A 56,795-nucleotide genomic window follows, 5' to 3' on the forward strand; every position below is an offset into this window, starting at 1 on the left:
ATCACTTCCGGCGAACCCCTTTTCGAGAACACCTTATTTCCTCGCCGCCACCTTAGACCGGCGGCCGGTTTTTCTTTCTCTTCCCCGACCCCCGAAAAACCGCCGCGGAGAGATTTTCGGCACAGGAAAGCAGGCGGTGGTTTCCGCACCGCAGTTCCAGGACAGCACGGTAAAAAGGTAAGGCTTTCCTCACTCGAATGACGGGGCGGAGAATACGGGACGCTGGTCGAATTGCGCCCTGCCCGGCGGGCCGCGGCCACCGGTGCGGCGCCGCGCCCCGCCGCAGACCGGCTCTCACCGGTCGCCCGTTGCCCCCTCAGCGGCCTCCCCTGGGACGCTCGGCTGCGGGACCGCGGCGATGAGCGCGGCTAGGCCGTCCGCGTCCAGCAGGTCTTCGGGATAGACCGTCACATTGGCGCGGACGTAGTGGAACGCGGCGCGCACCCGCTCCAGCGGTATGTCCGCGATCCGCGCCCAGGCCACCCGGTAGGCCGCCAACTGCACGGCCGCCGCACGGCGTTCCCGCTCCGTGGCGGGCAGCCGCCCGGTCTTCCAGTCCACTACCTCGTAGACGTCGTCTTCAGGGTCGTGGAAGACCGCGTCCATCCGGCCCCGCACCAACCGGTCGCCGATGATGGTCTCGAAGGGGACCTCCACTTCCAGCGGCACCCGGTCCGCCCACACGCTCTGTTCAAACTGGCGCTGGAGTTCGTCCAGGTCAGCGTCGCCCGTTGCGGTCTCGTCCGCAGCCCCGGGAAGCTCGTGCGGGTCGATCAGCGTCTCCTGGCCGAAACGCCGCTCCAACCAGGTGTGGAAAGCGGTTCCTCGGCGGGCGTGCGGGGCGGGCGGGCGCGGCAGCGGGCGGCGGATCTGCTGGGCGAGCGCGGCCGGATCGCGGGCCAGCGACACTAGCGCGGAGACCGTCAGGTGGTCGGGGAGTTCCACCTCGATAACGCGGGGGGCGCCTTCCTCCTGGTCGCGGTGGCGCAACAGGAGCTCCACGTCCCGCGCCCAGTCGCGGATCCTGCGGTTCGCTGCGGGCCGCAGGAGAGCGCGGTTCATCAGGGCGAGCTCCCGCTCCCACTCCCCGTTCCGGTACCGGGCGACCAAGGCGGCGGCACGCTCGGCAGCGTCGCGGCGCTCGTCGGTCTGGGGCGGCCACACCACGGAGTTGTCCGCCACCAACTGCGGGTTGGGCTCCCCCTCGTCGGGCGGATCAGTCCACAGCGCGACCTGTCCCACGCCCGTCTCGCACACTTCGCGGATCTCTTCGAGGAACTCTGACGGTCCGCGGCTCCGCTGGGTCTCCTGCCCCCACCAGTGCCCGGTGCACACCAAGGAGAACGCGGCCCGGGTCACCGCAACGTAGGCGAGCCGCCGCTGCTCCATCAGTTCCCGGGCGCGTTCTGCCGCGGTGAACTGCTTGATCTCCTGAACCGTCACGTCGGCCAGTTCGGGCAGGCTGTCCCGGTCCCCGCGCAACGCGAACGGCAGGCTCGCCGCCTTGCCGGTCCAGCCCTTCACGGTCTTCGGAACCCCGGGGAACTGGCCGCGGCTCAGCCCGGGGATGACCACCATGGGCCACTGCAGGCCTTTCGCGGCGTGCACCGTCATGAGCTTGACCGTGTTGCTGGACCCGACGCGCTCCCCCGGTTCCAAGCCGTGTTCGGTGTCCTCCGCAGAGGTGAGGTAGGCGAGGAACGCGCTCAGCGTGGGCGTATCGGTGGAACCGCTGAACCGCACCGCGGCGTCCACGAACGCGTCCAGGTCGGCCCGGGCCGCACTCTGGTCGCGGCCCGGCCGCGCCCCCACCTCGATGTCCAGCCCCAGCACCCGCTCCACTTCCATGATCAGGTCGGGCAGCGGCTGGCTGATGCGGGTGCGCAGCGTGCGGAGCTCTTCGGAGAGAGCCTGCAACCGCTGGTACCCCGTCGCGGAGTAGCGTTCCGGCGGGCCGAGATCGTCGAGGGCGTCAAGGAGACTGCCGGCCTCCGCTGTCAGGTCGAGCACGGTCTGCCGCAGCGGGTCCTCCTCGTCCACGCGGGCTTCCGCGGCCTCCCCGCGCAGGTCCCGGCGGGCTTCCTCGGCGAGTTCTTTAGCGCGCTGGTTGAGTGCGACCAGGTCGCGCGGGCCCAGCCGCCAGCGCGGCCCGGTGAGGATCCGGGCGAGCTCGTTCGCGGCGGTGGGGTCGTGGAGCACCCGCAGCGTAGCGACGATGTCCCGGACTTCCGGCACTTCGATCAGCCCGCCCAGTCCGACGACTTCGACGGGGATGCCGCGTTCTTCTAGGGCGCGCCGGATCACGGGGAACTGGGCGCGTTTCCGGCACAGGACGGCGATGTCCCCGTAGCTGAGCGGCCCCCGATGCTCCTGTTCCGGCCAGGGCAGGCCGTCGGGCGCCGTGTGGTGTTCCGCGGATTCGCGCAGCGCCCGGTCGATCTGCTCGGCGATCCACTCCGCTTCCTCGGTTTCGGTGCGCAGCAGGGCGCACGTCACCCGGCCGCGCCCGGCCCGGGCAGGCCCCGGGTAGAGCACAGGCACATCCCGGGCTGCGGCACGCAAAGGCTCCGCGATACGTTTCGCGACCTCCAGGATGCGTTCGCCGTTGCGGAAGCTGGTGGACAGCTGGCGGACGGGCGCCGGCCGGTCCGGCTTCTCCGGAAAGTCGACGGGGAAACGCGACAGGTTGCCGGCGCTGGCGCCCCGCCACCCGTAGATGGACTGGCAGGGGTCGCCGACCGCGGTGACCGGGTGGCCGTTGCCGAACAGGGACTGCAGCAGCACCAGTTGGGCGTGGCTGGTGTCCTGGTATTCGTCGAGCAGGACCACGGCGTAGCGTTCGCGTTCGATCCGGCCCACCTCGGGGTGGCGTTGCGCGATACGCGCGGCCAGCGCGACCTGGTCGCTGTAGTCCATCACTTCGCGTTCCGCTTTGAGCTGGGCGAACTGCTCCAGCAGCGGCAGGAGCTGCTCGCGGTGGCGTTGGACAGCCAGCAGGTCGCGCACCAGGGCAGGGGTTTTCTTCAACTGGGCGGCGCGTTCGCGGAGCCAGTCCCCGTAGGCGCGTACGTCGTCGGGGGTGCACAGGTGCTCGGCGAGTTCCTGGGCGAGGGCGAGGACGTCATGCACCACGGTGGCGGGAGCAGAGGTGACCGCGTCCATCGGCCCGTCATAGGTGCTGACCACCCGGTGGACGAACTGCCAGGCGATCGCCGGGGTGATGATGCGGGTCGTCGGTTCGATCGCTTCCCGCAGCGCGTGGTCGCCGACCAGGCGGGTCGCATACGCGTTGTAGGTCGCAACGGTGGGCTCCCCGTCGAGGACGTCGTCGGGGACGACGCCCGCGCCCCGCAGTTGATCGAGCCGTTTCCGCACGCGTTCCGCGAGCTCGGCAGCGGCTTTCCGGGTGAAGGTGAGGCCGAGGACCTGTTCGGGGCGTACGTGGCCGTTGGCGACCAGCCACACCACCCGGGCAGCCATCGTCTCGCTCTTCCCGGAACCGGCCCCGGCGACGACGAGGCCGGGGCGTAAGGGTGCGGCGATGACCGCTGCCTGCTCAGGAGTGGGTTCAGGCAGTCCGAGCAGGCGCGCGAGCTGTGCGGGTCCGTAGACGTCTGTCATGGCGTCCTGTCTGTGGGATGCGGCTAGACCCCAGGCATTGTCGCAGACCCGGCTGGGCCGCGGAGTGCCGTCGACCGCGGGCCCAGGTCGCTTCCCTCATCCCCGCAGCACAGGTCAGACGTGGTCGCCTTCGCTCTGCACTGGGCAGCTTGCCCGGACTGAACAGTGCCGGCACGACGGCGTGGCTTTCGCGCGGAACCGGGCCCCCGCCATGCCCGCGGCCACCTTCTGCACCAGCCGCTGCGGCCATTCAGGGTCCGCGTCGTCGGCGAGGGCCGGCTGGGTCTGCTCTTTCGCGGTTTTCCGGTCGCCGATCTGCAGCAGTGCTGCGCCGCCCGGCTCGACCAGGCCGTAGTGTTCGAACGCCGCCATCAGCAGCGCCAACTGGTAGACGCCGAGCTGGGGGTGGCGGCTGATCTCCCGGTCCGGTACCGCGGTCCCGGTCTTGATGTCGACGATGACACCGCGTCCTTCCGCGTCGCGTTCCAGCCGGTCCACTTGGCCGGAGATTTCGATGTTGCCGACTTCGACCCGGAACTTTTTCTCGGTGGCGACGAGTTCCCGCGGGTTCTCCTTCTGCCAGTCCAGGAACCGCTGCAGCATCTCCTCGGCGCGCTCCCGCTGTTTTTCGGCGTACCACGGGCCGCCGAAGTCAAGGTCGGACCAGATCTGGTCCATGCGCCGCAGGAGTTCCGGAAGGTCCGGGTTCTCCGCGGCGATGCGGGCCAGCGCGTGGACGATGCTGCCGATCCCGGACGCGGCCCGGCGTTTTTCCGCCCCCGCGGCGGTCTCCAGCAGCCAGCGCAGTTCACAGGTGGTGAACTTCTCCACTTGGGAAGGGGAGATACGGATCTGCTCCCCTTCGAGGACGAGGGGTGAGCTGTCGGAGAGTTCGGTGAGGGCGTACCACTCCGCGGGGTCGGCGCCGCGCACTCCCGCATCGGCGAGGCGGGCCAGGTGGGCGGCTGCGGCGCGGCGCACCGGTTCGTCGGTGTGCGGGTCGAGGAGCGTGGCGCGCAGGTCGGCGACCAGGGCGGGCAGCGACAGCCAGCGGTATCCGGTGGCCAGGCGTTCCGGTTCGCCGAGGCCGAGTTCGGTGAGGAACCGGGAAGGCCGTTCTTCGACGTCCTCCCCGCCGACCGCGGTCACCACGAGTTCCCGCCGGGCCCGGGTGAGCGCGACGTAGAACAGCCGCCGTTCTTCGTCGAGCTGCTTGGACACCACGGCGGCCGGGGAAGTCTCCGCAAAACCGCCCACCGTGTCGAGAAGCTGTTCCACGCTGAGCAGGGAACCGCGCAGCCGCAGGTCCGGCCAGGTGCCTTCTTGGACGCCGGCAACCACGACCAGATCCCACTCCAGTCCTTTGGAGCGGTGGGCGGTGAGAATCCGCACCGTCTCTCCTTGGGGGGCCTGTTCGGCGAGCGTGTCCCCGGGGATCTCCTGGGCTTCCAGGTCTTCCAGGAAGCCTTCCGGGGAACCCGGCGGCAGCCGGTCGCAGTAGCGGGCGGCCCGCTCGAAAAGCGCCATCACCGAGTCCAGTTCCCGGTCTGCGGCCGCACCGTGGCGGCCGCCCGCTTGGCTGGCGCGCAGCAGGGTGTCGGCGCGCCCGGAGTGGTGCCACATCCGCCACAGCACTTCTTCTGCGTTGGCGCCTTCGGCGATGCTGTCGCGGACCAGGCGCAGCAGGGTGGCGATCCGCTCCGCAGGGGCCCGCACCTCCGGGTCGACCATCACCAGGTCGCGGGGGTCGTGGAGGATCTCAGCGAGCAGGGCCGCGGCGGGGCGGCGGCCGCCGGCGTCCAGTTCCAGTTGTCGCAAGGCGCGCCCGAGCCGCCGCAGTCCGAGCGCGTCGGCTTCTCCGAACGCGCTCGTCAACAGGTTGTGGGCGGCTTCCTCGTCCAACCGCTCCGGGTGGAGTGCGCAGCGGAGGAGCAGCAGCATGGACCGCACAAGGGGTTCGGACGCCAGCGGCAGATCGTCGCCGTCGACGGTCACGGGGACGTCGGCGGCGATGAGTGCGCGGCGCAGTACGGGGACGTGTCGGGTCACGGAGCGGACAAGGACTGCCATGCGCGACCAGGGCACTCCGTCGATGAGGTGGGCGCGGCGCAGCAGGTCCGCGATGGCAGCGGCTTCGTGGACCGGGCTTTCCGCGAGGAGCACTCGGGCCCGTCCCGGGGGTGTCCCTTCGGCGGGCACGAGGTTGCGGTGCGCGTTGACCCCTTCGCCGCCGGGCCCGGGGACGGCGGGCAGCCGCTGGGCGAGGGCCCGGGAGACCCGCAGCAGTTCCGCGCCGCTGCGGCGGCAGGTGTGCAGCGCCACCACGGGCGCGGGGTCTCCTGTGGGGGTGCGGAACCGGTCGGGGAAGTTGAGGATGTTGCGGACTTCAGCTCCCCGGAAACCGTAGATGGACTGGTCGGGGTCGCCGACCACGACCAGGTCGCGGCCGTCTCCGGCCAGGGCGTGAAGCAGTTCCTCCTGGGCGGGGTCGGTGTCCTGGTATTCGTCGACGAACACGACTTTGCGGGCGGCACGCTCCCGCGCCTGGATGTCCGGGTCGTTGAGCAGGTTGGCGGCGACCCGCACGAGTTCCGCGTAGTTGAAGGTGGGCACGGGGGCGATGTCGAAGCGGCCGGTGTAGCGTTCCAGGAATCCCCCGGCGGCCACCCAGTCTTCTCGCCCGTGGCGGCGGCCGAGCTCCCGGACGTCGTCGGCGTGGAGTCCGCGTTCTTGCACCCGCATGAGGAAGTCGCGGAGCTCCTCGGCGAAGCCGCGGGTGTGCAGCATGGGGCGGAGCTGTTCGGGCCACTCGGGGGCGCCGTCAGCGAGTTCGCCTTTGAGGAGTTCCCGCACTTCCATCAGCTGCTCCGGGCCGGACAGGAGGCGGGGCGCGTGGTCGCCGACCCGCTGGAATTCGCGGCGGATCAGCGCGTAGGCGTAGCTGTGGAAGGTGAGGGCGAGCGGTTCGCGGACGGTGCGCCGCAGCCGGGCGGTGATGCGTTCCCGGAGTTCTTGGGCCGCTTTGCGGCTGAAGGTGAGGACGAGCACGTGCGCGGGGTCCACGCCCCGGTTCTCGACCCGGTCGACGATCGCTTCGACGATCGTCGTGGTCTTCCCGGTTCCTGGACCGGCGAGCACGAGCAGCGGGCCGCCTTCGTGGTCGACGACCCGGCGCTGGTCGTCGTCGAGCTCGGGTGCGGGCGCACGGTGCCGGATGCGGCGTACAAGACGGTACGGGGGGTTGTCCACTCGATCTAGTTCAGCAGACTTTGATCTCTTCCGGGGAGGCGCAGGCCGCTTCGTTGGCCTTCATCTCATCCGCTGTCCGGGTTTTCTGTGGGATCCCGCACTTTTCGGACCACGGGTGGCCACTGCGGGTCGGGCCCTGTGTCCTCGTTCACTGGGTGCTGCGGCGGTGTCTCTGCGGCAGGGCCGGAAAGCCGGCGGCCGCGGTCCGGCTGCAGCGCGCAGTATGCGGGGCACGGCACAGGCCAGGCACAGGAAACCGTCCGCGCTGCCCACCGAGGACAGCGCCCTGCGGGGTCGGCTGGGCACTGCTGGCAGGCAGACTCGGCGGGGGACGGGCGCCATCGTCCATGGCTGCGCGGTGGTCGTCGCCCGCCGCGGCGGGCTCGGCAGTCGGCTGCTGCCGCGCCCATCAGGCACCGCCCCGGGTTTGGGCCCACGTCCCTGGGCGCCGCGCTATGGGTCGACCTGCTCGGCCGCGTGCTTCCCGTCCCAGCGGGCCTGAGCCATGTCCACCCGGGCGACGCCGCGCCGCAGCGGAGTCCCCTCGGCCGCGTAGTGGGCGAGAGCGGCCACCTCGTGTCCTTTGGGCGGCGATCCGTCGGCACGCACCACCCGCCACCAGGGGACCGCCCCGCCCCAGGTCGCCAGGACCGATCCGACCTGGCGGGGTCCGCCCTCGCCGAGGTATTCGGCCACATCCCCGTAGGACATGACCTTCCCCGGCGGAATGGACTCCACTACGTGGAGGACACGTTCGACGTAGTCGTCCGGAAGCGGCATGCCCGCCACTCTAACCGCGGCAGGCCAGGTGCACCCCCGGTACGGTCCGGCTCAGGTGAGGGCGCGCATCGTCGGCGAACGCGTCGCCGACCCCGAAGGGCCGCGCGGCTCCTGGGTGCCGTGGCTCCGCCAACTGCGCACCAGTCCCACCGCTCCGGTCACCGCGATGACCACGCCCGCAACCCACGCGGTCCACGCCGCAGCAAGGTTTCCCGTGAAGCCGAACAGCCACGGGGTGAGGACCAGCAGCACCCCGATGCCGATGAGGACCGCTTCACTGGAGAGCATGCCCGGCCGGGTGAGGGACAGGACCGCGGTGAGCACGGTGGCCAAGCCGAGGAGGAACAGGACGACCATGCCCAAACCAAACAGGCCGTGCCAGACCCAGCTGAGCCCCACCACGATCCCTGCTGCCAGCGCCACCCAGTTGTCCCACTGTCCGCCCATCACACACCTCCGGTCGCGCTTCCGCTGTGGAACACCGCTACCCGAGGCGGCGCGGAACTCACGTTCCCGACGCAAATGCGCGGGGCCGCCGCGGTGTGCGGCGGCCCCGCAGGACGCCCAGGTCAGTACTTGGGGAGACTCGGATCGACTGTTTCGATCCAGGAGAGGATTCCGCCGCCCACGTGCACGGCGTCGGAGAAGCCTGCCTTCTTGACCGCGGCCAGCGCCTCGGCGGACCGTCCGCCGGACTTGCAGTGCAGGATGATCTGCTTGTCCTGCGGCAGTTTGGCGAACGCCTCGCCGGTCAGGAACTCTCCCTTGGGGATGAGGACCGCGCCGGGGATGTTGACGATCTCGTACTCGTTCTTCTCCCGGACGTCGACGAGGAAGAAGTCCTCGCCCCGGTCCATCTTCTCCTTGAGCTCCTTGGCGGTGATCGTGGATCCCCGGGCGGCCTCCTGGGCCTCTTCCGGGATCGTGCCGCAGAACGCCTCGTAGTCGATCAGCTCGGTGATCGGCTCGGCGTTCGGGTCCTTGCGGATCTTGACGGTCCGCCAGGTCATCTCCAGGGCGTCGTAGATCAGCAGCCGGCCGACGAGGGGGTCGCCGATGCCGGTGATCAGCTTGATCGCCTCGTTGGCCATGACCGAGCCGATCGTGGCGCACAGGACGCCCAGGACACCGCCTTCCGCGCAGGAGGGGACCATACCGGGCGGCGGCGGTTCCGGGTACAGGTCGCGGTAGTTGGGCCCGTACTCGTTCCAGAACACGCTGACCTGGCCGTCGAACCGGAAGATCGACCCCCACACGTACGGCTTGTTCAGCAGGACGGCGGCGTCGTTGACCAGGTAGCGGGTGGCGAAGTTGTCCGTCCCGTCCAGGATCAGGTCGTAGTCCGCGAAGATCTCCAGCGCGTTGCTGGAGTCCAGGCGCTCCTTGTGCAGGACGACCTTGACGAACGGGTTGATCTCTTCGATCGTCTCCCGGGCGGATTCGGCCTTGGGCTTGCCGATGTCACTCTGGCCGTGGATCACCTGGCGCTGCAGGTTGGACTCGTCCACGACGTCGAAGTCGATGATGCCCAGGGTTCCCACACCGGCGGCGGCCAGATACATCAGCGTGGGAGAGCCGAGCCCGCCCGCCCCCACGACCAGGACTTTAGCGTTCTTCAGACGCTTCTGACCGTCCATGCCGACGTCGGGGATGATCAGATGGCGCGAGTACCGTTGTACCTCGTCGATAGTGAGCTCGTCGGCTGGTTCGACCAGCGGCGGAAGCGACACAGCAGCTCCTCAAACAATCGGTAACGCAGCGTAGACACAGCAAGCGCGGATCTTGACTGCCTTTACACGCCGCGGGCTTGCTCATTATCCCAACCCACGGAGTAGGGTTTATCATTCCCCGGCAGGGATACGGGAACGGAAGCGATATCCGCCCTACCGTTTTTTCGCAGGTCAGTACTGATCTTGTGGACTCCGCCACGCCCACGAGGCAGCGAGGCCATGCGGCGGAGAACGGCGCCACCGACTGGAGGTCCCATGGCACCTGAACCGAAGCGCCCGCACGTCGCACCGGACGATGACGACCACCCCCTCGAAGCCCCTGAGGCGGATGTCGCTGACCAGCGCATCTCCGACGACGAGGAAGAGACGCCCCTGGAGCTCGAACTGGACCGCGGCTGGGAGGTCCCGGAGGCCGACGCGGTGGAGCAGGCCCTGGAGGTCCCGGAGGACGAGGACGACTACCGGTGACTGAGGGCCGGTTGTCCGCGATGACGTGCGCGGATCATCTGCGTCCCCTTACGGACGAGTAAGATAGCTCGGTACGCACTTCGGTCGCAGCAGGCTCGGAGCGGGGAGCCTGCCGGAGCGGCCGATCAAGAACGCGGCCTCCGGCGCCGCGAAGGTTCGGGGAGTGTGGCTGTGACGGCTCCTTCAGAAGCCCAACCACGGGGGACCAGGCTCCCTCGGATAGCCCGACGGCGGCAGTTGCTCGCCGCGGCTCAGCAGGTCTTCGTGGAACGGGGATACCACGCAGCGGCGATGGATGAGATCGCCGAACGCGCCGGGGTCTCCAAACCCGTGCTGTACCAGCATTTCCCCGGAAAGCTGGAGCTCTACCTGGCTCTGCTGGAACAGCACTCTGAGGCACTGGTGGAAAAGCAGCGGGCTGCGCTGCAATCCACCGACGACAACTGGCAGCGCGTGGTCGCGAGCTTCAAAGCGTATTTCGACTTCGTGTCCGGGGAAGGCGGAGCGTTCCGCCTCGTCTTCGAATCCGACCTCCGCAACCTCCCGGCAGTGCGGGAAATCACAGAACAGACCACGCTCCGCTGCGCGGAACTCATCGGCGAAGTGATCCGGCAGGACACGAGCGTTTCCGACGAAGAGGCGCACCTGCTCAGCATCGGCCTGGTCGGCATGGCGGAGACCAGCGCCCGCTACTGGCTGAGCCGGGGCACGATCCCCAAGGATGCTGCCGAGCAGCTCATCGCCCGCCTCGCTTGGCGTGGGATCAGCGGCTGGGATCTCACGCGCCACTAGCCCTCTACTTCTCCTCTCCTCCCCTACCCCGATGGTTGGCTCCCTCCTTCTTGGGTAGTCGCGCTGGGCGGAGGCATTCTCCGAGTTCAGTCGGGGTCTTTCGGCACGCCGACGCGACCCCGGCATCCCCTCAGGGGAGGAGACGAGATGTTCACACCACTGGCCGTCACTGATATCGGACAGGGCATCGGCAGTGTCTGGGGATCCCTGGTGGCTTTCATCCCCCGGCTCGCTGTCTTCCTCGTTGTCCTGATCCTGGGCTGGCTTCTTGCCAAACTCATCGGCCGCCTGGTCGCCAAAGCACTGGCCAAAGTCGGCTTGGACCGGGCACTGGAACGCGGCGGGCTGGGAAGCTACTTCCAGCGCAGCCGGTTCAACGCGAGCGATATCGCGGGGAAGTTCGTCTACTACGCGGGGGTGCTGATCGTCCTTCAGCTCGCGTTCAGCGTATTCGGCCCCAACAACCCGATCACCCAGATGCTCAACAGCGTGGTGGCGTGGCTGCCGCACCTCGCCGTGGCGTTGATCATCGTCGTGGTGGCGGCGCTGATCGCCCGGGCCGTGCGCGAGCTGGCTTCGGAAGCGCTCGGCGGGCTGAGCTACGGCAAGGTGCTGGCCAATACGGCAGGGGTTTTCATCGTCGGCCTCGGTATTATCGCCGCCCTCAACCAGATCGGGGTGGCTGCCGCGGTGACCTTGCCGATCCTCATCGCTGTGCTGGCTGCGGTGGCGGGCATTCTCATCGTCGGTGTCGGCGGCGGTCTGATCCGCCCGATGCAGCAGCGGTGGGAGGGTTGGCTGGACCGGGCCGAGTCTGAGACGAAAAACTTCCGCGCCCAAGGGGCAGGTGACCGTGGCCCGGCCACGGCGGGTTCCCGCTCCACGGAGACAGTGGCCCCGCCGCGGCAGGAGTCTGCTCCGGGAGAGCCGCTTGCCTCGTCCGGGGAGCGTCGACGCCGTCACCGACGCCCCTGAGCACCTGAATCCCTAGCCTCGCCCGCAGTCGTGGTCCGTGGGCGAGGCACACGCCTGTCGGCGTGCGGCTGTCTGCGCTGCGCTGGGCGAGCGGCCCATCAGAGCAGGTCGCTTTCGGCGAGCTCTTCGCGGGCCAGCCGGTCGATCCGCCGGAAGAAGAGGACGACCCCGCCGAACAGCAGCAGGAAGCACAGCCAGAAGACCGGGCTCGCCGGTCCCGTGAGAACCATGATCACCAGTGTGACTGCTGCTTGCAGGCCGTAGATGGAGAAGTCGACTCGATCCCGGTGAATCAGGACTCCGATCGGTGGACGCGCTGCTCCGTGCCGACCGCTCCCCATTGACTGTCCTTTCTCGCGGCGCGTTGGCCGCCGCTTCGTCGTTGTCGAGCCGGGCATCCCAGCACGTAATGGTGGAGCCCATCGTCCTGTTCGCGCCGCTTGCCCCATTCCCGCGCGGGAGGGGTACGCGGCCGCGTAGCCCAGGGCTTAGCGTACGCCCGCCGCGCAGGGCTTTGTGCCCGGTTTGCGGATCCTCGCAGTGAACTTCCCCGCACGGGACGCAACGTCCAGGACAATTCGTGACATCGGATCCTCGGCGTAGCCCGCGTCCCGGTGCCGTGCCCGGTGCACCGCCCTCAGCGGCAGGCCGGGTCCGCGGCCCGCCGTGCCGGACGCGTCGTCAGCCTGCCAGCCCCATCGCCTGGAGCCGCGCGTTGTGGGACTCGGTCAACCGCGCAAAGATGCGGCTGACCGCGGCCAGGTCGCCGTTCCGCTCCTCGCTGCTGTCCCCTTTCGCCAGTAGTTCCGCGAGTTGCGGCCGGTCGAGCGCCACCCGCTGGGCTTGGCTGAGCGCCTCCCCGACCAGGCGGCGCGCCCACAGCGCGAGTCGGCCCGCCAGCGTGGGCTCCTCGGCAACCGCCTGCTTGACCTTGGCGGCAATGAACTCGGCCCGCCCCTCCTCGGAGAGGACGTCGACCACCAGTTCCCGGATCTCCGGGTCGGTCACTTCGGCGACCTGCCGGTAGAAATCGGCCGCGATCCCGTCCCCCACATACGCCTTGACCAGGCTTTCCAGCCAGGTTTGCGGGGTGGTGTGGGCATGCCAGGCGTCCAGGGGGGCAATGAACGGCTGCATCGCCTCCTCGGGATCCACTCCCAGTTCGACGAGCTTGCGCCGCAGGACCTGGTGGTGGGCCTGCTCGGTGGCCGCGAACGCCGCCAGTTCGGCTTTGTCCGTCAACGTGGGGGCGAGTTCAGCGTCGGAAGCCAACCGGAAGAACGACACCAGCTCGGCGTAGGCCAGCAGTCCCAGCAGGTCGATGACTCCGCGGTCAACAGGAGTGGTCACCCGGCTGGGGTCGGGAGCGACTGCGGAACTCATGCCTTCCAGCCTATCGCCCCAGCACCGGTGTCCCTCCCGTCACGGGACGGCTCGGGACTATTCACGATTCTTTCCGTGTTTTCTCACAAGTGAACAAGGCAGGAAAGCCATGCCCTATCCAGCGTGGATGACGCGGGATAGACTCGTAACCGTGATCGGATCCCACCGGTCACACATCCAATGCCCCGTCGCGGCCGGTCGCGTCGCCCCGCTACGGAGGCCCCGTCATGAGACCACTGGCCTGTCCGGCAGCGGCACCGCGTCCCAAGACGAGTCACGGACTCGCGGTAGGAGACAGGCCGCAGCCTCCTACGGCCGCGACCGCTCCCGCCCGCTGTGGCCTCCGCGATCCGCGAGTATCCACCAACGGAGGCCCTGGGACCGCTACCTGTCACGACCGACGTCCTCGTCTCGGCGTACCGGGGCGCCGCGCGAGCTCCTCGCTTTGCTGAGCCGCGCCGGTCCCGCAGCCGGGCTCGTCCGACCCGCCGCGTACGCGGCCCGCCTAGATGGAGGCATCGACCCTGACCACTATCAGAAGTACGCACAGTTCAGATCAGACCACTTTTCGCGATCTCGGCGTCATCGACGACATCGCCGACGCCTTGGAAGCCGAGGGCATCGTCGCCCCCTTCCCCATCCAGTCCATGGCCCTGCCCTTGGCACTGACCGGCGCCGACATCATCGGACAGGCGCGCACCGGAACCGGTAAGACGTTCGCTTTCGGGCTCCCGCTGCTTCAGCGGGTCCACACACAGCCCGGATCAGCCAAGCGCCCCCGCGCGCTCGTGGTGGTGCCGACCCGGGAACTCGCGATCCAGGTGGCCGCGGACCTGGCCACGGCAAGCAAACGCATCGACGTGCGGATCGCCACCGTGTACGGGGGACGCGCCTACGAGCCGCAGATCTCTGCCCTGCGCAAGGGTGTCGACATCGTCGTGGGCACCCCGGGGCGCCTCCTGGACTTGGTGAAGCAGCGCCACCTGATCCTGTCCGAGGTGACCGCGCTCGTCCTGGACGAAGCCGACAAGATGCTCGACCTCGGCTTCCTGCCCGACATTGAACGGATCCTCGCGAAAACCCCTGACCAGCGGCAGACCATGCTGTTCTCGGCGACAATGCCGAGCGAAATCGTGGCGCTGTCCCGCAAATACCTGCGCCGCCCCACCCACATCCGCGCTGAAGACGATCCCCTCGACACCGGTTCCGGCCAGGTCACCCAGCATGTCTTCCGCACCCATCCGCTGGACAAGCTGGAAATGCTGGCCCGCCTGCTCCAGGCGCGCAACCGGGGCCTGACCATGGTGTTCTGCCAGACCAAACGGGAATGCCACCACGTCTCCACGGAGCTGTGCCGCCGCGGGTTCGCTGCCGCAGCCGTCCACGGCGACCTGGGGCAAGGCCAGCGGGAGCGGGCGCTGCGCGCGTTCCGCAACGGCAAAGTCGACGTGCTGGTTGCCACCGACGTGGCCGCCCGGGGCATCGACGTGGACGACGTGACGCACGTGGTCAACTACGAGTGCCCCGACGACGAGAAGACCTACACGCACCGCATCGGCCGGACCGGCCGGGCGGGACGGTCCGGGACCGCTGTCACGTTCATCGACTGGCAGGAACTCCTGCGGTGGAAGCTGATCAACCGGGCGTTGGGGCTGCCTTTCGCTGACCCGCCGGAGACCTACTCCACGTCGCCGCACTTCTTCGACGCTCTCGACATTCCGCGGGACGCCAAGGGAGTGCTCGCCAAGGAGGAGCAGGACCGGGCCGGTCTGGCAGCGGAAGAAGTAGAGGACATCGGGGAGACCGGGCGGGCCTCCCGCACCAAGGACCGGGAGCGTTCGCGGCAGCGCCGGTCCCGGCCCCGGAAACGCACCCGGCGTGGCGTCCCCACGACCCGCTCAGCTGCGGAGCCCACCGGTGAGACCGCAGCGAAAAGCGACGCGGACTCGTCTGCCCGCACCCGTCGGCGCACACGCCGCCGCAGTCGCCGGAACGCCGGGACGAACAGCGACCGCGCCTAACCCCGCGGAGCCCAGGGCCTGCTACGCAACGGCCCGCCCGGTGCCGTGCCGGTTTCCGCGCCCGCACCGCGGTCCTCTAGGGTGAGCGCTCGTGAGCACTCCTCGGATCCTGACCCTTCCTCCCGGTGCCCACCGCACCACCATCCCCACCCCGTCCGGTCCGATCGCGGCCCTCGCCGCCGGCCCGGTCGGCGGGGCCCCTGACCGGCACACCGCAGTGCTGGTGCCCGGGTTCACCGGAAGCAAAGAAGACTTCATTGCGCTGCTGGGACCGCTGGCCCAGGCGGGGCGCCGAGTGTATGCGATCGACCTGCCGGGCCAGTACCAGTCTCCCGGCAGCGACACGCTGGACGCCTACTCGTGTGCGGCGCTGGGCCGGGCGGTTGCCGAGGTCATCGCCGCCCTCGAGCAGGGGCCGGTCCACCTGCTGGGGCACTCGTTCGGCGGACTGGTCACCCGGGAGACCGTGCTCTCCACAGCGGTCCCGCTGCTCTCCCACGCGTTGCTGGGGTCCGGCCCGTCCGGGGTCGAAGGGTCGCGCCGGGAGGACGCCCTGCGGCTGATCGCCGCGCTCGGCCCCTCCCCCACCCGGGAGATCGTTCACCGGATCTGGTGGGAGCACTTGGAAGACCAGTACCGGGCCAGCGGGCTGCCCGAGGAGATCCACGTCTTCATGCGGGAGCGGATGCTGGCCAACCATCCCCTGGGCCTGCTCCGCATGGCGCAGGAGGTGACTTCCGCCCCGGACCGCACCGCGGAACTGGCCGCGGCCGGGCTGCCCACTCTGGTGCTCTACGGGGAGGACGACGACGCCTGGTCCCCGGCGACCCAGTCCGCGATGGCTGCCGTCCTGAACGCCCGGTGCGTGGTGATCCCCGGGGCCGCCCACTCGCCTAACGTGGAAGCCCCCGAAGCCACCGCTGCCGCCCTCACCGCCTTCTGGGACCAGGCAGAGTCCCGTTGACGCGGCCACCGTGGCACCGGCAGGGCTGTGCCGCTGAGTGCCGACACCACGGTGGCCGGGCCGTCACTCCCCGAGCACCCAGGAGTCGAAGTTCTTGGACTCCTCGGCGATGGTGGTCTCCTCGCCCGTGGACGGCAGGACCCGGGTCTCCTCCGGGAGCGCCAGCAGGACCTCGCCGACCGAGGCGAGCTGGGACGTGTAGTCCATGTAGCCGTCGCCGACCGTGCCGAGTTTTCCGGCGAGCAGCGTGTCGCCGCTGCACACCGCCTTGATGTGAGGGAAGTAGTAGGACAGCGAGCCGGGAGCGGTGCCGGGAGTGGGCAGGATCTCCACTTCCACATCGCCGATGGTCAGCTTGCCGCCGCCCTCCGCCTCGATCTCGGGGCTGTGCTCGACACCGTGGACTTTGCGCCAGCGGCGCAGCTCCTTGGGGTGCAGGGCGATCGGCGCTTCGTCCCTCTCGGCGACTTCCACCGCGCCAGCGATGTGCGGCCGGTAGCCGTTGGTGCAGGCAACCAGGTAGATCTCGCGGTCGCCGACTTTTTCGAGGATGGCTTTGGCGTCCTCCCCCGGGTTGACGACGACGACACCGTCCTCGTCGATCTGGACGATCCAGGTGTTGGTGACGACCTCGTACTCTTCGCCGTCGACCTCGAGGGTTCCTGCCATTTCGACCCGCTCGATGGACAGGTCGCTGCTGTCGGAGCTGCCGTCCCCGGCCTCGGACGCCTTCTCCGCACCGTCGGACGCATCCGCACTGCTGCCCGTGTCGGCCTGCGCGGATTCCTCGTCGGAGCTGGCGTCCGCAGCCTCCTCCGCGTCTTCGACGGTGGTCACGGCGGCGTCCGCCTCGGCCTCACTCTTCTTCTTGGCCTTCCGTTTCCAGAACACGTGCCGCCCCTTCGGTTTGCTTACGACTGATCACTGGTGCGGGCCTATTGTTACGGCCGGAGGTCACTGATCGGTATTCGACGAGGCCACACCAGGACTCTGCGTGGGCGCCCCGCCTCGTTGTGGCCCGTATCCAACCAGTTCACAGCCAGTATCGACCGGAATGGTTAAAAGTACTCAAGAGTCGGTGCGGCAGGATCAGCCCACGTACGGCTCGGCCCCGCTTGCCTGGGCGGCAAGCGCAGCGTAGGCGTCGGGCTCTGTCGTGCAGCAGCCCAGACGGCGTCCGGTCAGCTCACCGTGGTCGTCGCTGGACCCGGTAACGACCAGGCCGAGCTCTTCGGCCCGGCGCCGCCAGGAGGCGCGCTCTTCGTCGTCGTGCGACGGGTGGTCGGCTTCGATCCCGTTGAGCCCCGCCTCGGCCATGCGTTCCACCAGGTCGTCGGGGACGGCGTGCGTCAACGCGCCTTCGCTGCGGGCCGGGTGAGCCAGCACGCACACGCCGCCGGCAGCACGGATCAGTCGGACAGCCCGCACCGGGTCCAGCGCATACCGGGTCACGTGGGCGGGTTTGCCGGAGCCGATCCACCGGTCGAACGCGTCCTGCACGTCCTCGGCGGCACCGGCTTCGACGAGGGCTTGGGCGACGTGCGGACGGCCGACCACGTTGCGGCCGTCCTCTTCCCCGGCGAGGGCGCGGACACGTTCCCAGGTGACCGGCACCCCGTGGGCTTGCAGCCGCTCCACCATGGTCTTGGCGCGGATGACGCGGTCGTCGCGGATGCGCTGCAGTTCCGCGGTGAGTTCGGGGTGGTCCGGGTCGAAGAGGTAGCCCAGCAGGTGCACGCTGGACCCCTGGTAGGCGCAGGACAGTTCGATGCCGGGAACCAGGGTGAGCCCGCGGGGGAGGTGTTGGGCGGCCTCCAGGATTCCCGCCGTGGTGTCGTGGTCGGTGAGGGCCAGCACGTCGAGCCCGGCCGCGGCCGCGTGGGCGACGACCTCGGCGGGAGTGTCGGTGCCGTCAGAAACAGAGCTGTGGGAGTGCAGATCGATGCGCATCGCCCCGATCATAGGTCAGCGCGGGGAACCTCACCCGGCGGGTTTCAGCGACTCGGTGAGGAACGGGGAGGGCGCACCGAACGGGAGTGTGGGGAAGGGGCCGACATCGCGGGCGTCGCGCAAGTCGTGGATGGCGTCGATTTCGCACATGAGCACCCCGCTGTCGGCGGGGCTGAAGATGAACCACAGCCACTGGGCCATCGCCTCGCCGACGTAGATGGCGCGCTCCGGTCCCCCGTCAAGGGACCACAGGGCGATTTCGTGTCCGTCGTTGCGGACTTTGGCTGCGGGCGGGTTCCGGTCGAAGCTGTTTCCTGGATCGGGGCCGTCGAGGCGCGCGATGCGGGCGGCGAGCCCGATGCCGGGTTCTTCGGAGACGATCACCAGTTCCCCGAGCCCGCCTAGCGGGGCGGGGCCGGACAGGGCGACCGCTGCAGCGAGCGTCCCCGTGCGTTCTTCGCCGACGTCGGCGAACCCGGTGATCACCCAGTTGTCTGGCAGCGGCCACGGCAGCCAGACCGGCACCTTCGCTTCGTCGAGTACGACTTCCAAAGACGTGGGACTGGGGTCCCGTACGGCCCGCAACGGGGTCACCGGTCCGTGCGCGTCACACCGCCACGCGCTCGACCAGAGATCAGGTTCGTGGACGGCGCGTCCGCAGCGGGGACACGTAGGCGCAGTCTTCATGGTCCTTCGGGAGCTACCCGAAGGACCATGGAAGAAACGTTCTTTACGACCACTGGGGGGACGGTGGGGGAGACTGCGGCCGTGCCGGTGGGGTGGCCTCTGCTTCCGGCGTAGTGTGGCGTATCGCCTGTTTGCGCCGCATCCACGCCACCACCAGGCAGAACACGCTCACTTCGACGATCGTGGCGAGGAGTGACTGCCAACTGCCGGTGTCGCCGGAACTGTCGAAATCTCCTTCGTAGGCAGCCAGCACGAACGCCACGAGGTTGTGGACGACGTGCAGGGCGATCGCCGCTTCCAGTCCCCCGGTGTACCAGGTGAGCCACGCCATGCCCAGGCCGAACACTGCGACGTCGAGCAGCGCCCAGTCGTAGTAGTCGTGCAGCAGGGTGAAGATCAGGCCGCTGACCAGGATCGCGGGCACTGGGGAGGCGAGGAACCGGTGGAAGAGACGGCCCGGCGCGGAACGCCCCGGCCGTGTCGGGTCCCCGTAGCCGCCGACAAGCTGCATGAGGAAGCCGCGCAGCGCGTACTCCTCAGCCGCGGCCTGGAAGGGCACCAGCAGGAAGATGACCGCCAGTGCGGCGAGGAACGTCTCCATTCCCGCGAACTCGCCGAACAGCGGTTCTCCCGGTTCCGTGATCACCAGGAGCGCCATCAGCCCGCCGAAGGAGACGACGACGCATCCGACGGCCACGGCAGTGCAGCGCAGCAGCCACCGCCAACGCAGCCGCCCCTCCACAGAGGACAGCGTGCCGGCCCGTCGCCGCTGGACGACCCGCACCGCGATCAGCACCGCGGGAAGCAGCACGATCACCAGCACCAGTTCCACGGCGAGGTCGGCGACCGGGTGGCCGAGCTCCGCCACGTCGGCAGGGATGTGCCGGATGGCTTTCACCAGTTCCAGCACGAGCACGAAGAACAGGCCCAAGCCGAAGGAGAGCGGGATCGCGCAGCCGATGGCCAGTGGTGGTTTCCACCAGCGGTGCCGTTCGGTGCGGCCCATTCTGTGATAAGGAACACCGGGCGGCGGCGTGTCGACCCGCGGCCGGGGTGGTTTTACGGGCGGCGGCCACGCCCATACCGCATCCGGTCCCCCCGGATGCGCTGCCTGGCCGGGCGATGCCCATACCTGAGAATGCTGTGGAACCGCCCGTTCCCGAGGGTCGGGTCCGGACGGCCACGGTGGTGGCACGTTTCCCATCGTCCGTCCGACACTACTAGTGGAACGTGTATTACCGGTGTTAAGAACGTCCCACTTCGGCTACGGCAGGTGGGCAAGGTCACCTGCGCGTGGGGCACCTGGGCTTTCGTACCATTGATGACATGTCCACCACACCCACCACCGAGCAGGTGAACGCGGCTCTGGCCACCGTCAAGGACCCGGAGATCCACCGCCCCATCACCGAACTCGACATGGTCAAAAGCGTCGAGATCCACGACGACGGCACGGTCTCCGTCGGTATCTACCTCACGGTGGCCGGCTGTCCCATGCGTGGCCGCATCGAAAAGGATGTCGCCGACGCAGTCAGCAAAGTGCCGGGGGTGACCGGAGTCAAGGTCACGCTCGACGTCATGAGCGACGAGCAGCGCAAGGCGCTGCAGGCCAAACTGCGCGGTGGCCACGCAGAGAAGGAGATCCCGTTCGCCAAGCCGAACTCACTCACCAAGGTGTTTGCTGTCGCCTCTGGCAAGGGTGGGGTCGGCAAGTCCTCGATCACGGTGAACCTGGCTGCTGCCATGGCGGCCCAGGGCCACAAGGTGGGGGTTGTGGACGCCGACATCTACGGACACTCCGTGCCGCGGATGCTGGGTGTCAGCGACCGCCCCACCAAGGTTGAGGACATGATCCTGCCGCCGACCGCGCACGGGATCAAAGTGATTTCGATCGGCATGTTCACCCAGGGCAACCAGGCGGTCGTCTGGCGCGGCCCGATGCTGCACCGCGCACTGCAGCAGTTCCTCGCCGACGTCTACTGGGGTGACCTGGACGTCTTGCTGATGGACCTTCCCCCGGGCACCGGTGACGTCGCGATCTCGGTGGCGCAGCTCCTGCCGAACGCCGAGATCCTCGTGGTGACCACCCCGCAGCAGGCTGCGGCCGAGGTTGCCGAACGCGCCGGGTCGATCTCCGCGCAGACCCACCAGCGGGTCGCTGGCGTGATCGAGAACATGTCCTACTACCAGGCCCCGGGCAGCGACGAGCGGGTCTACATCTTCGGTGAAGGCGGGGGCCAGGCGGTCTGCGACGGGCTGTCGCGGACCTTGGGCACCAAGGTCCCGCTGCTGGGCCAAGTGCCGTTGGACGTGGCGCTTCGGGAAGGCGGCGACCGCGGTGTTCCGCTGGTGCTCGACGCCCCGGACAGTGAGGCAGGCAAGGTGCTGCGGTCGATCGCCGAGGAGCTGCTCGGCAAGCCGCGCGGCCTGGCCGGCATGATGCTGGGGTTGAGCCCCACCCGCCGCTGATCGAACACCGACTCAAGGAACTGGAAGACGTGCGAGGTCCCGGCCCTCACCAGGAGGACCGGGACCTCGATGCGTGTACGGCCTAGTCGTTGGACGACCCCAGCACCAGGGTCGTGGTGTGTTCTCTCCCGTTCCGCAGGTAGCGGACCTCCACCCGGTCGCCGGGGGCTTTGGTGTGGATCAGGGTGATGAGCTGGGTGGCGTCCCGCACCGTGGTGCCGTCGAACTCCACGATGACGTCGCCGGGCCGCAGGCCGGCCTGGTCCGCGGGGCCGCCCCGCATCACGGTCTCCGCGCCCCGGCCCGCTTCCATGATCAGCGCGCCCTGCTCCGGATAGCGCAGGTCGAGGATGGCGCCGATGACGGCATGCGGTGCTTCACCGGTTTCGATGAGCTGTTCCACCACCCGCGAGGCCTGGTTGGAGGGGATCGCGAATCCGAGGCCGATGCTGCCGCTCTGCTCCCCGCTCGACCCGCTCATGGTGGCGATCGCCGAGTTGACCCCGATCACCAGGCCCTGCTCGTTGACGAGCGGGCCCCCCGAGTTGCCTGGGTTGATGGCCGCGTCGGTCTGGATCGCGCTGAGGTAGGCCTCTTGGCCGTCCTCCCCCACGGTCACCGGGCGGTTGAGGGCGCTGACGATCCCCGAGGTGACCGTGCCGTCCAGTCCGAGCGGGGCGCCGATCGCGATCACGGTGTCGCCGACGGCTACCTCATCAGAGTCGCCGAATTCCAGCGGTTCCACATCCAACGGGTCCGCTAGTTTGAGCACCGCCAAGTCGGAGGAGGCTGCCGCGCCCACCACTTCAGCCCGGCTGACGTGGCCGTCGCTGTAGACGACTTCGATCCCGCCGCGGCGCACCGCGTCGACCACGTGGTTGTTGGTCACCACGTAGTTGCCTTCGATGACGAACCCGGAGCCGTTGCCGCTGAGCTGCGGGCTGGTGCTGCGGATCGATACCACGCTGGGGCTGACCCGCTGGGCGACCCCGGCAATAGTGTCGGGGGCGCGGCTCGGCACGTCGCTGGGCACTTCGTTGTTGAGCGCGCCGCTGCTCTGCGGGGGCGGGGATTCTTCTGGGGCGACGAGGGAGGCGCCCACCATGCCGCCGACACCTGCCGATCCTGCGGCTACAACCATGACGATGAGCAGCACCGCCCACAGCGGCATGCCGTTCCGGCGGGGCCGCTGCTGCGGTTCTTCCGCGGGGATGCCGGGGGTGAAGACCGGCCACTGCCCGGTGGAGTGGACTGCGTCGGGCGGGGGCCCCGGATTCCGCAGTCCGGGAGGAACCGCCCAGGTCTGGGTGTGCGATGACGGAGTCTGCCTGACCGGTCCCGGCCCCGCGGAAGGATTCCATCCGGATGCGGCGGGCTGCTCTCCGGTGGGCGACCACGCTGGCCCGGGGCTCATCCCGCCCGGGCTGGCCGGCGGTGCTGTGGCGGGGCCTGACGCGGAACCGGTGTACGGCCCGGACGGGGGCTTTGCCGGTCCCGTCACCGGGTCTTCCGCCTCTCCGTGTATGTCGCGGCGTCCGGTCTCGTCGGTCATGTGATCTCCGTCTGTTACTGCCCGATCCATCCTGGCGCGCACAAGATCAACGCTGGTTAAGGAGGCCACACTCGTCCGTGACCACGGGGTTCCGCATGCCCCTTCTCTGGGATGCACATTAGTCGAGCCACGTTCCCACGCGTTCGAAACCTCGACCGACTCGCTCCCAGAAACCGTGGCGGTCGGGCGGGGGCAGCGCGTGGAGGACGTCGGCGACGAGACCCGCTGGCGCGTCGGCGAGCACCGTGTGCACGAACCCGTCCGCTTCCCAGATCCGCTGGTGCTGGCCGCCTTCGTCGGCGACGTGGACGAGGGCGCCATCCTCTTCGGTCCGGCGCAGCCCGGTGACCGCTGCCCCGCCGAGGCTGCCGCGCTGGGTGAACACGGAGATCACGCTGATCCCGTCGGAGTAGGTCAGGTGGGTGATCCGCTCGTCTCCTTCGCCGGTGGCGCGGGCCTCAACCAGTTCGAAGCCCCACAGCAGCCGTTCCGGCAGCACCCAGCCTTCGTCTCGCAACTGGCGGAGTTCCTGCGGGTCGAGTTCGTCGCCCCAGGGTCGGCTGACGACGTCGGGCTGTCGTGTCTCCTCGGCAAGCGCGGCCGCGTCCACACCGAACTGGATGGATTCGAACACGCTGGTCTGCGCGACTTCCCCGCTGATGTCGTACACTTCGCGACGCAGCAGCAGCCCGGTGTGCTCATCGGTCCAGAAGCGGGCCGCGACCTGCCCGTTGTCCCGTTGGGCGACCACACCCACGGCGGAGCGCTGCCCAATCTGGGTTTCCCCTTCGGTGCGGACCCAGAAGTTGGTTTCCAGCACGTCGAGCACGTCTTTGCCCACCCTGCCCCAGGGGGTTGATCCGACCAGCAGGTTGGTGCCTTCCCCGGTGTCGTGGAGTGGACTGACCAGCGTGCCCACGCCGGGCTGGTGGAGGATGTTCAGCCGGGCGGTTTCCGTGCGGCCCGTGCTGTCGACCCAGGACACCACGCGGACCCCCTGGTAGGAGAGGCGGACGCTGGTCTCTGCGGCGCGCCGCAGGACCGCCATGCCGTCCCCGCCGCGCCGTTCCGCGGGACGGTCGGCAGAGTCGCCGACAACGGCGACGGATACCAGGCACAGCAGCAGGCACAGCACGGCTGCCGTGGCCGGTGCACGCCATCGGGGACCGGCCGTGTCACGGCCCCCGCTCACCGGTGCTCAGGGGTGTCCGACCGCATCACCCCGCGGTTGACCGTCTGGACAACCTGCACTGTTGGTGCATCGTGCGGGGACAGGGGACGGGTGACCACTGGGACCGTGGCGGGGTCCCCCAGCGGGGATTGCCCGGAGACGGCCGCGTGTTCGATCGCGTAGTCGGTGAGCGCCGGGGTGACCACGGGGGGTTCCGCGGGGTCTCCACCGGCGAGGAACGCGGTGCCGAGGGCGGCGGCGAGCATGGAGACTCCCGCGACCGCGTAGCGGGCGCGCCCCCACTCGCCGCGGAACCGGAAGAGTCCGCGGGCCGGGGCGGGGCGCCGTTCCGGGCGCGGCAGGGGGAGTCCGCCGAGCGGTTGGCCTGCTCCCAGGGGCGGGGACGCACCGAACCCGCTGGGGGGTGCGGGCGGGTCCCCGGTGGTGGCCTCGGGAAGGGCGAGGAGCCGGGTGAGGAACTCGGAGGCGGGTTCTGGGGGCCGCAGGGTGCACAGCCGCTGTTTCAACTGGCGCAGCATGGCGGCTTCGAACCGGCATGGTTCGCAGCGGGCGAGGTGGCTGAGCACCCGTTCCCGCTCGCTGTGCCCCAACTCGCCGTCGATGAAGGCGGAGAGCTGCTCCTCTAGGTGGCTCATGCTTCCGTGACCTCCCCGACCCGTTCGGCTGCCTGGCGGCGGTGCTGCAGCGCGGCGCGGAGTTGGGCTCGGCCGCGGTGGATTCGGCTGCGCACCGTGCCCAGCTTCACTCCCAGAGTGGCGGCGATCTCCTCGTAGGAGAGCCCTTCGATGTCACACAGCACAACGGCGGCGCGGAACTCGGGGGAGAGTGCGTCGAGTGCGGCCTGCACGTCGGCGTCGAAGTGGCGGTCGTCGTAAGCCTGCGCGGGGGAGGGTTCCCGACCCTCGAGACGGTCGTTGGCGGTTTCCGCGAGTCCTTCGAAGCGGATGCGGGAACGGCGCCGCGCCATGTCGAGGAACAGGTTGGTGGTGATGCGGTGCAGCCACCCCTCGAAGGTTCCGGGAGTGTAGTTGGCCAGCGACCGGAAGACGCGGATGAAGACCTCCTGGGTGAGGTCTTCAGCGTCGTGCTGGTTGCCGGTCAGCCGGTAGGCGAGCCGGTAGACCCGAGCCGAGTGGGTGCGTACCACCTCTTCCCAGCTTGGCGGCTCCCAATGGCCGAAGTCGGCGGCAGGGGCTGGGTCTGCCACTAGCACTCCCTTCGTTCGGCACTCGGTCCACGTGGCGGGGCGTCGATACTCCTGCTTTTCATTAACACCGCGGGGAACGATTAAGTTCCGCACCGCACACACGAGAGGACTTTGGGCCTGCCGAACCGGGGGTGGGCGCTGCTGCGGTTCCGGACAGCGGCAGGTCCGAGGCTGCTGCCCGGTTCAGGGGGTGCGGGAGTTTACCGTTCGGCGAGCCAGCGCAGCAGCAGCCGGGTGCCGAACGCGGTACCGCCCTTGCTGAGGATTCCCTCGTCGCTCATGGACCGGCCCGGGCCGGCGATGTCCAGGTGCGCCCAGGGCACGGAGCCGACGAATTCGCGGAGGAAGAGCGCAGCCTCGATGGCTCCGGGGTGCCCGTAGTCGTCTTTGACGCTCGTGTTCGCCAGGTCGGCGACGGGAGAGTCGAGGGCGTCGCGGTACTCCTCGTGCAGCGGCATCCGCCACAGGGTCTCGCCGGACCGCTTCCCCGCGTCGACGAGTGCGGCGGCCAGCGTGTCGTCGGTGGCGAAGAGGGCGCCGATCCCGCTGCCCAGGGCGACCCTGGCTGCCCCGGTGAGCGTAGCCACGTCCACCAGGGTGTCGGGGGCCAGCTTGGTGACGGCGTAGCCGATCGCGTCGGCGAGCACGAGGCGGCCTTCCGCGTCGCTGTTGAGCACTTCGACGGTGCGCCCGCTGTAGGTGGTCAGCACATCGCCTAGCCGCATGGCCGAACCGGAGAAGGCGTTCTCCGCGATCGCGAGCAGCCCGGTGACCGAGACCCGGACGCCGAGTTCCTGCACGGCCGAGAGGACCGCGAGGATGATTCCGGCGCCGCTCATGTCGGTCTTCATGAGCTTCATGTTGTCGTTGGGTTTCAACGACAGTCCGCCGGTGTCGAAGGTGATGCCTTTGCCGACGAGGACGATGTGCTCGGTGGCGCCGGCTGGGCGGTAGGAGAGTTCCACCAGTCGCGGCGGCCGGGGCGATCCTTGGCCGACGGTCAGGATCGCGCCGAACCCGTCGTGGTACAGGGCTTCCTCGTCCCAGACCCGGACCGACAGTCCCGCTTCTGCGCCGATGGCTTCGGCTCGAGACGCGAGCCACGCGGGGCTTTTCTCCGCTGCGGGAGTGTTGATGAGGTCCCGGGCCATGGCGGTAGCCCGGGCCAGGACCGTGCCCCGCCTGGTTGGTTCGGCGGCCTCGGAGGCTGCCGAACCAACCAGGTCGATCGCTGCCGCGGGCGCGGTGCCCTCGGCTGTCTCAGTCAGCGTGAACGTGTAGGAGGCCAGCAACGCCCCTTCCACGAAGGCGGTCAGCGCTTCCGGGTCGTGACCCGAGACAGCAGCGTTGACCGCGGCTCGGGAGCTTCCTCTCACCGAGCGTGCGAACGCCGCGCCCGCCTTGCGCATCTCCTCGGGGGTGGCGTCGCCGACCCCGAGGAACGACAGGCGGATCAGCCCTCGACCGAGATCCACCGGGAACTCGACGATCTGCCCTGCTTTCCCGCGGAATTCGTAGGTGTCGAACAATTGCGCCACCGACGCGGGAAGCCGGGCGTCGAGGTTGGTCAGGCTCAGTCCTACGCCGTCCGCTACCGGCTGCGGCCCGTCCGTTCCAGCGCGGACGATGATCGCGAGGCGGTCAGCGGTGGATTCGGCGAGGACGCCGTCAGTCGGGTGGATCTCCGTAGCGAGCGGCACGGGCACTCACATTCCTCGTGGATTCGGATATCGCGTGGCCGGACGATCACTCTCGCTGACCGTGTGGGCGGGGGTGAAGACGCAGTCAGGTCTGGTCGCCCGGCACCACGATGGGACAACGGTGGGAAAACCGTTAACTGACGACTTCGTTGAGTGCGTTGGCGAGTTCACCGGCCTCGGCCGGGGTCAGCTCGACCACCAGACGCCCACCGCCCTCCAGCGGAACCCGCATGATGATGCCGCGACCCTCCTTGGTGACCTCCAGCGGTCCATCTCCGGTCCTCGGCTTCATCGCCGCCATGCCGTATCCCCTTTCCTAGACGATGGTCGCGCGTGTGTGAGTCGGTCCATCGGCGTCCCGGATCGTCTCAACGAGTCCGGAGTGCGGAGCGGGCCGAATCCGCGTGACTCAGTGAACGAATCACTGATCTGTCATTATCTCGGTTTTGGCCCCGGGTTGGAAACGACCGGGAGGTTGTGAGCCGGACGAAACTCGACGATCGTGGGACGGCAACGGTGCTGGCGGTGCCGTCCGAAGACTCTGCTACCCCCGTGGGATTCCTTATTCCACCAGCCAGGACAGTCTCGGGCGAGGACTGCGCTCCGCGAATTACGGACCCGCTGTGTCAAGGAGAGTCAATGTCCGATAAAGAGAGCGTCCGCTACGAGGCTGCCGACGGGGTCGCCACGATCACGCTGAACCGGCCGGAAATGCGCAACACGCTCACCGTGGAAACGCAGCAGCTGCTGCTCGAGGCTTTGGAGCGGGCGCGCGGGGACGCCGCGGTCCGCGCGGTGCTGCTCACCGGGGCGGGCGAAGCGTTCTGCGCTGGCTGGGACATGGTGGAGCACGGTCGGCGGCTCAGCGAAGGCAAAGGCTTCGGGGACACGGTGCGCGCCTACACCAACCCCATCGTGTTGACCATGGCCCGGATGCCTAAGCCGGTGGTCGCCGCGGTCAACGGCGTGGCGGCGGGCGCGGGCGCCGGGCTGGCGTTCGCCGCGGACTTGCGGATCGCTGCCGCCGGCGCGTCGTTCGTCCTCGCGTTCGCCAGTCTGGGGCTGGGCGCGGATTCCGGGGTCTCCTGGACGCTGCCGCGGCTGGTGGGCCAGGCGCGGGCGATGGAGATGCTGCTGCTCGCCGAGCCGGTGACGGCAGAACGCGCCCTCGATATCGGGCTGGTCGCCCGGGTTGTCGCACCGGAGGAGCTGGCACACGCCGCGCGCAGTCTCGCCCTGCGCCTGGCTTCCGGGCCGACCGTGGCCTATTCCGCGATCAAGGCGGAGGTGGGGTGCGGCGCGGCGCTGGACCTGGCAGGTGCTTTGGAGATCGAAGCCAGCCTCCAAGACCAGTGCGTGGAGACCGCCGACCACCTGCAGGCCGCGCTGGCTTTCCTCGAGCAGCGGCAGCCCGCCTTCCGCGGATGCTGACCGGCAGCGCGGCACGGTCAGCCGAGGCTGCCGATCAGCAGGAACAGCAGGATGAAGAGCAGGACCCCGGCGATGACGGCGATGCTGACGACGCCGAGCACGAACGCGGTGCTGGTCCCCTCGGCCTGCTGCTGGTACTGCTGCCCGCTATAGGGCTGGCTGGTCTGGGGGTAGCCCCCGGTGGACGGCATCCACGGCTGGGCGGGGGCGTAGGGGCCGCTCGGCCCCCCGTGGGGCGGGATGGCCGCATTCCCGGAATGGGGGGTGGGATAGGCGTGCTGGTGCGGTCCGGGCGGGGGCGCGTACCCGCCCTGCTGGGGACCGGTCGCATACCCGTATCCGGACTGGTGCGGCCCGGTCGCATACCCGTATCCGGAGTGCTGTGCACCAGTCGAGGGCAGGGAAGGCTGGGGGCCGCTGGCGGTCTGCGGGTGTGGCGGGGGCGTCGGAGACGGCTGGGCCGCGACGTTGGAGTGCGGTGGCGGAGGGGCCGGCGGGTAGGAGCGGTAGAGTTCCGCGGCGCTCTCCTGCTCTCCCGTGTCGGCAGCGGCGATCGCCCCGGCCACGAGGGTCTGGTGGGTGACGGGGATGGCCGTGTCCGTGCTGGGCTCCTCAGTCGGGGGCGGCCCTTCGATGCCGAGCACCAGCATGAGGGTTTCGGCCGCGGTCGGCCGCTGGGCGGCGTCTTTGTTCAGGCAGCGTTCCGCGATTTCGCGCAGGGTGCCGCTGAGCTCCCCGAAGTCCGGTTCGTCGTTGATGACTCGCTGGACTACGGCTTTCAGGGAGCCGTGGCCGAACGGGCCGCGCCCGTTGGCCGCGTAGACGAGGGTGGCACCCCAGGCGAACATGTCGACGGCCGGTCCGAGCGGCCCACCGGTGATCTGCTCCGGGGCCATGTAGGCGGGGGTCCCGGCGATCCTGCTGGTGAGGATCGCGGTTCCTTCGAGGGCCCGGGCGATGCCGAAGTCGATGACGCGCGGGCCCCCGGGGGCCATGAGCACGTTGGCCGGTTTGAAGTCGCGGTGCACGATTCCGGCCTGGTGGATGGCGGCGAGGGCGGTGAGGGTGCCGACTGCGAGCCGTTCCAGGCTGGCTCCGCGCAGCGGCCCTCGCTCGCGGACCACGGCCTGCAGCGAGGGGCCTTCCACGTACTCGCTGACCACGTAGGGCGGGTCGGCGTCGAGGTCGGCGGCGAGCACTTGCGCGGTGCAGAACCGCGCAACCCGGCGGGCCATCTCGACTTCTTCGGCGAGCTGTTCGCGCAGGCCCGGCAGGTCGAGGGCGTCCCGGTGCAGCGTCTTGACCGCCACCCGTGCCCCGTCAGGGGCGCTTCCGAGGTAGACGACTCCCTGACCGCCCTGTCCGAGCCGTCCAAGTAGCGTGTACTCCCCGATGCGCGCGGGGTCGGTGTCGATCAAGGGGGCCGGATCGGCCATCGGTCCTCCCGATTGGCTGGGCCCGCCGTCGTTGTCCTGGCTGGCGGCGGGCATGGGGCGAACCTACTTGAGGGTACCCGTGGAGGTCATGACGGTTCCTTCTCGGGAGATACCCTCCCACGTGGCCTCGAGTGTTCCGGGGACGCGTTGGGTCAGGGTGAGCATGCTCGTGTCGATACAGCGGTCCTCCGGATCGTAGGTTTCCGCGTAGTCGAACACGAGAGATTCCGCGGTCTGCTCGGTGAGGACGATGCTGCCCCGGCAGTGGAAGGGAAGCAGTTCTGCACTGCCTCGGTCAGTCCCCGCGTCGAGTTTGAGCTGGACCACCCAGTCGGCGACCAGGTTGCCTTCCTCGTCGTGCTGGGACATCTCCCCGCTCCAGCTTCCCGCGTACTCTTCGGGGATGCCGTCGGTGACGACAGCAGGGGGTTCTTCGGGTTCTGGCTCTTCTTCTCCCCACAGCAGGCTGCCGACCATGACGGCCAGCACGACGACGCCGACGCCTACACCGAGGATGAGGGGCAGTTTGGGGCGCCGGTTGTTGTGTCGGGCGGATCGGGGCGGGGGCCACAGCGACATCGCTCGGATCGGGGATGTCGCTGACGGGCGCGTGCTCCGCTCCGATTCGGGGGGCGCGGTCACCGCTGTTCCCTAACGGGGGGTGTGGAGCGAGGACTCTGGCGCGAATCGATCATCGCTTCCTCCAACGGTGCGAACGTGCATGGAGGGGACGTTCGCAATACAGCGAAACAGGATAAGCCACGCGAACTACCCCCACACCGGCAAGCAATGTGACGAAAATCACATGAATAATGGTGGTGTTTTCCGCGGCACGCGGGGGTTTCGGGGGGTACTGTTCGCGGATTTCCTTAGGTCGAATTCTCCAATCCCAAGGAAACCGGCAAAAGGAAAGTATTGCCCACCCGCGTGCGGAAAAGAAGCAGCCGCGGCACGGACACCCGACCGCTGGCGCGCCCCGCTCAGGCTGGGGATTCCGCGGGATACCCGCGGGCAGTGCCGCTCCCACGGCAGTGGCAGTCGACGAGGTGGTCGTCCACCATCCCCACCGCCTGCATCATCGCGTAGACGGTCGTCGGGCCGACGAAACGGAACCCGCGCTGCTTCAACGCCCGCGCCAACGCGGCGCTCTCCGGGGTGGACGCGGGCACGTCCGCGGCCGTCTTCGGTGCGGGCGGCGGCGACTCAGGCGCATACCGCCACACGAACTCCGCCAGCCCTTCCGGCAGTGCCAAAGCCGCCCGCGCATTGCTGATGACCGCTTCGATCTTGGCGCGGCTGCGGATGATCCGCGCGTCCGCGAGCAGCCGCTGCACGTCCCGCTCCGTGAACGCCGCAACCCGGGCCATGTCGAAACCGCAGAACACCTCCCGGAGCGCCGCGCGTTTCCGCAGCACGGTCAGCCACGACAGCCCGGCCTGGAACGCTTCCAGGCTGACCCGTTCGAACAGTCCCCGATCGTCGCGGACCACGACGCCCCATTCCAGGTCGTGGTAGCGCATCAAATCGGCGGCGCCCAACGCCCACGGGCAGCGGAACCGCCCGTCGGCGCCGCGGCGTGCCCCTTGTGAAGGGAAGTCCGCCCCGGACGACTCCTGGGGCGGACTCTCCACGCTCATTCTCGACGGTCTCCTATCCCGGAATGCTGGTTGGCGTACTCGACCCCGGGGGGTGCGGCCGCGTCCGGCCAGGGGTCGGTATCAGATCCTTCACTCTCGGGAGCGTGCTGCTCTCCCCCCTCCGCTGAAGTTTCCCGGGGGGAACGCGGATACCACACCTGTGGCCGTGCTGCAGAGGAGGCGGGGCTGTGCAACCGCGCTTCCAACTGGGCGATACGCGCGTCCCGCTCCTCGATGTCGGCGGCCATCCGGTCCAGCACCTCGTCAACGGCGCGCACATGGTATCCCCACAGCGCGAGGGGAAGCCGGATTCGCGCCACGTCACGGCCGGTCACCAGGCGGTCAACGGGCAGGTCCAGCGGAGGGTGATCAGCTTCGAACCGCGCCAGTTGCCCGCCATGCCCCATGACCAGAACCGCCACGGTGACGAGCACCGCGAAGGCAGCCAGTGCTGTCAGGATCAGGATGGCTATCACACTGTCGATCGTGCCACATCCCCGCCACAGAATGTGACGCGGCACAATCCACGGCTCAGGAGTGCTCGGCTTCCCGCAGGGCCTCCTCCAGCTCTGTGACCGCCTCCTCCTCTTCCAGGGCCCGCTCCCACTCTGCGTGGGCCCGTTGGATCGTCTCGATGACGTCGTCCGGGTCGTCGGTGAGGTGGATCAGATCGGGGTCGCTCGGAGAGATCAAGCCTTCAGCGAGCAGCCGGTCGTTGATCCACTCCACCAGGCCGCCCCAGAAGTCCGTGCCCACCAGGATCACCGGGAAGCGGGTGATCTTGCCGGTCTGCACCAGGGTGAGCGCTTCGAACAGCTCGTCGAGCGTGCCGAAGCCGCCCGGCAGCACGACGAACGCCTGGGAGTACTTCACGAACATCGTCTTGCGGACGAAGAAGTACCGGAAGACGACCCCCAGGTTGACGTAGTCGTTGAGCGACTGCTCGAACGGCAGCTCGATACCGAGGCCGATCGAGGTCCCGCCGACGTCGGCGGCCCCCTTGTTGGCGGCCTCCATCAACCCCGGACCGCCGCCGGTGATGACCGTGTACCCGGCCTCCACGAGCTTGCGGCCGATCTCCTCCCCCAGCTCGTAGTAGGGGGTCTCCGGTTTGATCCGGGCCGAGCCGAACACGCACACGGCCCTGCCCACCTCGGAGAGCATGCCGAAGCCCTCAACGAACTCCGACTGGATGCGCAGCACCCGCCAGGGATCGGTGTGCACCCAGTCCGTCGGGCCGCGACGGTCCAGCAGCCGCTGGTCAGTGGTGCTCTTAGGGATCTCTCTTCCCCGGTAGGTGAGGGGACCTGCCTGCCGTTCGATCGATCGAGAATCCGTCATGTCGCAACGTTACCCACTCTGAGGTTTCTCGCATCGACTTTCAGGCCAAGCAACGGTGTCCGCAAGCGGTCTGAGCGGCGACAACCACCGCGGCAAGCGCCTTTACCCTGCCCCGGTCAGCCAGGCGGCCATCCGCTGCTCCGCGGTGGCGATCTCCGCCAAGTCCACCCACTCGTCTTTCGTGTGCGCGAGGGTGGGATCCCCGGGACCGTAGTTGACCGCGGGAATCCCCAGCTCGGCCATGCGCGCCACATCGGTCCACCCGAGTTTCGCGCGTGCCTGCCCGCCGCCGACCGAGGCCACGAACGCGGCCGCCGTGGGATGGTCCAGCCCTGGGCGGGCCCCTGCCGCCACGTCGGTCACCCGCACGTCGAACCCGTCGAACACTTCCCGCAGGTGGGCTTCGGCTTCCTGCGGGGTGCGGTCGGGGGCGAACCGGTAGTTGACGGTGACGACGCACTGGTCGGGGATGACGTTGCCCGCCACCCCGCCGGTGATCCCCACCGCGTTGAGCCCTTCGTGGTAGCGCAGTCCGTCCACTTCGGGCTGGCGCGGCGTGTAGGCGCGCAGCACGTCGAGGATCCGGCCGGCTTCGTGGATGGCGTTGCGGCCCATCCACGAGCGGGCGCTGTGCGCGCGCACCCCCTGCGCGGTCACCTCCACCCGCATGGTGCCCTGGCAGCCGCCTTCGATCTGGCCCCCCGTGGGCTCCAGCAGCACCGCGAAGTCCCCGCGCAGCCAGTCGGGATGCCGGGCGACGAGCCGTCGCAGCCCGTTGCGCTCCGCTTCGACCTCCTCGCAGTCGTAGAAGACGAACGTGAGGTCGTAGACCGGGTCGGTCAGGGTCGCGGCCAGCTTGAGCTGGACCGCCACCCCGCTCTTCATGTCGGAGGCCCCGCAGCCGTAGAGCCTGCCGTCCACGACGCGGGAAGGCACGTTGTCGGCGATCGGCACCGTGTCCAGATGCCCGGCGAGGATCACGCGCCGCTCCCGCCCCAGGTCGGTGCGGGCCACGACCGCGTTGCCGTCCCGCAGCACAGTCAAATGCGCATAGGACCGCAGCGCCTGCTCTACCGCGTCAGCGAGCGGCTCCTCTTCCCCGCTCACCGACGCGATGTCGATGAGGCGTGCAGTGAGGTCACGGACATCCGCGGTGAGATCCAACATGGCTGCGCTTTCGTGGTGAGACGGGACGGGGACACGCTACCGGTCCCGGCCTGCTCCTTCGAGCCGACCGGGACCGGTGGGAAGAAGCGAGGGTCAGCCGTTGACGCCGTGCTCGCGGAGCAGTTCGTTGAGCGCGAGCTTGTCGTGCTCCTGCCCCTCCTCCAGGCGCTTGAGCACGAGCAGGCAGGGCAGGCCGAAGTCGCCGCCCGGGAAGCTCTTCACCCGGTTGGCGGTCACGCACACCGACCAGGCCGGAGCTTCACCGCGCTTGAGCTCTTCACCGGTCTCGGCGTCGAACACGCGGGTCGAGGCAGTGAGGATCGTGCCCGCGCCGAGCTTGGCGCCGCGGCGCACCCGCGCCCCCTCGACCACCATGCTGCGCGAGCCCAGGAACGCGTCGTCCTCGATGATGACCGGGGACGCCTGCGGCGGCTCCAGCACACCGCCGACCCCGACCCCGCCGGACAGGTGCACGTTCTTGCCGACCTGGGCGCAGGAGCCGACCGTGGCCCACGTGTCCACCATGGTGCCGGAGTCGACGTAGGCGCCGATGTTGGTGAAGGACGGCATCAGCACCGTCCCCGGGGCGATGTAGGAACCCCACCGGGCGATCGCGCCCGGCACCACGCGCACCCCGTCCAACCGGGTCTTCAGCGGGATGCGGTCGTGGTAGTGGAAGCCGCCCACCGTGGACTCTTCCATCCCCAGCACGCGGAAGCTCAACAGGATCGCGCGCTTGGCCCGCTGGTCCACGACGACCTCGTCGGTCTCAGGGTCCACGTGGGCGACGCGCGCCTTGCCGGCGTCGATCTGGTCGACCGCGCCCACGATGATCTCACGGGCCTCAGCGTCGTCGGGAGTGAGTTCGGAGCGGCGCTCCCACAGCTCGTCGATGCTCTCCGGGAGCGGACTGGTGTACGAGGTGGTCATGGCTGGGAGCCTACTGGGTTCCTCCCGGGCCGGGAAAAACCGGGCACTCTCGTGGTGTCGGTCACGGGTGTCTGCCAGGGACTACGCTGGACGGCCCGTACCATCAACTACGAGAACCTTATTTGGGCGGCGTAGTCCGGACCGCACTCCGTACGGGCAGGCCACCTGGCCTACCCTTATGCCGCATCATGAGGATTTGTCATCTCATAGCGTAGTTTCTCCCGACATCTATATGGTCAGCTCGTGCCCAGAAAGCGTCGAAGGATTTCCGCGTTCGTCAAGATCCTGTTCGCCTTGACCCTGGCCTGTGGTCTTCTCGTTGCCGCGGGTATCTATGCCATACGCTCCATCAAACCTCTTGACCTGACTCCACCGCCGCCGAAAGACGGCTGCCGCCTCGCCACCGAGGAGGACACTGACACGCTCGAAGTGGAGCAGGCCGCCAACGCGGCAACGATCGCGGGCGTGGCCTTCGCCATGGACCTTCCCCCGCGCTCCGTGGTCATCTCCTATGCCACGGTGTGGCAGGAGTCGCAGTTCTTCAACATCGAGTACGGTGACCGCGACTCGCTGGGACTGTTCCAGCAGCGCCCCTCTATGGACTGGGGCACTCCCGAAGAGATCATCGACCCCGTCTACGCCAGCACCAAGTTCTACGAAGAACTGGTGAAAGTCGAAAACTACCTGGAGATCCCCGTGTACGAAGCGGCCCAGGCGGTGCAGCGCAGCGCCGACGGGTTCGCTTACGACCAGCACACGGAGCGCGCCCAGGTCATGGCCAACGCCTTCACCGGTGTGGAAGGGGCCGTAGTGACCTGCTGGTTCCCGGACGAGGAAGCGGGTCCCACCGACGTGGCTGCCGCGGTCGAGGAGATGCGGCGCGTCTTCGGGGTCGGCCCCGAAGAGCTGGGAACCGTCGAGCGCCAGACCGGTGACCTCGGCTGGGCCATGGCCCAATGGGCGGTCGCCCACGCCGCCGCCTACGGTCTTACCTCGGTGACCTACCTCGACCAGCAGTGGACCGCTGAGTCCGGTCTCGCCGGGTGGCAGTCGCTGCCCACCACCACCCAGCAGCTTGTCTTGGAGTAGTCCGCGGCGCCGGCACGTGCCGGGGGTGCTGCCTACAGTTCCGCGAGCCGTTTGACCGCGGCCGCCACCCGCTCGTCGGTGGCGGTGAACGCCACCCGGACGTGCCGGGCCCCCGCCGGGCCGTAGAACTCGCCCGGAGCGACCAGGATGCCCTGCTCGGCCAGCACCCGCACCGAGCCCCACGCGTCATAGTCGGGGTGGCTCGCCCACAGGTACAGCCCGGCTTCCGAATGCGTGATCTGCCAGCCGGCTTTCTCCAATGCGTCGCGCAACTGGGTGCGGCGGGCCGCATAGCGCTGCTTCTGCTCTTCAGCGTGCTCGTCGTCGTCGAGCGCCGCCCGCATCGCCGCCTGCACGGGGGCGGGCACCATCATCCCGGCGTGCTTGCGGGCCTGGAGCAGCTGCTGGACGAGGGCCGGGTCGCCGGCCACGAAACCCGCCCGGTACCCGGCCAGGTTGGAACGCTTCGACAGGGAGTGCACGGCGAGCAGCCCTTCGTGGGAGCCGCCGCACACCTCGGGGTGGAGGATCGACAGGGGCCGCTCCCCTTCCCAGCCCAGTTCCAGGTAGCACTCGTCGGAGGCGACCACTACCCCGCGTTCCCGCGCCCAGGACACGACTTTCCGCAAGTGCTCGAGTCCGAGGACCCGGCCGGTGGGGTTAGCCGGAGAGTTGATCCACAGCAGTCCGGGGCGGACCGGCCCTAACTGGGTGAGCGAGTCGGCCGCGACCGGCGTGGCCCCCGCGATACGAGCCCCGACGTCATAGGTGGGGTAGGCCAGTTCCGGGAAAACCACGGTGTCGCCCGGGCCCAGTCCCAGCAGGGTGGGCAGCCAGGCCACCAGTTCCTTAGAGCCGATGGTGGGCAGGGTGGCGTCCGGGTCCACCTGCACCTGGTGGCGGCGCGCCAACCAGCCGCTGATGGACTCCCGCAGCGCCCGCGTGCCGTACGTCTGCGGGTATCCGGGGGTGTCCGCGGCCTCGGCTAGTGCCGCGCGCAGCCGCGGGGGCACCGGGTCCACCGGGGTGCCCACCGACAAGTCGACGATCCCGTCGGGATGCTGCGCTGCGGTCTCTTTGTACGGTGCCAACCGGTCCCACGGGAAGGTCGGTAGCCGGTCAGCCACCGGGCGCCGCTCGGCCATGGTCGCCACGTCCCCTCATCACGTCACTTCCCGCACCGTCCCGGTCGGCGGGCGCGGGCCCTGTTCTGTTGTACCGTGTCCGCCCCGCCGGGGCACGACTCGATCACGCCGCCGCCTTCCCCAGCCGGGGCCAGGCAACGGCGTGATCGTCACATTCCTCAGGCCACCGCACCAGCGATGGCCGGACCCGTATCCGCTTTCTTCGTCCTACTCGCCCTGCGGTGGAAGGGCAGCGACCAGCGGGTGGTCCCGGTCGATCTTGCCGACCTTGGAGGCACCTCCGGGAGAGCCCAGCTCCTCGAAGAACTCGACATTAACCTTGTAGAAGTCCGACCATTCGCTGGGCAGGTCGTCCTCGTAGTAGATGGCCTCCACCGGGCATACCGGCTCGCAGGCACCGCAGTCGACGCACTCATCGGGGTGGATGTAGAGCATGCGCCCGCCCTCGTAGATGCAGTCGACGGGGCATTCTTCAATGCATGCCTTGTCGAGCACATCGACACACGGCTGCGCGATGACGTAAGTCACGTCGTATTCCTCCTCGGTCTCGCCACGTGGACCGCGTAAGTGGCTGCTACGTCGCGATACTTCTGACCGACCACCACCGAGTGGCCTCCCGGGGCTTGGTGCGCTTGCGGGACGGTCTGCGCGGAAGACCGGCAGGCGCCCTCAAACGGGTCTTACGGCCAGAGGACACGGGTACCGCTGTCCCTAGTATTGCGTTGCACGAAGCCTGGATCACAATCGGGGGGTCGTGACTGTGGGATACGTTGCCCGCTTCACCCACGCCATAACCAAAGACGATGTCGGCCAGCGAGTCACTGTGCGTTTCCGGCTGCCAGACGGGAGATTCCGGGATATCGTCGGTGTATTGGAGTCATGGCACGACGATGTGCTCGTGTTGCGCCGCCGCGACGGGTCGCTCGCGCACGTGACCGCCGCGGAGATCGTGGCCAGCAAGGTCGTGCCGCCGCAGCCGCCCCGGCGTTCCGGCGCACCGGGTTCCGCGTAACCCACGGGCCGGGCCATCGGAGGTGAGACGAGGCAGGAGGTGGGAATCCCGCCGTGCAGGAAACCGTGGCCGCTGCCCTCGCTCACCTGACGCGCACGGATCCGGTCGCCGCCCACGTAGCGCAGAGCGCCTTGGACACTCTGCTCTCCGGCCGGCGATTGGAAACCCTGACCCAGCACGCCGTCCAAGAGTTCTGCTGGCACGTCCTCCCGGTGCGGTTCTCCTCCGAGCCCAGCGAGTGGCAGTTCGTCACCGACTCGCTCAGCTCCCTCTTCCGCCTCCTCGATTTAGACCGCTACGCCGACATCTGCGTATCGGAACGCACCCGCGAAGTGCTGCGCGCCTATGCGACCTCCCACGACCAGGGCCTGGCAGCCTACGAGCGCAGCATGCGCTCCTCCGGGGTGATCCCGCCCGACCTGCCCGAATTGACGTGGGGGACCGCGCTCGGCAACGCCGAGATCGAAGCCTACCGGGAGACGTCCGCGGTACTGGAGCTGGCGATCGCCGCAGGTGAAGTACGTCCAGGCACGCGCGGCTGGCGGGCAGCCCAAGAGGAGCGCGCCCGCAGCTTCCTCACCCAGCCCGACCACCACGGCCTCAGCTATCTGGACAAGATCCGCCAGGAACGGGTCGCGGAGTGGCTGGCGTCCCGCTCCCACCCGCACCGGGAGCACCTGCTGCCCCTGCGCGGCCAGCTCACCGCCGGCGTGGACATGCCGCGCAACGCGGCTGACGCGCTCGCCCCCGTGCAGCGGCTGCTCGACTATGCCGCCGACGGGATCGCGCTCACCCAGATCGGCTACATATCTCCTGCCGTGGTGCGGGCGCTGTGCGACGAATTCGGCTGGTGGACATCGCCGTCGCCGCCGCGCAGCGAAACCGATGTCATGCAGCTCATCGTGCTGCACAAACTGCTGCGGGCTATGCGGGCGGTGCGACGCTCCGGCCGTCGGCTGGTGCTGACCCGGCACGGGCGGCAGCTCCACAGCGACCTCAACGAACTGTGGCGCGCGGTCGCGGAAAGTGTGCTGGCCACCGACGGTTTCGAGCAGGCCGCGATCGAAACCCTGCTGGGTGTGCTGCTGCTCCGCTCCCCGCAGTCAGCGTCCGCCCCATACGGTGACGCCGACATCGACGTCGCCGACGAGGCGTGCCGGCTGCTCATCCAGTCCGGCTGGGAGGATGACGTCATCGGCGGGCGGCCCCGCACCGACCAGGTGCGCTCCGTCCTCATCAGCGTGGTGTGGCTGCTGGAGATCCTGGGGTGCATCACCGGCCCCGACCTGCTCGGCGACGGCCCCACCCCCCAGTTGACGAAGGTGGGGCGGGCTTTTGCGCTCACCGCGCTCCACTTGTCGGCGACGGCCCCGGCCGCGTCACTGTAGTCGGTGGGGCGACCCCGGCACGCGGCATGCTCTGCTGCCCTCTAGCCTGTGGGTAGTTCTTCCACACCGTGTTTCACCCGTGTGACCAGCAGGAGCAGCATGTCCACGTCTGATCCGGCACCCCGGTCGGCGGCTGAGGAGCCGCCCACCGGCCCGTCGACCACCGCTAAGACCGAGTCTGCCTCGCCCGGTTGGCTGGACTTCCTGCCCAGCCCGATGTTCCTGTTGCTGGTGGGGGTGACCGCGCTAGCCGGGTGGCTGTCGTGGACCCGCGCCGAAGAGACCGTGCTCGGCTGGCGCACCGCCTACGCGCCGTTCCTGCTGCTCCTCGGCGGCTGGCTCATCTGTCTGACCCTGCACCAGTACGTGCGGTCGCTACTGGCCTACCGGGGCGGGGACCGGGCGCTGCGCGGCAGCGGCTACCTGAAACTCAACCCGTTCGCTTTCCGGGAGCTCGGCGCCCAAGTGGTGCTCCCGGTCGCGTTCCTGCTGCTCGGCACGTTCGGGCTCAACGGCCCCGCCGTGCACGTGGACCGGTCCGCGGTCACCCGTCCTTTCCGGGTGCTCGCTGCTTTGGGCGGGCTGGCCACCAACGTCGTGCTGGCCGCGGTGCTGGCGGTCACGGTGGCCCTGCTCGTCCCCGCAGGCCAGGTCACGAACAACTGGGCGATCGGCGCGGTGATGTTCCTGTGCTTCCTCAACGTCAGCGCGGCCCTGCTCGCCCTGCTGCCGGTGCCGGGCACGGTGGGCTACGACATCCTCACCGAGGCGGTCAACCGGTGGCGGCCCAGCCGCAACGCGGCGATCTTCGGCACGGTGCTGCTGTTCGCTGCCGTGTGGTGCCCGCCGATCCACGCCGTGTTCTTGGAGAGGCTGTTCTCCCTGTTCAGTCTGATTGGGGTGGAGTCGCTGTACCTCGAGTGGGGGCAGACGTTCCTCCGTCCGTGGTGACCTTGTCCCCGGTTTCGGGGGTCAGCACGGTCGCCACAATCACCGCGCCTACCCCGCCGTAGAGGAACAGGTAGGTGGGGACGGTGGAGGTCATGACCACGTCGCCGCCGGCCACGTACCCGGTCAGGAGGACACCGGCGAGAATCCACCCGGCGGCGAACGCTCCCGGCCCCCATTTGGCGCCGACCGCCCAGCCGATCACCCGGGCCCCGGAGAAGAGGACGAGGAGGAACAGCAGGACGGTTGCCACGCTGAGCAGTTGGCCGATCGTGCCGGTCAGCCACAGCCACGACGCCCACCCGGCGCACAGTCCCGCCACGATTCCGCCGACCAGGCCCAGTGCTGCGAGGAAGACGATGTTGAGCGCGGCCAGCATGCCCATCAGGCGGCGGTCCAGCCCGGCGGTGGCTTCCGCACCGGGCTCTGCGCGCTCACCGGTGTGCTCTGCCGAGGAAGTCACAGTGAGCAGCCTAACCGCTTTCCGCGCCCCAGCCGGGCCAGGGCGCGGGGTGGCTTGTCTTGCACGCTGCTGCCGTGCTCCTGGTCAGGCGAACAGGTCGGTTTCGTAGCCATCGGGGCCGCGGCGGGGTTCCGGGCCGTGCAGCAGGGTGAAGTACTCCACGGCGTGGATCTCCTGGGCGATGCCGTTGGAGAGCGCGAACCGGGTGCCCGCCACAGCGACCTGGGTGGCGTGCGCCTGCAGAGCGTCCCGCTTCTTCTCCCAGTAGGCGGAGCCGTCGATGCGGGTGGTCACCAGGTCGTCCGGGGTGCCGGGGGCGATGTCCTCCACCGCGGTGGGCGCGGTGAACGGGCCCGGGTCGGCTTGCATGCGTGCCACTGACTCTTCCAGCAGCTTCCTGGGCTGGGCGATCGCATACAGCTTGCGGGCTTGCCAGGGGGTGCCCGGCAGGGAGGGGTCCGCGGCTTGAGCGAAGGCGCGCATGGTCACCCGGTGCGCTTGGATGTGGTCGGGGTGCCCGTAGCCGCCGTTGTCGTCGTAGGTGACGATGACTTGGGGGCGCACTTCCCGGATGATCGCGGCGAGTTCGTGGGCGGCCGTGTCCACGTCGGCCTGCCAGAAGCACGCGGGGTGGCTGTTCGTGGGGGCACCCATCATGCCTGAGTCGCGGTAGCGCCCCTTGCCGCCCAGAAACCGCTGGTCGTGGACACCCAATGCGGCGCAGGCGCGTTCGAGTTCCGTCACACGGTACTCGCCTAGTCCGCCTTCCCGGTCACTCGCCAAATGGGCCAGTTCCGGGGGGATCACTTCCCCTTCTTCACCGAGGGTGCAGGTCACAAGCGTGATGTGGGCTCCCTCGGCCGCGTATCGGGCCATGGTCGCCCCGGTGACGATGGTTTCGTCGTCAGGATGGGCGTGCACCAGCAGCAGGCGACGGTCGTTCATGCCGGTGACGATACCCGCGCCGGTGAACTCTTCTCCCGGCGCCTCAGTGAAACGCCTGCGGGATGGCGCACCGCCGGACTGCGGTCTACGGCTGTCAGAATGCGTGGCATGAGCTTCCCACGACAGTACGCTCGGACCCAGCGCTTCAGCATCGGTGTTCCCCGCTCGTTCCAGATCTCCCCGGACGGCCAGCGTGTCGCGTTCTTGAGAAGCCGGGACGGTACCGACACCGCGACCTGCCTGTGGGTTGCGGAACCGGACGGCACGGAGCGGATCATCGCGGACCCGCGCACGATCGGTGACACGGGGGAGGATCTGCCGCCGGAGGAGCGGGCCCGCCGGGAGCGGCTGCGTGAGTCAGGAAGTGGCATCGTCTCCTACAGCGTGGACAAGGCGTTCACCCGCGCCGTGTTCTCCTTGTCCGGCAGGCTCTACAGCGTGGAGTTGGACGGCTCCGGCACTCCCCGGGAGCTGCCCGCGGCCTCCCCGGCCATCGACCCGGTGCTGGACCCCACGGGACGGCTAGTGGCCTACGTCCACAAGGGCGCCATCCACGTGCTTGACCTCGCCGACGGCTTGGACCGCGTGGTGGCCGCCCCGGACGGGAAGAACATCACCTGGGGTCTGGCCGAGTTCATCGCCGCCGAGGAGATGGGACGCCACCGCGGCATGTGGTGGTCTCCGGACGGGACTTTCCTGCTCGCCACCCGTGTGGACACGACCCCGGTGCGGCGCTGGCACATCAGCGACCCGGGGAACCCCGAAGCCGTGCCGCAGACGGTCGCCTACCCGGCGGCGGGCACCGACAACGCCGAGGTGCGGTTGGCGGTGCTGCGGGCCGACAACACCGGGGAGCCGGTGTGGGTGGAATGGGACCGGGATGCCTTCCCGTACCTGGTCACCGCGGGGTGGACCCAGCGGTTGAAGGGCACGTCGACCATCGTGTTCACCGTGCAGGACCGGGCCCAGCGCACGCTGCGGGCGTGCACCGCGGACCCGCTCACCGGGCACCTCCACGAGCTGTGGACGGAGACCTCCGACACCTGGGTGGAGATCATGCCGGGGGTGCCGGAGTTCGACGCTTCAGGCGCGGCACTGCGTTTCGGGGTGGACTCTTCCGGGGAGCGGGCGCTGTACCTGGGCGACCGGATGGTGAACTCCCCCGGGCAGTACGTGCGGGCCGTACTGGACGTGGACGGGTGCTGCGTGCTGTATTCGGCGTCCCCTCTCGGGGAGCCGCACATCGTCCGGCTGTGGCTGTACGACAGTCGGACAGACACGCGCACTGAGATGAGCTTCCCCGGGGCGGACGGTCCTTCCGGGGTGCATTCTGGGCTGCTGCGCGGCGACACCTTGGTGATCCAGCGGCGCGACCTGTCCAGTCCGGGGGTGCGCACCGCGATCGTGCGGGGTGTGCACGAGGAGCAGTCCGTGACCGAGGTGGAGAGCCGGGCGGAGCGCCCCGACCTGCCCGGTGTGCACGTGCAGCTCCAGCGGTTGGGCGAACGGGAGATCCCTGCCGCGCTCGTGCTGCCGTCGTGGTATACGCCGGATTCTGATCCGCTGCCGGTCCTCCTGGACCCCTACGGCGGCCCGCACGCCCAGCGGGTGCTCTGCGCCCAGAGCGCCTACCTGACCGCGCAGTGGTTCGCGGAGCAAGGGTTCGCGGTGCTGATCGCTGACGGGCGCGGCACTCCGGGCATCGGCCTGGCGTGGGAGCAGGCCATCCACCGGAACATGGCGGAAACCGTGCTGGAGGACCAGGTGGCGGCACTCCACGCGGCGCCGGAGGCGTTCGGGGTGCGCCTGGACTTGACCAAGGTGGGGATCCGCGGGTGGTCGTTCGGCGGATACTTGGCGGCGCTGGCAGTGCTCCGCCGCCCGGACGTGTTCCACGCGGCCGTGGCGGGTGCTCCCGTCACCGACTGGCGGCTGTACGACACGCATTACACCGAGCGCTACCTGGGGCATCCGGACGACGATCCGGAATGCTACGAGCGGGAGTCGCTGCTGGTGGACGCGCCGAAGCTGCAGCGCCCGCTGCTGCTGATCCACGGGCTCGCTGACGACAATGTGGTGTTCGCCCACACGCAGCGGCTGTCGTCGGCGCTGCTCGCGGCGGGACGTCCGCACACGGTGCTGCCGCTGTCCGGAGCCACCCACATGGCCAACGATCCGACCGTGTCGGAGAACTTGCTGCTCGTGCAGGTGGAATTCCTCCGTGACGCACTGCACCTCACCTGAGTGACCGCGGGTTCTCGGCCTCGGCGGGATCGGACCGGTTTTCGTCCCGCCGGGGCCGTGTTTTTTGGACCGCCCGGCATGGTTTTTGGCCACCCAGGGTACATAGTGTGTCACCGATTGTCCGTTAGGTGGATAGTGTCCCTTCCTCGGACTGACTGTCCGAGACACTCCACCCGGTGGGCTGATCGGAGTCCCCCGCTCCGCCTGACTCCGACAACCCAGAAAGGAACGGGTCGTGAACCATTCCTCCCGAAGAACCACCTCCCTCCTTTTCACTGCCGCGCTGGCCGCCACTGCACTGGTCGCCGCCACCACCCCCGCCTCCGCCCAAGAGCTCGCCCTCAAACGCGACCTCGGGTTGAGCGACGCTGAAGTCGCGGAACTGCGCGCCGCCGAAGCCGAAGCAGTCGAGCTGGAAGAGGAGCTGCGCGACTCCCTCGGCTCCGATTTCGGCGGCGTCTACTTGGACGCGGACACCACAGAGATCACGGTCGCCGTCACCGACCCCGCCGCCGTGTCCCGTGTCGACGCGGACGACGTCACCGTGGACGTTGTTGATTTCGGGGAAACCGCCCTCAACGACTTCGTGGCGTCCCTCAACGCGATCGCTGACACCGCTGACCCAAAGGTCACCGGCTGGTACACCGACCTGGAGTCCGATGCGGTAGTCATCACCACGCTCCGGGGCGGCACTCCGGCAGCCGAAGAGCTCGCCGAGCGGGCTGGTCTGGACGAGCGGGCCGTGCGCATTGTCGAAGAGGACGAAGAGCCGCAGTCCCTTGCCGCCATCATCGGCGGCAACCCCTACTATTTCGGGAACTACCGCTGCTCTATCGGATTCTCGGTCCGCCAGGGCAGCCAGACCGGCTTCGCCACCGCGGGCCACTGCGGTTCGACAGGCACGCGAGTCAGCTCCCCCTCAGGCACTGTCGCCGGATCGTACTTCCCCGGCCGTGACATGGGCTGGGTGCGTATCACCAGCGCTGACACCGTCACCCCGCTCGTCAACCGCTACAACGGCGGAACGGTGACCGTCACCGGTTCGCAGGAGGCCGCCACCGGCTCTTCGGTGTGCCGCTCCGGAGCGACCACCGGGTGGCGCTGCGGCACCATCCAGTCGAAGAACCAGACCGTCCGCTACGCGGAAGGAACCGTCACCGGCCTGACCCGCACCACTGCCTGCGCTGAAGGCGGCGACTCCGGCGGCCCGTGGCTCACCGGTTCCCAAGCCCAAGGGGTGACCTCGGGCGGCACCGGTGACTGCCGGTCCGGCGGCATCACGTTCTTCCAGCCCATCAACCCGCTGCTGTCCTACTTCGGACTGCAACTGGTCACCGGCTGAGCCGGTCTTCTCGGCCCCGGGTTCCCCTGTCGCGGCGGTCCTCGGGCCGCCGCGGCGGTGGGCCCACACGTCTGACCAGTCACCCACCGTTAGGCTGGAGCTATGCGTTCTGTTTCGGCCGCCGTTGTCGACGCTGCCGTAGTCGTCCTCTTCGTGCTCATCGGACGGTCCAGCCACGGTGAGCCCAACACCCTGATCGACGTGGTCACCACCCTGTGGCCGTTTGCTGCTTCCCTCGCCTTGGGGTGGATCGTCGCCCGAGCCTGGCAGATGCCTGTCGCCCCCTTGCGCACCGGCGTGGGAGTGTGGGCGATCACCGTCGCCGCAGGCATGGCGCTGCGTGCCCTCTCCGGCGGTGGAATCGCCGTGTCGTTCATCGTCGTAGCGTCGCTGTTCCTCGCCGCAGGCCTCATCGGCTGGCGTGTCGTCGCCACCCTGGTGCTGTCCCGCCGCACCACCACTCCTACCCCCCACTGACTCCACACACGGTGGGCGACGTGTCCTGCGGAGGCGTTCCCGCTGCCTGTCCTACTCGTACCCCCGCGGATGTCGACGATGTAGACCAGGGTTGCGCCTCCCAGAACACCCACGGCGGCATGGCCCGCGTCACGGTAGGTCTCGTGCACTGCCCGACCATGCCAGGCAGTGGAGAGCCGGGCATCCCGCGGCTGCCCAGTCAGGCATGGCATAGACGGACAGTGTGAATCGCGTGAGGGCCTGTCCGCACCCTCCTGTCTGCCATGGTGGGCAAGGACACCAACGCGTAGCGGAGCTGGATGTCAGAGTGGCCCGCTAGCGCTGTGGTATGCGGGCTGCGGGCGGTCTAAGAGGTGTGCCTGGTGATGAGGAATGCCTCGCTGAAGAGAGTCGCCCTCACCATGTCCTGATCGCCGCAGAGCCATGCCCTGCGTTGTCTCCGGGAAGCCGCTCGCGAGAGTGACGGCATCGTGGCTTCCCTCTCAACATCTCTAGGGGCCACTGGTGGTTCGTGGAGGACCCGCGCAAGTCCCGGGAGGCACACAGTTGGTGACGGCGAGGTCCACACTGCTCCGACGATGATCGGCTCAACGACGTAGGCGGTTACGGGGATGCGGACGTATCTGCCGAGGTGGGAAGAGCTCCGGCACACGCCTAGGGCTGTTCCCTGATCGTGCGAACACGAGCCAGGAGCGGTCTCTCATTCGTTTTTAGGCCGCATGTGCTCCGGGAGCACGAACACACCTCGACCGACCACTGACCGAACCAAGCCTTGTTCCTTGAGCCAGTTAACCGCACGCTCGGCGGTTCCCTTGGCAATGCCGAATTCCTGGTGGAGCTGTTTCACGCTCGGGATGGGCTTACCAGGCTGGTACCAGCCTGCTCTTATCCGCGAAAGCAGGATGGCCGCAATCTGCTTCCACACCGGATCGATGCACACCGGGTCAATCTCACTGTCTGGTCCGTACTCCCGGGACAAGGGTCCTAGATCTTCCATGTCCATAGCTTGCGTTACCACTTTTCACCGTACGTCTTCTGGTGTAGGCATGGGGACTCATGGTTACCCACCGGTTGGCAAGCCAAAGTCTTTGAATCCTTGTGTATGAGTGGGTAGGTGTGGGTAGGCTAGGGGAACGTCTAAGGAACACGAAAAAGCTCCCGCGGTCGCGGCCACGACCCGGGAGCATGGTCAACGCTGCATGGGAGCGCTGACGTGGTCAGTCTACTGCTCAACTGGTTGGGCGTGGGTTTCCGCCTGCTCAGGCCCGTGACTGGGGTGCACGCAGCCCCGAAGTCGGTTGTCGCCACTCTGGAAGCCCCGTCCGTCCGCTCCCGCAAAGCACGGGAGCCGCATTCTCACCCCGCACCGACCGCCAAGCAAAACACCACCGCGAGCCGCCGCGGCCCGGTTCCGGTAGTCGACCCGGACAACGTCAATCCGCAAGCCGCTTTGATCCGTCCCTACTTCGTGGCGCATGAACGTCAAGCCGCTCTCGGGAGGTTTCTGATGTCCGACCTTGCCAAGGCTGACGCCATTTATGACCGGCTGAGCGAAGCGGTCCGCGAGCGTCTGGACGACCCGGAACTAGCGGACGCTTTCGAGCACCTCGACGACTGGCTGCGTGCGGGTCGCGCGCTTCCCACCCCGTGGAAGCGTGAGTAAGTCGCTGCGGTAAGCCTTCTTCCCTCCCACCAGGGCCCGTTTTAGCTCTCCGCCTCTCCTGGAGCTAGCGGGCCCGTTTTGCGCCTGGCTACAGGTACGGGGTATGGACTGACCGCGGATACGGGAGCGCGTACAGCTTCGGTCTGCTACGGGACAGGAAGCACGCCGTAGGCCACACCTTCGGCTATGCCATACGCGACTTCAACGATGGTTGGCTGATCTCCGTGAGCAGCTACGGTGCCCGTCCAGGCGTCTGCGAGTTAGCCGAAAAAGCCGAGTGGGCCTGAACACATCCGACCCAATGAGGCAAGAGAAGGAACGTTGCTAGCCCGCCCTAGGAAGCTCGAGCACGCCGATCTTTTCTACGACTCAACTTTCCGAGGAGTTAAAAGACTGTTCACAGGACGCCGGTACGCCAGTCTGAGCGCTCCCGACCATAACACACAACATTGCCTTCAGAATTTCCTTCAGAGAAGCAACACTGCAACTCAACGGTCTGCATGACCGCTCTTCGATAGCGGTTGCACATATTTTCCAAAATTATCCCGTAAAAATCAGTCTGGAACAACTCGATCTAAAGTCTCTCTAATTTCTGGAACCAGCTTCCTAACAAAAATCAAGTAATCATCTTCAATAGAAGATCCTTGACTCGCCTTATTTTTAAACGAAAAGCAAAACAGAGAATTTTTTACCACACCCGCAAAAATAAAAACTTCTTCCTCCTTCCACTTTCCGTAGATGTAGCGACTTCCCCCAGGAACTCCTTCAACCTCACCTTCACCCAACACACTTTCTACAGGAAATTCCGCCTCCTTTAACGCATCCTCCAAAGCAACCGAAGGCCCCCCCACTAAAGATTTATATGATAGAACTACATCAGATTCAACAGCTCCACCAATAAAAATATCCCACGAACACTTATTAGAAATTTCGCGAACTTCTGAACTTGGATTCTCTATCGCTGTATCAAGAAAATTTTCTCCATCATCCAACCTGGCTTGATAGACAGAATTAAAAGACTGCATATCTTCAAGATCTCTACACAAATCAAAAGATCCAGCCTCCAAGTATGTAATAGGTCCCCTCGTTGGGGTCACACTGCTAGAACCTTCAGAAACACTCCCCATTCCATTAGAAATAGAGGAAACAAACATTTTAATGCTACTCGATATGACCCATACAACCAGAAGTCCCGCAATTAAACCAGAGACAACTATAGAAATAAAAGCTTTAAATCCGTGAAGTCCTTGCTTCTTACCCACGGTTCTCCAACTGAGCCAACTGTGCCTTCGCTTCCGGAGCCTCCAACGGCCTAGTGAATCCCATGATCGGCGCTCGGTTAGGGCTGTCGTATTCGCGTACCGCGATCGGCCCACAGTTGGTGCACCAGGCTTCAACCATCAGGCCGTCCCCGATCACCATGCCGACATGTCCTGGCCCTGGGGGTTCTCCTGGCCGCTGCACGTCGAAGAAGACCAGGTCTCCTGGCTGTTCCTGTCCCTTGGGAATGCGAGGGCCGAAATTCCATTGGTCCTGAGAGATGCGGGGAATCGTGACTCCGATGCTCTCGTAGGCCCGCATGACTAGCCCCGAGCAGTCAAAACCGTTCGGCCCTGTACCACCCCACACATAGGGTTTGCCTCGCTGGGCCAGTGCCCAATCCACCACCGCTTGGACCAGATCGTCCGGAGCGCTGCCGATGAAGTTACCGTCAGCGGTCAGCGTGCAGTTCACCGCGGTAGCGATGGACGCGCTCGCCGTGTACGAGCCTTCCGCGTACTTCTCCGCCCACTCCAAAACCTCGTCGACATACCACCAGGCGTGGTTGTAGGCGTAGATCGCCTGGCGGATGTCCTCCTTGGCACCGTGGTCGAGCAGATAGTCGGCTGCGGCGGGAATGGCATCCTCTGGGTCGTACACGTTCACGATGCCGTCGCCGTTACCGTCCTGGCCGTAGCCTTCCTCTGGACGGTCCTCGACAGGCATGATCGGTTCTCCACCCCAGCTATTGCCTGCCGCAGACCCGTCCAGAGCACCGAACTGCATCGGTCCGGCCGCACCCCAGTCGTTGTGTCCTTCCGTGATACCCGGTCCGTCCCAACGACCGTGGTGGCTTTCCACCTGGCCGATCCCAGCCAGCACGTTCCACGGGATCCCTTTTTCCTCCCCGACCCTCTGGTAGATCTCCAGGTAGTTTTCCGGGATGGAGTTCTCGGCGTACCCGGAGGCTTCCACCTGTTCGGTCTCACTGGTGCATTTCAGTGCCCCAGAGGTGAGGTTGGCGACGCTTTGATTGACCGTGGCCAACGGAATGACGACCATTGCGATGGTCACCACGCCCGCGATGAACAGGCCGACACCGATCGCAAATTGGGTCGCGCAGTTGCCGTCGTCAGACGGAGGTACGCGGACGAACAGCCGGAGCATCACCCGCCTCCCAGGTTGCCTGCATCAGCCGGTTGGAAGTCGTAGACCCGCCAGCTCCCGCCTTCTTTGACCATGGTGACGGCGAAGTCTCCGAGATTCTGGGCTTTACCGTCATCGCTTTCCGTAATGGACTGCACTTTGAGGATGAAGACGATCGACTCATCGTCGAAGCCGCGGATCGACTTGACGACCGCCCGCCCAGTGGAGGTCGCCTTCTGTTCAGCGCGTTCTCCCCACAGCGCTTCAGCACCAGAGCTCTGCGCGAGAGTCCGGGCATACTCCTTGGTGGCGTGCTCGCCGAGCCTGTCGTAATACTCCTGGGGGGATTTCGAATAGTCGATGGTGCCGTAGTCGGTGGCGAACTCCTGGGCCACAGCCGCTGCAGCAATGAACTCTTCTTCGCTGAAGGGCAGCCAGTCGGCGAGCGCCATATCTTCAGCCGCCACGGTGGGCAGCGGCTCGACAGGCTGGTCCTCTCCCCCTTCCTCCAGGGTCTCAGTCCTGCCGCCTTCGGCCACCTGCTCCTGCTGCTCCGGGTCTGACGTGTCAGAACCACCTCCCAGGCTCCAATAGATGCCGAAGGAGACGAGGGCCACGATCAGGACACCGAAGACAAGGCGCTGTGCGCCGTCGGAAAGTGGCTTGGACATGGGGGCTTTCCTGCTGGTGAGGTGGTTACAGGGGTGGGGTCAAGGTGCAGGACCGCTATGCGGCCTGCACCTTTGAGCTGGCGGGGTCAGTCATCGCTGTCCAACCAGAAGGGCACCTCCCGCGTACGGTCGCGACGCCCAGCACCCTCGGCCCAGAACGGGCTGATCGGAGCGTCCTTGTCCTTGCGGGACCCGCTCAGCCAGGTACCGCCTTCGCCGCTGCTCTGCTCACTGGAGCTCGGTGCTGGCGCGGGTCGGGCAGGCGGCGGAGTCCGTTTTTCACCCCGGGTGCCAGGCCCAGCCCACCGGGAGGGGCGAGGCAGTGTGCTGCCCTGGGGCGGGGTCTCCGTGCGGCCTCCGAACAAGCCGGTCCCTGAGGCAGAGGAGTCCGCTCGTGGAGGCGCGGCGTCTTTACTGGCACGCGGTGCCGCTTCGGCGCGATGCGCGTTACCGGAGGAACCTGTCCCGAACACTGAGCTCCATCCGGTGTCTCCGACCCCGGTGTAGCCGCCGGCCGGGCGCGGCGGAATGGCCCCGCCACCGCCGGTTCCTTCGAAAAGACTGCTGCTGGCGGATGATGCCGTGCTGAGTCGGGGTGCTTGGGAGGAGTCCCGTTGCGGTGCGACGCCAGCCCTTGAGGCACCGCCGGATTTGGAACTGCCGTCGAGGTTCAGCGGAGGCGGAGCCGCTTTACCCGGGGTCCGGCCGTAACCCGCCACTCCCCGGGCCCGCGCGCGACCGCCGCTCTCGGTAGCGGTCGCGCCCTCGTTGTCGCCTTCCGTCGCGGTGGCAACGCCCTCGGCTTCTGCTGCATCGGCACCGGCTGCCGCTCCTGCTGTCGCTGCCGCACCAGCCGGAAGAGCAGCGGCCCCAGCCGCAAGCTGTGGTGCCCGATCAAGGCCCCACTTCTGCGCTTTCATGTAGGCCACGGGCGGCAGGACATTCGCGCTGGCGGCCAGCACCCGGCTGTTGAGCGCATCGTTGACCATGCGCGAGGTGAAGGTATTGGCGTTCACCGAAGCGAAGAGGTTCGCGAAAGGCTTGCGGTAGATGAACAGCGCCACGGTGAACAGAGCCAGCAGAATCATCTGAAGGCCCCAGCCAAGGTCAGTGGCCATCACCAGGCCGTAGCACATGACCAGAAGCGCGATGAGAAGGACGACGAATATCTGCTTGAGCAACAAGCCGAGCAGAAGTTCAAACCAGCGGACTAGAACTGTACGCCCATACCCAGGGTGAACGCCAATGAGGAGGAATATAGGAGCAAGCAGCAGGAGGAGAAGAAAACCTATCTTGAGGACGATCAAGGCTACAGAGCCTACAAGAATGACTCCGCCAGCAAAGATGGAAGCGAATAGCGCGAGGGAGGCTACTCCAAGACGAATTCCTTGCTGACTCCCTTCGAAGATTGGATAAACTTCTGGATATGCATTCTTAATATTGGCGGATATCTCTTCGTAGGAAGCTTGCTTTTCAGAATACAGCTCTGCAGCGTCTATTTCTCCATTAGCTATTTGGTACTGTTCCAGGCGGCTAACTCCCTGAGCTTCCAGGAGATCCATAGCGTGATATCTTGCCGCAACGTTCGCCACTGGCCCCGTACCAAACTCGCCAGCAATCCACGGCCTACAAACAAGGCCGGACCAAAGCATTTGAGAATTCTGTCGGACAGCAAAATCGTTTGCACTCTCCCATTCCGCTTTCTCCATATCAGGAGCTCCGGCAGGACAGGTAACTGTGCCCCCAGGAACATTAACCTTAGAAAGGGAAGAGTTGATTAGCTGACCTCCAGAATTAACTATCGTTCCCGCATATCCCAGGATCTGCCCGGGGTTAACGAGTATCCAGATACCCAGGGTGGTAGCGACCACCATCCATACGGCGCTCTCGATGGTGAGGGTGACTCGCTTGCGGATGAGCCCGTACCAGCCCAGCCACACTGCGCCAAGGATGATCACTGTGGGCAGGAGCGGGCGCCAGATTCCTTCCCGGAGTTCACCGATAACGTTTTCAACCAGACGGTTAAAGTTGTCCAGCAGGCCGTCCGAGGTAGCCGCCTGATAGACGGTGATCGTCGACTGGTTGATCGTCTTAGACAAGTCCCAGGCGGTATTGCTCAGAGTAGCCATCGCACTGGAACTCAGTTTGTCCACGCAGGACTCACGAATGGTGTGCCACTGCTGTCCGGCAGTTCCGTACTGGCCGTAAATGCTGGCGTCCGGAGGAAGGCCGTCGGGCGAAGCGGCTGCTGCATCCGCTGCTTGAGGTGGCACCAACAATCCGTCTACACCCGAGCCTGCTGCTTCAGGTTGGGGTGCTGGCTCCCCTTCACAACCCGGAACGGCGGCTTGCACTGAGCCGATCGGGACGAGTAGAAAAGCCAACATTAACGCGGCCAAAAAAGCGACCCTTCGCAGGTCGAACCGCCGAACCCGGCCCAGCAGTGTCATGGCAGCGGCTCCCGAATGTCCCGCGTGGTGTTGCCCACCAAAGCGCCGTCCTCCTCAACCTGGGGCTTTCGCCGTGTCGGGTTGGTGTCAAGCCACCGGAGCAGCTCTTCCGAAACGAGGTCGACGGCGATACGTCCGGCTCGCCCGTCGAGATCCCGGAAAATGCATTCCCCATTTCCGAGGTTGCGCAACGCAGCAATGTGTTCTTCGGAAGGCTCGATTCCAAGTAGCGACATCACGTTACGCACCTCGACCCGCTCTGTGGAGCGGAAAGCGAAAACACTGGAGATGCAGTTGGTGACCTGTTCGTTCAGCAAGTCACCGGCGTTTTGGCTGACCAGAATGAGCGCCGTATTGCGGGAGCGCCCCATACGAGACACTTCAGGCACCAATTTGGCGCCTTCCGGTGTCGAAGTGACCGCCCATGCCTCGTCGAGGAAGATCGCCTTGGGCACCCGCCAGTCCAAACCGTTCATCAACCGGCGGGCGAACTGGCTAACCAGGTAGAGCAAGGCCACGCTGAGCCGCTGCTCGTAGCTGTAGTCGTCACGGTGGACCGTCGAGTCCGGCAGGGTGAGACCGCCGAGGGTGAACACGGTCGTCCATCCCTCCGTGTCGACCTGGGTGTCACCCTGCGGGTGGAAACAAAGCCGGGCCAACCGCATCTCGGACATGGACCGCAGGACCGCGCCCAGGTTGCGGGATGCGGCGTCGTCTGCGGACTCCAGGTAGGTGACGACCTTGCCGAGGCTGGGCTGCGGCTGGTCGGCGACCGCTGCCACCGCCTGGATCATCGCGGATTCGCGTTCCTCGCTCATGCGGGGCAGCAGCAGCCGCAGGGTTTCCGTGGCCATCGTCTTCTTCGTCGGCAGGTCATCGCCGAACCCGAACGGGTCGAGCAGCCCGGCCTGTGCCGACTCCAGCGCCATGATGCGCGCTTTGCGGCCGCGCCGCTGCAGCAGTTTCACCAGGGATGCGGCGTCGCCCTTCGGGTCGATCGCGGCAACCGTGACCCCGCGCAGCGCCAACTGGTAGATGAGCAGCAGCGCCAGTGTAGTTTTACCGCCGCCGGGCTCCCCGGTGATGGCGATAGCGGTGGGACGGTTGCGGGCAGCCGCAACCAGCGGGTCGAAGTGCACGATGGACCGTGCCCGGCCGATAGTCTCCCCGATGTACGGGCCGATCCAGCCCGCGCCACTGGAGTCTTTGCGGTCGCCGAGCTCCACGGTGGCGGTGGGCATGCCGCCCGCGATCGTGCGCAGCGGCTGGCGCTGCACGTACGCTTCCAGGCGCAGCCGGTCCCCCGGCAGCGATTCGCAGAACAGGGAGAACTGGTCGCCGGTGGATTGGGTGAGGTCGATACCGATGTCCCGGTAGTGTTCGGTGACCGCTTCGACCCGTTGCACGAGCAGGTCGTAGGTGGGGGCGGCCACGATGAGCCGATACCAGCCGTACACGAACGGCAGCCGCTCTTTCGTGATGCCGTGCTCCAGCATGCGGGCGGCGTTGATCTGCTCCACCAGGGCGATGTCGGGTTCGGCCCCGGCTTCGCTCATGTGCGCCTGCATGTCGCGGGCATGCGCGAGACGGCGCGACACGTCCTTACTGGCCTTGGCGGGCGGCACCAGTTTCATGCGCAGCGACGCTTCCACGGGGAACGGGAGCGCGTCCGCGTAGTGCAGCCACGGTTCGCCGTCCGGGAACGGCATCAGGTCAGGGAAGCGGGAGAACGACAGGTAGGAGACGTAGGCTTCCCCGCCGGGCTGTTCCAGGCGCAGGTAGGAGCGGCCGTTGTGGATGACTCCGTCGACGAGCGCTTCGATTTCGCCGCGGCCCCAGCGGCGGCGTCCCGCAGCCGACTCTCGGGGTTCTTCAATGGTGGCGGTGACGGAGTGGCGGAGCAGCCACGCGAGTTCGCTGGCCCGGGCGTGGCGGGCATGCAGCGAGCTGGCGGCGAGTGCCCGGCCAAGGCGTTCGGCTTGGGCGGTCCAGCGGGCGATCTCCCGGTCGTCGACCGCGTCGTCTTCCAAGCCGAGGGTGCGCTCAGTGCGCTGGTAGATGCCGAGCAGTTGCGCGAACACGCCTTGGGAGAGTTGGGCGCGCACCCCGCGCTGCCCCAGGCGCACCCCCAGGTAGACCTCTTTGGTCCAGAAGTCTTTCGCCCACACGTGCCGGTACATTTCGTCGAGGTACTCGTACCAGCCGGGCCCCGAGTCGGATGTTTCATCGAGCCGGGTCGCCCATTCCACCGCCGGATAGGTGCGGTGGGCGATCCGCAGGTGCACTTCCGCGTCGTTCATCCGGATCGCGGCGAGCGCGATCGTGATGTTGGTGGCGAAAGCTTCGCGCTCCTCCGGTGTGGAGAACTCGTAGGAGAAGGTGGGCAGGCGGAAGTAAGCCCATGCTTCGGTGTCGCTGAGCAGCACGCGATCGTCGAAGTAGCGGACCGCCAGCCTGCTGGCGCGTCTGCTGAACTTCATCGGCTCTCCTCCTGCGCTGATGTGGGGCGGCGAAGCGGCGTCGGGGCGGCCGTTTCACTTCGTTGGTGCCCGGTGTGGCTAAGGTGGTCGGCGACGACCGCCGCGAGTGCGGCGTAGGCGCGGCGGGTGGTGTGCCGCAGGGACCGGACTTCGATGACGGACTGGGCCGAAGCGATGTGGTCGTCCCACGGGATGCGGACAATGGCGCGGCAGTTGCCGCGGGCGACTTGCTCAGCGGCGTCCACGTCGGTGAGGCTGCGACGGCTGACCCCGTTGATGACGACGATCGACCGGGACCGCAAGTCGGTGTAGCCGTGGCCGTCGAGCCATTCGAAAGTCAACGCGACTGAGCGGGCCGCGTCCGCGCTGGCGGGGGCGACGAGGACGAGTCCGTCGACGACGGGCAGGGCCCGGGCCACACCGGTGGCGGCCGGGTCGAGCAGGATGATCTGGTAGTGCCGCCGCAGGGTGCCGGTCAGGGTGACGTAGTCGCGGTCGTCGAGGGTTTGCACGTACGGGTCGTCGAGGGTGGCGACGACTTCCAGTCCGCTGGGGGTGCGTGACGTGTAGTCGCGCAGGGTGGAGTAGGCGTGCAGGGCGTCGGTGTTGGCCAGCAGTGAGGTGAGGGTTTCCGGGGTTTCGGTGCGGATGCGCCGCGACAGGCTCTCCGGTCCCGGGTTGATGTCGACGGCGACGACATGGTCGTCGCGGTAGGCGGCCAGGGTATGGCCGAGCATGAGGGTGGTGATGGTCTGTCCCGCGCCGCCAGTGCAGCCGAGGACGACCACGCCGCGGGAGCCCGCCAAGGGTTTGCGGAGCCGTTCCATTTCGGCGGGCGACAGTTGGGGTTTGGCGTTGGCGGAGTGTCCGCCGGTGACGACGCGAGCCAGTCGGCGCCAGCCGCGCGTGCCGGAGGCGTCTTTGAGGGAGGCGGGTTTGGTGCCCGCGGAGGTGCCGCCGCGGGGCGGGGTGGCGCCGGTGAAGTGCTGCTGTTCCCCGGTGCCGTGGTCGAGCTGCAGGTCGGGTTTGCTGGGTGCGGGGCGTTTCTCTGCTTCGTCGGTGTGCTGGTCCGGGGTGCTGGTGCCTCGGGCGGGGGTGAGGATGCCGCCGACTTTGCGCGCGTTGTCCACGAACCGGGTGAAGAGGCCGCGGTCCGTGTCCGAGCCGGTGGTGGTCGGCTCGGGTTCGGTGTCCGGGGTGCGCTGGGGGGCTTGGCCTGCGGAGCGGACTCCGCGGGCGAGCCGGTTGGAGTGGCGTCGGGGCAGCGGGTCGCGGTTGTCCCCGTCGGCCGGGGTGGTGCGTTCGGCAGGGTCGGTGAAGCCGCGGCTGCGCAGCGCGGCCTGTTCGATGGCGGCGAGTTCTTCTTCGGTGCGGCGAGGGCGGACCGCGTCCA

General features: G+C 67.7%; 51 protein-coding genes. 16 read left to right on the forward strand and 35 right to left on the reverse strand.

Annotated elements, in window-relative coordinates; translation table 11 throughout:
• Nucleotides 1–181: hypothetical protein (locus TF1_RS16400; RefSeq protein ID WP_218016135.1), on the forward strand; the 181-nt coding region annotated here is incomplete at its 5' end.
• A gap of 113 nt (nt 182–294) precedes the next feature.
• On the opposite strand, the gene TF1_RS12760 is transcribed toward TF1_RS16400, so the two are convergent.
• From TF1_RS12760 to moeZ, 5 genes are all read right to left on the reverse strand, one after another.
• A complete protein-coding gene (locus TF1_RS12760) occupies nt 295–3,621 on the reverse strand; it encodes a UvrD-helicase domain-containing protein (protein ID WP_011290971.1) in 3,327 nt (1,108 codons plus the stop codon).
• A gap of 114 nt (nt 3,622–3,735) precedes the next feature.
• Nucleotides 3,736–6,870 carry an ATP-dependent helicase gene (locus TF1_RS12765; RefSeq protein ID WP_061783922.1) on the reverse strand — a complete coding sequence of 1,045 codons (3,135 nt, stop codon included), beginning with the start codon at nt 6,868–6,870 and terminating at the stop codon, nt 3,736–3,738.
• A gap of 453 nt (nt 6,871–7,323) precedes the next feature.
• Entirely contained in the window at nt 7,324–7,650 is a 327-nt protein-coding gene (locus tag TF1_RS12770) for an MGMT family protein (protein ID WP_011290969.1), read from the reverse strand.
• Nucleotides 7,651–7,701: 51 nt separating this feature from the next.
• Nucleotides 7,702–8,097: an SPW repeat protein gene (locus tag TF1_RS12775; protein WP_011290968.1), complete on the reverse strand. Its 396-nt coding sequence runs from the start codon at nt 8,095–8,097 to the stop codon at nt 7,702–7,704.
• A gap of 122 nt (nt 8,098–8,219) precedes the next feature.
• The gene (gene moeZ, locus TF1_RS12780; protein ID WP_011290967.1) at nt 8,220–9,380 is read right to left on the reverse strand and encodes an adenylyltransferase/sulfurtransferase MoeZ; all 1,161 of its coding nucleotides are present in this window, start codon (nt 9,378–9,380) and stop codon (nt 8,220–8,222) included.
• A gap of 255 nt (nt 9,381–9,635) precedes the next feature.
• Between moeZ and TF1_RS12785 the strand changes: the two genes are divergently transcribed.
• The 3 genes from TF1_RS12785 to TF1_RS12795 all read left to right on the forward strand — a co-directional run bounded on the left by TF1_RS12785 (nt 9,636) and on the right by TF1_RS12795 (nt 11,615).
• On the forward strand, nt 9,636–9,848 hold the full coding sequence (locus TF1_RS12785) for a hypothetical protein (protein WP_016188223.1): 213 nt from the start codon (nt 9,636–9,638) through the stop codon (nt 9,846–9,848).
• Between the two features lie 171 nt (nt 9,849–10,019).
• Nucleotides 10,020–10,640: a TetR/AcrR family transcriptional regulator gene (locus TF1_RS12790; RefSeq protein ID WP_011290965.1), complete on the forward strand. Its 621-nt coding sequence runs from the start codon at nt 10,020–10,022 to the stop codon at nt 10,638–10,640.
• Nucleotides 10,641–10,787: 147 nt separating this feature from the next.
• Nucleotides 10,788–11,615, forward strand: coding sequence for a mechanosensitive ion channel family protein (locus TF1_RS12795; RefSeq protein ID WP_011290964.1), 828 nt, complete (start codon nt 10,788–10,790; stop codon nt 11,613–11,615).
• Nucleotides 11,616–11,713: 98 nt separating this feature from the next.
• Here TF1_RS12795 and TF1_RS12800 read toward each other — a convergent pair whose 3' ends face one another.
• Together TF1_RS12800 and TF1_RS12805 are read right to left on the reverse strand one after the other, a co-directional pair.
• Entirely contained in the window at nt 11,714–11,956 is a 243-nt protein-coding gene (locus tag TF1_RS12800) for a hypothetical protein (RefSeq protein WP_011290963.1), read from the reverse strand.
• Nucleotides 11,957–12,296: 340 nt separating this feature from the next.
• Nucleotides 12,297–12,998, reverse strand: a complete 702-nt coding sequence (locus tag TF1_RS12805) for a ferritin-like fold-containing protein (RefSeq protein ID WP_011290962.1) — start codon at nt 12,996–12,998, stop codon at nt 12,297–12,299.
• Between the two features lie 509 nt (nt 12,999–13,507).
• Between TF1_RS12805 and TF1_RS12810 the strand changes: the two genes are divergently transcribed.
• Nucleotides 13,508–15,019, forward strand: a complete 1,512-nt coding sequence (locus TF1_RS12810; protein ID WP_016188220.1) for a DEAD/DEAH box helicase — start codon at nt 13,508–13,510, stop codon at nt 15,017–15,019.
• Nucleotides 15,020–15,110: 91 nt separating this feature from the next.
• The gene (locus tag TF1_RS12815) at nt 15,111–15,983 is read left to right on the forward strand and encodes an alpha/beta fold hydrolase (RefSeq protein WP_016188219.1); all 873 of its coding nucleotides are present in this window, start codon (nt 15,111–15,113) and stop codon (nt 15,981–15,983) included.
• 63 nt (nt 15,984–16,046) lie between these two features.
• On the opposite strand, the gene TF1_RS12820 is transcribed toward TF1_RS12815, so the two are convergent.
• The 4 genes from TF1_RS12820 to TF1_RS12835 form a co-directional block, all read right to left on the reverse strand.
• Nucleotides 16,047–16,874: an MBL fold metallo-hydrolase gene (locus tag TF1_RS12820; protein WP_011290959.1), complete on the reverse strand. Its 828-nt coding sequence runs from the start codon at nt 16,872–16,874 to the stop codon at nt 16,047–16,049.
• 198 nt (nt 16,875–17,072) lie between these two features.
• Nucleotides 17,073–17,933, reverse strand: a complete 861-nt coding sequence (locus TF1_RS12825; protein WP_104612843.1) for a PHP domain-containing protein — start codon at nt 17,931–17,933, stop codon at nt 17,073–17,075.
• Nucleotides 17,934–17,963: 30 nt separating this feature from the next.
• Nucleotides 17,964–18,620, reverse strand: a complete 657-nt coding sequence (locus tag TF1_RS12830) for a DUF6758 family protein (RefSeq protein WP_011290957.1) — start codon at nt 18,618–18,620, stop codon at nt 17,964–17,966.
• Nucleotides 18,621–18,663: 43 nt separating this feature from the next.
• Complete coding sequence (locus tag TF1_RS12835) at nt 18,664–19,626, reverse strand: CPBP family intramembrane glutamic endopeptidase (RefSeq protein ID WP_016188216.1); 963 nt, start codon at nt 19,624–19,626, stop codon at nt 18,664–18,666.
• 320 nt (nt 19,627–19,946) lie between these two features.
• Here TF1_RS12835 and TF1_RS12840 point away from each other — a divergent pair, with 320 nt between their 5' ends.
• Nucleotides 19,947–21,086: an Mrp/NBP35 family ATP-binding protein gene (locus tag TF1_RS12840; RefSeq protein WP_016188215.1), complete on the forward strand. Its 1,140-nt coding sequence runs from the start codon at nt 19,947–19,949 to the stop codon at nt 21,084–21,086.
• Nucleotides 21,087–21,168: 82 nt separating this feature from the next.
• Here the strand turns inward: TF1_RS12840 and TF1_RS12845 are convergent, their stop codons facing one another.
• From TF1_RS12845 to TF1_RS15945, 6 genes are all read right to left on the reverse strand, one after another.
• Nucleotides 21,169–22,638 carry a trypsin-like peptidase domain-containing protein gene (locus TF1_RS12845; protein ID WP_156482506.1) on the reverse strand — a complete coding sequence of 490 codons (1,470 nt, stop codon included), beginning with the start codon at nt 22,636–22,638 and terminating at the stop codon, nt 21,169–21,171.
• A gap of 118 nt (nt 22,639–22,756) precedes the next feature.
• A complete protein-coding gene (locus tag TF1_RS12850) occupies nt 22,757–23,830 on the reverse strand; it encodes a sigma-E factor regulatory protein RseB domain-containing protein (protein ID WP_061783924.1) in 1,074 nt (357 codons plus the stop codon).
• Nucleotides 23,827–24,465 (reverse strand): anti-sigma factor family protein, encoded by a 639-nt coding sequence (locus tag TF1_RS12855; protein WP_011290952.1) that lies wholly within the window; start codon nt 24,463–24,465, stop codon nt 23,827–23,829. Before TF1_RS12855 ends, TF1_RS12850 begins: the two co-directional genes overlap by 4 nt.
• Nucleotides 24,462–25,037, reverse strand: coding sequence for an RNA polymerase sigma factor SigE (sigE, locus tag TF1_RS12860; RefSeq protein ID WP_011290951.1), 576 nt, complete (start codon nt 25,035–25,037; stop codon nt 24,462–24,464). Before sigE ends, TF1_RS12855 begins: the two co-directional genes overlap by 4 nt.
• 200 nt (nt 25,038–25,237) lie before the next feature.
• A complete protein-coding gene (locus TF1_RS12865) occupies nt 25,238–26,737 on the reverse strand; it encodes a leucyl aminopeptidase (protein WP_016188212.1) in 1,500 nt (499 codons plus the stop codon).
• A gap of 133 nt (nt 26,738–26,870) precedes the next feature.
• On the reverse strand, nt 26,871–27,038 hold the full coding sequence (locus tag TF1_RS15945) for a DUF3117 domain-containing protein (protein ID WP_011290949.1): 168 nt from the start codon (nt 27,036–27,038) through the stop codon (nt 26,871–26,873).
• 338 nt (nt 27,039–27,376) lie between these two features.
• Between TF1_RS15945 and TF1_RS12870 the strand changes: the two genes are divergently transcribed.
• Complete coding sequence (locus TF1_RS12870; RefSeq protein ID WP_011290948.1) at nt 27,377–28,168, forward strand: enoyl-CoA hydratase-related protein; 792 nt, start codon at nt 27,377–27,379, stop codon at nt 28,166–28,168.
• Between the two features lie 17 nt (nt 28,169–28,185).
• Here TF1_RS12870 and TF1_RS12875 read toward each other — a convergent pair whose 3' ends face one another.
• The 7 genes from TF1_RS12875 to TF1_RS12905 form a co-directional block, all read right to left on the reverse strand.
• Nucleotides 28,186–29,604 (reverse strand): serine/threonine-protein kinase, encoded by a 1,419-nt coding sequence (locus TF1_RS12875; protein ID WP_016188211.1) that lies wholly within the window; start codon nt 29,602–29,604, stop codon nt 28,186–28,188.
• A gap of 63 nt (nt 29,605–29,667) precedes the next feature.
• On the reverse strand, nt 29,668–30,246 hold the full coding sequence (locus tag TF1_RS12880) for a hypothetical protein (RefSeq protein ID WP_061783925.1): 579 nt from the start codon (nt 30,244–30,246) through the stop codon (nt 29,668–29,670).
• 338 nt (nt 30,247–30,584) lie between these two features.
• Nucleotides 30,585–31,241: a DNA-3-methyladenine glycosylase I gene (locus TF1_RS12885; protein ID WP_011290945.1), complete on the reverse strand. Its 657-nt coding sequence runs from the start codon at nt 31,239–31,241 to the stop codon at nt 30,585–30,587.
• A complete protein-coding gene (locus tag TF1_RS12890; protein ID WP_104612838.1) occupies nt 31,238–31,717 on the reverse strand; it encodes a hypothetical protein in 480 nt (159 codons plus the stop codon). Before TF1_RS12890 ends, TF1_RS12885 begins: the two co-directional genes overlap by 4 nt.
• A gap of 55 nt (nt 31,718–31,772) precedes the next feature.
• Nucleotides 31,773–32,582 (reverse strand): LOG family protein, encoded by an 810-nt coding sequence (locus tag TF1_RS12895; protein WP_011290943.1) that lies wholly within the window; start codon nt 32,580–32,582, stop codon nt 31,773–31,775.
• Nucleotides 32,583–32,684: 102 nt separating this feature from the next.
• Nucleotides 32,685–33,749, reverse strand: a complete 1,065-nt coding sequence (gene dapE / locus TF1_RS12900; protein ID WP_011290942.1) for a succinyl-diaminopimelate desuccinylase — start codon at nt 33,747–33,749, stop codon at nt 32,685–32,687.
• Between the two features lie 93 nt (nt 33,750–33,842).
• Nucleotides 33,843–34,679, reverse strand: coding sequence for a 2,3,4,5-tetrahydropyridine-2,6-dicarboxylate N-succinyltransferase (locus tag TF1_RS12905; RefSeq protein ID WP_011290941.1), 837 nt, complete (start codon nt 34,677–34,679; stop codon nt 33,843–33,845).
• A 243-nt stretch (nt 34,680–34,922) separates the two neighbouring features.
• Here TF1_RS12905 and TF1_RS12910 point away from each other — a divergent pair, with 243 nt between their 5' ends.
• Nucleotides 34,923–35,768, forward strand: a complete 846-nt coding sequence (locus tag TF1_RS12910; RefSeq protein ID WP_011290940.1) for a hypothetical protein — start codon at nt 34,923–34,925, stop codon at nt 35,766–35,768.
• Nucleotides 35,769–35,800: 32 nt separating this feature from the next.
• On the opposite strand, the gene dapC is transcribed toward TF1_RS12910, so the two are convergent.
• Together dapC and fdxA are read right to left on the reverse strand one after the other, a co-directional pair.
• The gene (dapC, locus tag TF1_RS12915; RefSeq protein WP_011290939.1) at nt 35,801–36,913 is read right to left on the reverse strand and encodes a succinyldiaminopimelate transaminase; all 1,113 of its coding nucleotides are present in this window, start codon (nt 36,911–36,913) and stop codon (nt 35,801–35,803) included.
• A 207-nt stretch (nt 36,914–37,120) separates the two neighbouring features.
• Nucleotides 37,121–37,441 carry a ferredoxin gene (gene fdxA, locus TF1_RS12920; protein ID WP_011290938.1) on the reverse strand — a complete coding sequence of 107 codons (321 nt, stop codon included), beginning with the start codon at nt 37,439–37,441 and terminating at the stop codon, nt 37,121–37,123.
• 232 nt (nt 37,442–37,673) lie between these two features.
• Here fdxA and TF1_RS12925 point away from each other — a divergent pair, with 232 nt between their 5' ends.
• From TF1_RS12925 to TF1_RS12935, 3 genes are all read left to right on the forward strand, one after another.
• Nucleotides 37,674–37,925, forward strand: a complete 252-nt coding sequence (locus TF1_RS12925) for a putative acetyltransferase (RefSeq protein ID WP_011290937.1) — start codon at nt 37,674–37,676, stop codon at nt 37,923–37,925.
• A gap of 53 nt (nt 37,926–37,978) precedes the next feature.
• Nucleotides 37,979–39,313: a hypothetical protein gene (locus TF1_RS12930; RefSeq protein WP_011290936.1), complete on the forward strand. Its 1,335-nt coding sequence runs from the start codon at nt 37,979–37,981 to the stop codon at nt 39,311–39,313.
• A gap of 99 nt (nt 39,314–39,412) precedes the next feature.
• Nucleotides 39,413–40,264 carry a site-2 protease family protein gene (locus tag TF1_RS12935; protein ID WP_011290935.1) on the forward strand — a complete coding sequence of 284 codons (852 nt, stop codon included), beginning with the start codon at nt 39,413–39,415 and terminating at the stop codon, nt 40,262–40,264.
• On the opposite strand, the gene TF1_RS12940 is transcribed toward TF1_RS12935, so the two are convergent.
• Nucleotides 40,200–40,724: a hypothetical protein gene (locus tag TF1_RS12940; RefSeq protein ID WP_011290934.1), complete on the reverse strand. Its 525-nt coding sequence runs from the start codon at nt 40,722–40,724 to the stop codon at nt 40,200–40,202. The genes TF1_RS12935 and TF1_RS12940 overlap by 65 nt on opposite strands.
• Nucleotides 40,725–40,808: 84 nt before the next feature.
• Entirely contained in the window at nt 40,809–41,669 is an 861-nt protein-coding gene (mshB, locus tag TF1_RS12945; RefSeq protein WP_011290933.1) for an N-acetyl-1-D-myo-inositol-2-amino-2-deoxy-alpha-D-glucopyranoside deacetylase, read from the reverse strand.
• Between the two features lie 108 nt (nt 41,670–41,777).
• On the opposite strand from mshB, the gene TF1_RS12950 reads away from it, so the two are divergent.
• The 3 genes from TF1_RS12950 to TF1_RS12960 all read left to right on the forward strand — a co-directional run bounded on the left by TF1_RS12950 (nt 41,778) and on the right by TF1_RS12960 (nt 45,732).
• Nucleotides 41,778–43,913: a S9 family peptidase gene (locus tag TF1_RS12950; protein WP_011290932.1), complete on the forward strand. Its 2,136-nt coding sequence runs from the start codon at nt 41,778–41,780 to the stop codon at nt 43,911–43,913.
• A 235-nt stretch (nt 43,914–44,148) separates the two neighbouring features.
• Nucleotides 44,149–45,255 carry a S1 family peptidase gene (locus TF1_RS12955; protein ID WP_016188200.1) on the forward strand — a complete coding sequence of 369 codons (1,107 nt, stop codon included), beginning with the start codon at nt 44,149–44,151 and terminating at the stop codon, nt 45,253–45,255.
• Nucleotides 45,256–45,357: 102 nt separating this feature from the next.
• Nucleotides 45,358–45,732 carry a DUF3054 domain-containing protein gene (locus TF1_RS12960; RefSeq protein ID WP_011290930.1) on the forward strand — a complete coding sequence of 125 codons (375 nt, stop codon included), beginning with the start codon at nt 45,358–45,360 and terminating at the stop codon, nt 45,730–45,732.
• Between the two features lie 700 nt (nt 45,733–46,432).
• On the opposite strand, the gene TF1_RS12965 is transcribed toward TF1_RS12960, so the two are convergent.
• Complete coding sequence (locus TF1_RS12965) at nt 46,433–46,735, reverse strand: GntR family transcriptional regulator (protein WP_016188199.1); 303 nt, start codon at nt 46,733–46,735, stop codon at nt 46,433–46,435.
• Nucleotides 46,736–46,945: 210 nt separating this feature from the next.
• Here TF1_RS12965 and TF1_RS12970 point away from each other — a divergent pair, with 210 nt between their 5' ends.
• Entirely contained in the window at nt 46,946–47,395 is a 450-nt protein-coding gene (locus TF1_RS12970; RefSeq protein ID WP_011290928.1) for a hypothetical protein, read from the forward strand.
• Nucleotides 47,396–47,949: 554 nt separating this feature from the next.
• Here TF1_RS12970 and TF1_RS16175 read toward each other — a convergent pair.
• The 6 genes from TF1_RS16175 to TF1_RS12995 form a co-directional block, all read right to left on the reverse strand.
• Nucleotides 47,950–48,657, reverse strand: coding sequence for a hypothetical protein (locus tag TF1_RS16175; protein WP_155983527.1), 708 nt, complete (start codon nt 48,655–48,657; stop codon nt 47,950–47,952).
• Nucleotides 48,650–49,822, reverse strand: a complete 1,173-nt coding sequence (locus TF1_RS12975) for a C40 family peptidase (RefSeq protein ID WP_011290927.1) — start codon at nt 49,820–49,822, stop codon at nt 48,650–48,652. Before TF1_RS12975 ends, TF1_RS16175 begins: the two co-directional genes overlap by 8 nt.
• Nucleotides 49,822–50,472, reverse strand: coding sequence for a hypothetical protein (locus TF1_RS12980; RefSeq protein WP_011290926.1), 651 nt, complete (start codon nt 50,470–50,472; stop codon nt 49,822–49,824). Before TF1_RS12980 ends, TF1_RS12975 begins: the two co-directional genes overlap by 1 nt.
• 86 nt (nt 50,473–50,558) lie before the next feature.
• A complete protein-coding gene (locus tag TF1_RS12985; protein ID WP_041427639.1) occupies nt 50,559–52,922 on the reverse strand; it encodes a hypothetical protein in 2,364 nt (787 codons plus the stop codon).
• Complete coding sequence (locus TF1_RS12990) at nt 52,919–55,402, reverse strand: ATP-binding protein (RefSeq protein ID WP_011290924.1); 2,484 nt, start codon at nt 55,400–55,402, stop codon at nt 52,919–52,921. Before TF1_RS12990 ends, TF1_RS12985 begins: the two co-directional genes overlap by 4 nt.
• The coding region (locus TF1_RS12995; RefSeq protein WP_394326524.1) for a MinD/ParA family ATP-binding protein at nt 55,399–56,795 on the reverse strand (1,397 nt) is incomplete at its 5' end. The genes TF1_RS12990 and TF1_RS12995, both read right to left, overlap by 4 nt.

Source organism: Thermobifida fusca NBRC 14071 = JCM 3263 (assembly GCF_001592045.1).
GTDB lineage: Bacteria > Actinomycetota > Actinomycetes > Streptosporangiales > Streptosporangiaceae > Thermobifida > Thermobifida fusca.

Coding starts and splice junctions, on each gene's coding strand:
- TF1_RS12760 (WP_011290971.1), bottom strand. CDS start 3,621: ATGACAGACGTCTACGGACCCGCACAGCTCGCGCGCCTGCTCGGACTG.
- TF1_RS12770 (WP_011290969.1), bottom strand. CDS start 7,650: ATGCCGCTTCCGGACGACTACGTCGAACGTGTCCTCCACGTAGTGGAG.
- TF1_RS12775 (WP_011290968.1), bottom strand. CDS start 8,097: ATGGGCGGACAGTGGGACAACTGGGTGGCGCTGGCAGCAGGGATCGTG.
- TF1_RS12785 (WP_016188223.1), top strand. CDS start 9,636: ATGGCACCTGAACCGAAGCGCCCGCACGTCGCACCGGACGATGACGAC.
- TF1_RS12795 (WP_011290964.1), top strand. CDS start 10,788: ATGTTCACACCACTGGCCGTCACTGATATCGGACAGGGCATCGGCAGT.
- TF1_RS12800 (WP_011290963.1), bottom strand. CDS start 11,956: ATGGGGAGCGGTCGGCACGGAGCAGCGCGTCCACCGATCGGAGTCCTG.
- TF1_RS12805 (WP_011290962.1), bottom strand. CDS start 12,998: ATGAGTTCCGCAGTCGCTCCCGACCCCAGCCGGGTGACCACTCCTGTT.
- TF1_RS12810 (WP_016188220.1), top strand. CDS start 13,508: ATGGAGGCATCGACCCTGACCACTATCAGAAGTACGCACAGTTCAGAT.
- TF1_RS12825 (WP_104612843.1), bottom strand. CDS start 17,933: ATGCGCATCGATCTGCACTCCCACAGCTCTGTTTCTGACGGCACCGAC.
- TF1_RS12830 (WP_011290957.1), bottom strand. CDS start 18,620: ATGAAGACTGCGCCTACGTGTCCCCGCTGCGGACGCGCCGTCCACGAA.
- TF1_RS12835 (WP_016188216.1), bottom strand. CDS start 19,626: ATGGGCCGCACCGAACGGCACCGCTGGTGGAAACCACCACTGGCCATC.
- TF1_RS12840 (WP_016188215.1), top strand. CDS start 19,947: ATGTCCACCACACCCACCACCGAGCAGGTGAACGCGGCTCTGGCCACC.
- TF1_RS12845 (WP_156482506.1), bottom strand. CDS start 22,638: ATGACCGACGAGACCGGACGCCGCGACATACACGGAGAGGCGGAAGAC.
- TF1_RS12855 (WP_011290952.1), bottom strand. CDS start 24,465: ATGAGCCACCTAGAGGAGCAGCTCTCCGCCTTCATCGACGGCGAGTTG.
- TF1_RS15945 (WP_011290949.1), bottom strand. CDS start 27,038: ATGGCGGCGATGAAGCCGAGGACCGGAGATGGACCGCTGGAGGTCACC.
- TF1_RS12870 (WP_011290948.1), top strand. CDS start 27,377: ATGTCCGATAAAGAGAGCGTCCGCTACGAGGCTGCCGACGGGGTCGCC.
- TF1_RS12875 (WP_016188211.1), bottom strand. CDS start 29,604: ATGGCCGATCCGGCCCCCTTGATCGACACCGACCCCGCGCGCATCGGG.
- TF1_RS12885 (WP_011290945.1), bottom strand. CDS start 31,241: ATGAGCGTGGAGAGTCCGCCCCAGGAGTCGTCCGGGGCGGACTTCCCT.
- TF1_RS12895 (WP_011290943.1), bottom strand. CDS start 32,582: ATGACGGATTCTCGATCGATCGAACGGCAGGCAGGTCCCCTCACCTAC.
- dapE (WP_011290942.1), bottom strand. CDS start 33,749: ATGTTGGATCTCACCGCGGATGTCCGTGACCTCACTGCACGCCTCATC.
- TF1_RS12905 (WP_011290941.1), bottom strand. CDS start 34,679: ATGACCACCTCGTACACCAGTCCGCTCCCGGAGAGCATCGACGAGCTG.
- dapC (WP_011290939.1), bottom strand. CDS start 36,913: ATGGCCGAGCGGCGCCCGGTGGCTGACCGGCTACCGACCTTCCCGTGG.
- TF1_RS12935 (WP_011290935.1), top strand. CDS start 39,413: ATGTCCACGTCTGATCCGGCACCCCGGTCGGCGGCTGAGGAGCCGCCC.
- mshB (WP_011290933.1), bottom strand. CDS start 41,669: ATGAACGACCGTCGCCTGCTGCTGGTGCACGCCCATCCTGACGACGAA.
- TF1_RS12950 (WP_011290932.1), top strand. CDS start 41,778: ATGAGCTTCCCACGACAGTACGCTCGGACCCAGCGCTTCAGCATCGGT.
- TF1_RS12960 (WP_011290930.1), top strand. CDS start 45,358: ATGCGTTCTGTTTCGGCCGCCGTTGTCGACGCTGCCGTAGTCGTCCTC.
- TF1_RS12965 (WP_016188199.1), bottom strand. CDS start 46,735: ATGGACATGGAAGATCTAGGACCCTTGTCCCGGGAGTACGGACCAGAC.
- TF1_RS12975 (WP_011290927.1), bottom strand. CDS start 49,822: ATGCTCCGGCTGTTCGTCCGCGTACCTCCGTCTGACGACGGCAACTGC.
- TF1_RS12980 (WP_011290926.1), bottom strand. CDS start 50,472: ATGTCCAAGCCACTTTCCGACGGCGCACAGCGCCTTGTCTTCGGTGTC.
- TF1_RS12985 (WP_041427639.1), bottom strand. CDS start 52,922: ATGACACTGCTGGGCCGGGTTCGGCGGTTCGACCTGCGAAGGGTCGCT.
- TF1_RS12990 (WP_011290924.1), bottom strand. CDS start 55,402: ATGAAGTTCAGCAGACGCGCCAGCAGGCTGGCGGTCCGCTACTTCGAC.